Genomic DNA, 57,671 nt, shown 5'->3' with positions numbered 1-57,671 from the left:
GCCTATGTCGACAAGGACCATATTATTCATCCTTGCAAACTGCGCATCATGATATTTTATATCCCCCGTCAAAAAACAGTCCACACCTTTTCTATAAGCCTCTCTTATCAAATCCGATCCGCTTCCGGTACAAAGCCCGACTTTATCAATTATTCTATTTTCATCACCTGTATATCTCAATGCCTCAGCAGAAAGAATACTTTTCAAATTTTTGAGAAGTATTTTCAATGACATTGGATTATCAAGCCTTCCAACCCTTCCGTTTCCAGCCTTTTTCTGAAGGTTGGCAAGAGGTATTATATCGTAGGCCATTTCTTCGTATGGGTGCACCTCTTTTATGGCCTTCACCATAGATTCAAGCTTAGATAAAGGTAAAATAGTCTCTAGCCGCATTTCCTCAACTGTTTCCAGCTTACCTATTTCTCCAACGAATGGATTTGAACCAACGAGGGGTTTGAACGAACCCGTACCCTTTACTGCGAATGTGCAATGGCTGTAGAGACCAATGCCGCCTCCGCCCATTTCGCCCATTCTATTTCTGATTGCTTGAACATATCCAGATGGAGCAAAAACGACCAATTTGATATAGGTCTTTTCCAATGGTAAAAGAGCTTCTGTTTCTCTTAGTCCAATAAGTTTGGAAAGATAATCGTTTGTTCCTCCCTCATAGTTATCGCAATTGGTGTGAATGGTAAAAACTGAAATATCGTGTTTTATGCACTCGATTATCATGCTGTCTTCAACTGTCTGTGTGCTCAATTTTTTGATCGATTTGAAAATAATCGGGTGATGGGTTATTACAATGTCCACGCCAAGCCCAAGAGCTTCGCTCAATACTTCCGGCGTGAGTTCGAGCGCTACTAGAATACGCTCATATTCATTTTTTCCAACATCTATTATAAATCCTGTATTATCCCAATCCTCTGCGTATTCTTCAGGAAATTTTCTCTGCAGCAAATCTAAAAGATCTTTCCTTTTCATATTTTTTCCAAAACCTCCTTAAGTTTCTCTATTCGATCAATTATTTCATGGGCTTTCTTATACATCAGCTCTGATTCCGCAGCGTTTTGCGTTATATTATCCAAGATTATTTCGTATTTCCTTATTTTGTGGCTTACAAATGCCTTTAGCAAGGGGTCCTTTTCCTCAAGCAGTTTAGATCCTATTTCATCATATACCAGATTATCACAAGGTTCTACTCCCATTTCGACCAGCAGAATTTCATAAAACTTCTTCTTGTCCCTTGCGAGTCTTTCCGATATGATTCTGAAACCATTCCCTTTAAGCCATGTTCTCAATTCCGATTGCGCCACCATGGGCTGGAGAATTAGTTTGGTATTTTCTCTTGATATCAATGCCTCTCCCGAAATAAGAATATCCCTTATTAAGAGCCCCCCCATCCCGGCAATGATGATCTTGTCGATCTTTTCGCCAATTACAGGTGCCAATCCATTTCCGAGCCTTAGCACTATTATTTCCTCAAAGCCCTGCGTTTTTACTATCCCTTTTGCATTGTTCAAAGGACCTTTGTTTACATCAGTCGCAAAGACTTTTGAACTTATACCGTTTTCTGCCAAATATATCGGTATATATCCATGGTCCGTTCCTATATCGGCAACAGATTCACCTTTTTTTACATATTCAGCTATTGCCTGCAGCCTTGGGTCCAATTTCAATTGAAATCCTCCTCAAAAATAAAGATTCGCATATGCGAATCTTTATTCCAGATAATCTTTAAGTTTCTTGCTTCGGCTTGGGTGTTTAAGCTTTCTTAATGCCTTTGCCTCAATCTGACGGATTCGTTCTCTTGTCACATCAAATTTTTTGCCTACTTCCTCAAGTGTTCTCGCTCTTCCGTCTTCAAGACCAAATCGCAGTTTCAAAACCTTTTGCTCACGCGGTGTCAATGTGTCAAGAACTTCTATCAGCTGTTCCTTAAGCATCGAAAAAGCAGCAGCCTCAGCAGGTGCAGGCGCATCAATATCGGGTATGAAATCCCCAAGATGACTATCTTCTTCTTCCCCTATAGGTGTTTCGAGCGATACAGGTTCCTGTGCTATCTTAAGTATTTCTCTTACTTTTTCTACCGGCATATCCATTTCTTCGGCAATCTCCTCGGGCTTCGGCTCCCTGCCAAGTTCCTGAAGCAACTGCCTAGATACACGAATAAGCTTGTTAATTGTTTCAACCATATGAACAGGTATTCTTATTGTTCTCGCCTGATCTGCAATCGCTCTAGTGATTGCCTGCCTAATCCACCAGGTAGCGTAAGTGCTAAATTTATAGCCTTTTCGCCAATCGAATTTTTCTACTGCCTTAATGAGCCCCAAATTTCCTTCCTGGATTAAATCAAGGAAAAGCATACCTCTTCCAACATACCTCTTGGCTATGCTCACAACAAGCCTTAGATTAGCTTCACACAGCTTTCTTCTAGATTCTTCGTCTCCTGCTTCCATTCCCTGCGCCAACTCTATTTCCTCGGTCGCAGTCAAAAGGGGCACCTTCCCTATTTCTTTCAAATACATTCTAACCGGATCGTCTATGTTTACGCCCTTAGGTACTGCGATTTCCTTCTCTTTTACCTCTTTATGACTTATTTCTTCATCGTCGGCCAAACCGATTATCTCGTCTTTGTCACCTAGGATTTCAACTCCTGCAGAAGTTAAAGAGTCATAAATCTCTTCTATTTCATCTTTGTCCAAGTCTATTTCCTCAAATGCTTCGGCAATCTCAGAATATGTCAACGTACCTTTTTTCTTTCCCTTTTGCACAAGCAACGAAATATTTTCATCATTTTTTTTCTTTTCTTTTGGACTTTTAATTTGACTCCCCTCCCTTCTTTTGCCCCGGTGGCAACAAATCAGATTCTTTCAATGCATCCATCCGGCTTCTCAAATTTCTGTAACGATTCAGTTCGTTATATAGTTCTTTAATCCTTATCAAATCTCCTTCTTTTTCAAGCTTATTTTTATCAAATCCCTTCAGTTCATTCTCTATCCTGCTCATACGCATCGAAACCAGGCATCCGTAAAGAATCTCGCGAGTATTTTTCTCCGAAATTATCGAATCAGTATCTATTGCAAAGATTTTCGTTAGCTCCTCAATGCTTTCGATATCTAGATCATTAGTCATGTCTTCTCTGCTTATAATGTCATGTGTATCATAACTACGGCATAGCGCCCTATACAGATCTCTATGCGTATCCAACGCGAAATCCGAATCTTCTATTATTCTTTCAACGCCTCGAAGCACTTCTTTTCCTGTCATAAGCAGCCCTAGAAAAATACGTTCAGTTTCATATTTCTTGTCGCTGTCGACCTTGTACACTCGGTTCGATTCACTCGCCCTTTTTTTCTTCCCCCCCGAATTCCGCTTCATAGCTTTTTCAAGAAGCCCCCCTATTTCAGGCTCTTCGTTTTTTATTTTTTTTAGATAAACTTCTTTCTGCAAAAGGTCTGGAACCGTATCAAATAGCGCTTTAAGCTCTTCCATATATTCAATTCGTTCCTGAGGAGAAGTCATTTCAAACCTTTTTCTCAGCAAAAATATCCTATAATCTAGAGCAGGCAATGCATATTTAATTTCATCGAGATACGCATCTATTCCATTTTTTTTGACATACTCATCCGGATCCTTCGCACCTTCCAAATGAATCACTTTTATCTTGCAAAGAGTTTTTTCCAGTATCCCCACGGCTTTTTCCGTTGCATTTTCTCCAGCCGAATCAGAATCGTACGACAAAATTAATTCCTTGCCATAGCGCTTAAGCAAATTCGCATGGTCTTCCGTTAGAGCCGTTCCCAAAGATGCTACCGCATTCTGTATTCCTCTCGAGTGCAAAGCTATTACATCCATGTATCCTTCCACAATCACGATTTTTTTTTCATTTCCTGTAAATCGTTTAGCAAAATTCAATCCAAACAGCAAACCCCTTTTATTGAAAAGTTCGGTCTCGGGCGAATTCAAATACTTTGGTAGACTGTCATCGAGCACACGTCCTCCAAATCCCACAACGCGGCCCCGTATATCGAATATGGGAAACATGATTCTATTTCTGAAACGATCATAATAACCGGAGCTTTTTTCTCTTTTAATAATCAAGCCGCATCTTTCCAAATCCCGAAGCGAATAGCCCTTGTTTTGATTAAGATATTTTATCGCTCCATCCCAGCTTTCGGTTGCAAATCCCAATCCAAAATTTTTGACGGTTTTTGCTTTTATTTCCCTTTTTTTGAGATAACCTAGCGCTTCCGCGCTTTTTTTAAGGTTGCTATAGTAGTAAATTGCAGCTTCCCTCATTAATTCATACAATACGGTTTTGTCCATTACAACCTTAGTATTATCATGTTTCTTCAGATAATCCTCTAGCCGAATCCCGTTTTGCTCTGCTATATACTCGAGGGCATCTACAAAATCAAGTTTTTCCATGTTCATTACGAATTCTATTACATCTCCTGAAGCTCCGCAACCAAAGCAATGATATCTTTGCCTATCCTCCGACACTATAAAAGAAGGCGTTTTTTCATTATGGAAAGGGCATAGTCCTTTATGATTTTTGCCTGTCTTTTTCAGTTTTATATATTGAGAAACCACGGCTACAATGTCAGACCTGTTTCCCACTTCTTCAATTAAAGCGTCCGTGTAGGACCTATGCATCTTAATCCACCCCGCAAATTTGACGAATTACTTTATTTCTGCAAATTTTTCTATTTCCCTGCTTTTACTTAAATAGTCGGAATCTTAAATTTTTACACCCAATATTCCGGAATATATATGTCCTTGAACTTCTTGATAGCATATCTATCTGACATTCCGGCAATATAGTCTTTAACGCCCTCTAAATGACCACTTTCTCTTCTGATATTTTCCGGCAGTTCTTCTTGATGAACAGTAAAATAGTCGTAAAGCTGTTCGATTATTCTTTGTGCCTTTACCTCTTCACCTTTTGCTTTCGGATTCAAGTATATATGTTCAAACATGAAATCCCTCAATTTATTCGTATGATAAGCGACTTGTTCGCTCATTCTAATATATTCCCTATTCATACTGTTTTCTATCACATCTACCACCATTGTATTTATGCGTTCCCCATGGCTTTCTCCCAGACAATCCAAGCATCCCTTTGGGATTTGTGTTATTTCAAGCATTCCAGCCCTCGTTGCGTCATCAATATCATGGTTTATATATGCAATCCTGTCGCTCAGACGAACGATGTCACCCTCCAATGTTTTGCATTCCTGCTTTCCATTGTGATGGAGAATTCCATCCCTTACTTCATCTGTTAAATTTAACCCAAAACCTTCATATCTACCCTCTTCAAGCAAATCCACGACCCTTAGACTTTGCTCATTGTGAATAAACCCGCCCGGATAAATTTGGTTCAAAACCGTTTCTCCGCAATGACCGAACGGTGTATGCCCCAAATCATGCGCCATTGCAATAGCCTCCGTTAGGTCCTCATTCAATCTAAGAGCCCTTGCTATAGTTCTTGAAATCTGTGCCACTTCCAAGGTATGCGTCATACGCGTCCTGTAGTGGTCTCCTTCAGGCGAAAGAAAAACTTGTGTTTTATGTTTAAGCCTTCTAAATGATTTTGAATGTATAACCCTATCCCGGTCTCTCTGAAAATCGGTTCTGATATCGCAAGGGATTTCCTCTTTCCTTCTCCCAAGAGTTCGAGATGAAAGACAAGCTTTATCAGAAAGCCATTCTTTTTCCCTTTGTTCATATTCCAGTCTTGGTTTCATCTCTCGGCCTCCATTCCGCTTTTATTGGTATATATATATATATACAACAATAAAACGAAAAACCCTTTAAAAAGAACGTATCGGCTCTTTTTAAAGGGTTTTTCGTATCTCTATTCTGCTAGCTCTTTACCTATTCCTTATAACTGCCTGGGCAGCTGCCAATCGTGCAATCGGCACTCTATACGGTGAACATGATACATAATCAAGCCCTATCCTATAACAAAAGTCTATGGAATCAGGTTCTCCACCATGCTCTCCGCAAATACCAAGTTTAATACCCGGCCTAGTTTTTCTTCCTAGCTCGATTGCAATGGTCATCAATTTCCCTATTCCCTTTTGATCGAGCTTTGCGAACGGGTCGCATTCGAATATGTTCTTTTGAACATATTCATTGATAAACTTGCCGGCATCGTCTCTGGAAAATCCGAATCCCATTTGCGTCAGATCATTTGTTCCAAATGAGAAAAATTCGGCATATTTCGCTATTTCATCAGCCGTCACGGCAGCTCGCGGAACTTCGATCATTGTTCCTATCATATATTCCAAAGATGCTCCCGTTTCCGCAAGAACTTTATCTATTGTTCGGATTACCAATTCACGGTTGTACTTTATTTCATTTTCATGTCCAACCAATGGAATCATAATCTCCGGTTTTATGTTTAAACCGGTCTGGGCTTTTACATTAATTGCCGCCTTCGCAATAGCCTCAACTTGCATTTCATAGATTTCCGGATATGTTATTGAAAGCCTGCAACCTCTATGTCCCAGCATAGGATTAATTTCTTTTAGACTTGCCACTTTTTCCTTTAATCGTTCAAATTCAACGCCTATTTTTGCTGAAAGATCTCTTATTTCCTCTTCATCTTTTGGAAGGAACTCATGAAGAGGCGGGTCAAGCAGTCTTATTGTTACAGGACGCTCCATCATGGCTTTGAAAATGCCTTCAAAATCTTCCATTTGGAAAGGCAGAAGATGTGCTAAGGCTTTCTTTCGCTGCAAAACGTCGTCAGCAACAATCATTTGCCTGACATAATTGATTCTCTTTTCATCAAAGAACATATGCTCGGTCCTGCACAATCCAATACCCTCTGCACCAAATTCCACCGCGGCTTGCGCATCCTTCGGTGTATCTGCATTCGTCCTTATTCCAAGGCTTCTGACTTCATCAGCCAATTCCATTATCTTTGCAAAGCTGCCGCTCAGATGCGCCTTGCTTGTTTTTATGACTCCCTCGTAAACATCGCCCGTTTTTCCATTCAAAGAAATATAGTCGCCTTCCTTGAATACTTTTTCTCCAACAGTAAATATTCGGTTTTTCTCATCTACATTGATTTCTCCGCAACCTGCAATGCAACACTTGCCCATTCCCCTTGCAACAACTGCAGCATGGGATGTCATTCCGCCTCTTGAAGTCAGCACGCCCTCGGCGACAGCCATGCCTTCAATGTCTTCCGGAGATGTTTCCATCCTTACAAGTATTCCTTTGCTGCCATTTGCTATGGCTTTAACAACCGCCTCAGCAGTGAAATAGACCTTTCCGGAAGCCGCTCCAGGTGACGCCGGCAACCCTTTTGCTATCGATTTGCATTCCGCCAATTCCTTTTCGTCAAAGGTCGGATGCAACAATTGATCAATTTGTTCCGGTTTAATTCTAAGCAAGGCTTCTTCTTTTTCTATAAGGCCCTCGTTTACCATATCAACGGCAATGTTTACCGCAGCAAAAGCTGTTCTCTTTCCAGTACGTGTCTGAAGCAGGAATAATTTTCCTTTTTCTATTGTGAATTCTATGTCCTGTGTCTCTCTATAATGGTTTTCAAGTTTTTTCGCTATGTCAATGAACTCGCTGTACACACTAGGCATTACATCCTTAAGCTCGTCGATTGACTTGGGCGTTCTTATTCCTGCAACCACATCTTCCCCTTGAGCATTCATCAAAAATTCGCCAAAAACCTTATTTTCACCCGTTGAAGGATTCCTTGTAAATGCAACACCCGTGCCTGAATCTTCCCCCATATTTCCGAATACCATGGATTGTACATTTACTGCCGTACCATAATGATTTGGAATATTGTTTATTCTTCTGTAGGTAATCGCCCTTTTATTGTTCCATGAATCAAAAACAGCCTCAACAGCTTTTAACAATTGTTCTTTCGGCTCTTGAGAAAAATCTTCACCTGTCTCTTTTTTTACTATTGCTTTGTATTTATTTATTATTTTCTTAAGGTCTTCAACTGTCAGCTCAGTATCGTTTGAATATCCGCGTTCTTCTTTTGCATTGTCCAAAACTGCATCGAACTTATACTTATGTATGCTTAATACAACATCGGAAAACATCTGTATGAATCTTCTATAGCTGTCATAAGCAAATCGCTCGTTATCCGTAAGCTTGGCCAAGCCATCGACCGCAATATCGTTCAAACCAAGGTTCAATACCGTATCCATCATCCCCGGCATAGAAACAACCGCTCCGGAACGTACGGATACCAGCAAGGGATTGGAATTATCTCCAAAATTCTTTCCTGTCATGCATTCCAACTTGCCAATCTTATCGAAAATTTCCTGTTTTATTGAGTCTTTTAGTTTCTTGCCTTCTTCATAATAATTGTTGCATGCTTCCGTTGTGATAGTAAAACCTTCGGGCACTGGCAACCCTATGTTTTTCATTTCCGCCAGATTTGCGCCTTTTCCCCCCAAAAGGCTTTTCAGATCTTTGTTTCCTTCACTGAAAAGATATACAAATTCGCTCACTGTATTGCCCTCCCCTTTTAATAAATATTGGTTTCCTTCATTATTTGAATAATAGTATTTGCACTTTCTTCAATTGCTTTATTCGAAACATCGATGAAAGGGCATCCTATTTTTCTCATTAATTTCTCGGCATATTCCAATTCTTCCATTATTCTGTTCATGTCTGCATAAACCGCACTATTGCTAAGTCCCATGCTTTTAAGCCTTTCCAATCGTATTGCATTGAGTTTTTCGGGATCTGTAATCAATCCAATGATACGCTTTGAAGATATCTCAAACAATTCATCCGGAACAGGAACTTCAGGAACCAACGGTATGTTTGCAACCCTTATGTTCTTGTGAGCCAGATACATGCTTAGCGGAGTCTTTGATGTCCTGGATACGCCAATAAGAACAATATCAGCTTTCTTAATACCTCGAGGATCTTTCCCGTCGTCATACTTTACCGCAAATTCAATTGCTTCCACCTTTTTAAAATACTTGTCATCAAGCCTTCTTATCGTACCGGGCTGATTCAAAGGCTCAGTGCCTATGGCTCTTTTGAATGTACCAATCATCGGACTAAGTATATCGTTGTATACTACCCCCCGGGACTCGCACTCTTCAACCATAAGGTTCCTCAGTTCAGGTACGACTATTGTAAAAGCAACAACTGCATTCTGCTCATCTGCTTCGTCTATCAAATTATAAATTTTATCTTCAGTATCGGTGAAGGCGTATCTCTTGAGTACATAATCATTTCCTTTGAATTGACCCAATACTGCTCTGACGACCTGTTCAGCTGTTTCTCCAATGGAATCCGAAACTATGAAAATAACAATCTGATTATGCATCATAAAGCCCTCCAAATTCTTTTGTTCCCAATTCTACGAAAAATTTGGTTATATTTGTTTTAGATATTCTGCCCACTACTTTATAGACTTCTGCATTGTCAATTATGAGTCTCTCAACAACCGGCAAACTGTCTATTTCACAACTTATCAATTTTTGTGCTGCTTCATATATTGATTCGTTAGAAAATGCTATTATAAGATTGGGCATTCTGGTCATTACTACATTGACCGGAATTTTTCTTATATCGTTGCCGCCTATTGCCGTCTTCAAGAAATCCTTTCTTGAAACAACTCCGCTCAAATATCCCTTCGAAGTCACATATATAGTACCCACATCTTTCATGAACATGAAAACGATGGCATCGTATACCATTGTTTTTTCATCCACCACAACCGGGATTGACTTTAGGTCGTTCACTTTAACATTTCGTATGTGGTTGGCTATGACCTTGTCTTCCTGATCTCCAACATACAGATAACCGACTTTCGGCCGGGCATCAAGTATCCCAGTCATTACAAGTATTGAAAGATCGGGCCTAATAGTCGACCTGTTGACATTAAGAAGATTCGATATTTTTTCGCTGGTTACAGGCTGATGCTCTTTTACGATTTCAATAATGCGCTTTTGCCTATCGTTGTATTGGATTTCAATCACCTCTTTTCGTTTTATATGTTACACTATTTGTTATTATAACAGAAATAACGTTGTGTTATATATTATTTTTGAAAAAAAAGCAGGCCAAATGGCCTGCTTTTTAAAACATTGTTTTTTCGTTCAAAAATTGTATCAATTCCTCTATAGGCATTCTCTTCTGTTCCATCGTATCTCTATCCCTTACGGTTACGGATTCATCTTCCAATGTGTCGAAATCTATTGTTATGCAATATGGAGTCCCTATTTCATCATGGCGTCTATACCTCTTGCCAATACTGCCAGACTCGTCATAATCAACATTGTGGTGCTTTGATATCATAGTGTAAACATTTTTAGCCTCTTCGCTCAATTTCTTGGAAAGAGGGAATATCGCAGCCTTGAACGGTGAAAGGAAAGGATGCAGCTTCATAACGACGCGTTCTGTTCCGTCTTCCAATTGCTCCTCATTGTATGCATCCAACAAAAATGCCAATGCAACTCTGTCCGCGCCTAATGAAGGTTCTATGCAATACGGGATGTATTTTTCATTCGTTACCGGATCCTGATATCTCATGTCTACGCCCGAATGCTCTATGTGCTGTTTTAGGTCGTAATCAGTCCTATCTGCAAGGCCCCAAAGCTCTCCCCATCCGAATGGGAAATTGTATTCAAAATCGGTAGTAGCGTTGCTGTAATGGGACAATTCTTCTTTTTCATGATCCCTTAACCTAATATTCTCCATGTCCATTCCAAGCATATCCAACCAATTTTTACAAAAATTCTTCCAATATTCAAACCATTTCAGATCTTCTCCCGGCGCACAGAAAAATTCGAGTTCCATTTGTTCGAATTCCCTTGTCCTGAAAGTATAGTTGCCCGGTGTTATTTCATTTCTGAACGACTTTCCTATTTGGCCTATCCCAAATGGTATCTTTTTCCTAGAACTTCTCTGTATACTTCGAAAATTTACAAATATCCCTTGGGCTGTTTCGGGTCTAAGATATATCTCCGCCATCGAATCCTCTACTACGCCCTGGAATGTCTTGAACATCAAATTGAATTGACGTATTTCAGTAAAGTCGCTGCTGCCGCATTCGGGGCATTTAACTCCCTCGTCTCGTATATATTCCTCCATTTTATTCTTTGACCAACCATCTACTACTTCCGGTTCTTTTCCGTTTTCGGCAATATAGCCCTCAATCAACTTGTCAGCCCTGAACCTCGATTTGCAATTCTTGCAGTCCATGAGAGGGTCACTAAAGCCTCCTACATGACCAGAAGCCACCCATGTTTGAGGATTCATAAGTATTGCCGCATCCACTCCTACATTGTATGGCGACTCTTGAATGAATTTTTTCCACCATGCCTTTTTTACATTATTCTTGAATTCTACGCCCAGCGGACCATAATCCCAGGTATTGGCCAATCCGCCGTAAATCTCAGATCCCGGAAAAATGAATCCCCTGGACTTTGACAAAGCCACAAATTTGTCCATTTTGTTTTTTTCAATTTTAGCCATGTTTTCCTCCTTAAAAATATAAAAACTCCCGTCCCTTGCTCTAGAGCAAGGGACGAAAGTTATTCCGCGGTTCCACCCTTTTTGGCATATTCATGCCCACTTCATTACAAATGCTCAAAAGTACCATCCTGTGAATGTTAATACCGGTTCTCAGCACCACCGGCTCTCTTTAATTCTTTCCTCAAGGACCTCTTCTTCATCACACGCACTATTCATTTAGATGAATAGTACCACAATCAACAGATTTTGTAAACATCTTTTTAAGGAATCCTATAGTTCTTCATCCTCTTGCTTATTCGTGATTTTTTCTTTGACTTCCGCAGCTTTTTCAGCAGCTTTATCTTTAACCTCCGAGGCTTTTCCCACAGCTTTTTCTTTTGCTTCTTTTGCTTTTTCCTTTACTTCATTGGCTTTTTCCTTGGCTGATTCGCCAAATTCCTCAGCCATTTCCATTACTTTTTCAAGCTTTTCTTCAGTAACATCATTTACATCAATTATTTCTCCGCTCTCCTTCTGTATTTCTATTTTACAACCGGTTGCCAGAGAAACTATGATTGCCACTATAGTAGCCGGTGTAAAAACAACTGCTCCTATAGCTCCCGCTGTTACTGGAATATCAAGAATCAAACGGTCGTTCTTCTTAAGCATCACCCTTGTCACATTTCCTTTTTTAACCAATTCCTTTAGTTTGTCAACTATTTCGTTTCCTTTATCCTTTGCAGCCTTTCCTGATTTCTTTCCTCTTCCTTCTTCCACCAGTATTACAGCTTCCAGAACATTGCCATCAGCCGCTTCAAGAGCTTCTTTTGCCTCTTTATATGTTGCCCCCGTCCTTTGTATTACCTCGTCCACATTTTCAATCGTAAATACCATTTAAATAGCCTCCCTTTATTGGATTGTTTTTAGGAATTCCAGACTTTTAAACGACCGTATATCCATATGATACTTTATATACAATTCGAATATCTTATCTAGATGTCTGATCATTCCCTCGTTGATTTTTGTTTTGCATATTAAATCGATATCTTTTTCAATCAAATATCGAATTAAATGTATGAACTGTTTGTTTATGGGAACTCCGTTATTAATTTGCTCTTTATTTGAGCAATTTTCACAAACTACTCCGCCGTCTGCTATGCTGAAAACAGTTAAATGTTCTATCTCATTTATTCCACATTTTAAGCACTTTGAAACTTCGGGTTTTAATCCGGAGTAATTTAACAACTTTATTTCGTACGCAAGCTTGATTTTATCAATATCGCTTAATTCTCCATCCATTTTTTTTAGTATTTCCACCGTCAAATTGAATAGCCTATTGTTTATCATTCCTTCATGAATTGAATGCCTGCACAATTCGATAAAATATGAAGCATACGATAATTTTTTTAAATCCTCGCGGATTGAATAGTTTGAATTTATAATTTCAGCCGAAGAAATGTTGTATATGTCGGGTTTTCCCCTCAAAATAAACTCTCCATATATGAAGGGATGCGCAACTGACGATATCATAGTCCTCGGTTTCCTCACGCCACGAGCATATACGCTTATCTTCCCCAGTTTTCTAGAAAACAATGTCAATATTGCATCGGAATCGTTGTAAAAGACCTTTCTGAGCACTATTGCTTCTGTTTTTATATACATGACGACCTCATCTCTTAGAATAGGTTGAATTGGCTCATTAAGATTGTGGTCAATGTGAAGTAGATTGAAATTCCGGTTATGTCTATGGTTGTTGAAATGAATGGTGCAGATGCAACAGCCGGATCAACTCCGACCCTCTTGAATACCAAAGGCACCAACGTTCCGATTGTCGCGGCAGTAATCATGTTGGCCCACATTGAAACCCCTATAATCAAACTTAGCAGCATCTCCCCCTGCAAAATGAAGGTCAATACCGCAACCATAAGGCTACAAACCAAGCCGACTAAAAAACCGACAGAGAACTCATGGAGGACGATTTTTAAAACTTCCTTGCTATCAATCTGTCCGGTTGCAAGGCCCCTAACTGTAAGGGTTGAAGACTGCGTTCCCACGTTTCCTCCCATGCCTGCAAGCAATGGTATGAAATAGGCTATTGCCGTGTTGCTGTTGAGTGTCGCTTCAAATCCGCCGATTATTTTTGCAGACAATATGCCTCCAAAAACAGTGACAACAAGCCAAGGCAATCTCGAACTGACAGAGGCCCATATTCTCTTTGGAAAAGAATCTTTCATCTTGTATTCGCCTTCATTTGTTCCTGCAAACTTGTATATGTCCTCTGTTGCTTCCCTTTCGATGACATCGATGATGTCGTCAACTGTGATTATTCCTTTAATTATGTCATCATCATCAACGACCGGAATAGCAATCAGGTTGTACTTTGCAACCATCTTAGCTACTTCTTCCTGGTCGGTGGCCACGTTGACCTTAATCACTTGCTCCTTCATGATTTCTTCTATGATTTTATTAGGTTTAGTAACAATCAGTTCTCTCAGTGAAAGAACTCCCACTAACCGTTCCATATGGTCAACAACATAAACATAATAAACCGTTTCCGCTTCAGTTGCCTGCACTCTAACCTCTTCAATGGCTTGGTATACGGAAATATCTTTTTTTACTGCTATATAATCTTTTGTCATGATACCGCCAGCGGTATCATTGCCATAGAAGAGCAATTCCTGCAGTTTGGATGCCTCTTCACTATTTAGGAGCGAAAGCAGTTCTTTCTGCATCTCATCATCAAGTGAAGCAATCAGGTCGACAACATCATCCTGCCCCATTTCTTCCAGAATCATTCGTTTCTGATCTTTTGTAAATGCGCTTATAAGATTTATAAAAACCGGAGTTTCCACTTCTTCAAGAACATCGCTGATTTTGTCCCATGACAAAACACTTATCAGTTTTTTGCGATTTTCCTCTTCCAGTTCCATAATTATTTCAACTATATCCGCTGAATGAATTTCTTCCAAGTATGCGTTCAATTCAACAAACTTGTTTTGATCCAATTGCTCTGTGATTTTCAGAATTTCAGTTTCCATTATCTCGTCCAATTGCTTCACCTCCTTTATCTGTATCCGAATTGATTGAGCAGGCTGTCCCTATCTCTCCATTCTTCTTTTATTTTGACCCATATTTCCAAGAACACCTTGTTCCCCAAAAGGTTTTCAATATCCTTTCGTGCATCGATTCCAACTTTTTTAAGGACTTTACCGTTCTTTCCTATAATGATGCCCTTGTGGGATTTCTTCTCGCAATAAATTATCGCATAAATATCAGTTATTTCGGAATCTTCCCTTTTTTTCATTTTTTCGATTCCGACCGCAATCCCGTGCGGCACTTCGTCATACAATATGTTCAACAGTTTTTCCCTTATTATTTCAGAAACTATGAATCTCTCAGGCTGGTCTGTCACCATATCTTCGGGAAAATATTTTGGACCCTCTTCCATGTATGAACCTATGGTGCTTATCAGCTTTTTAAGGTTCATTTGATTTTGTGCCGATATCCCAATGATTTCATCAAAAATTCCCATTGCTTCGTACTTTTCATAGATTTCCTTGAATTCCTGTGGTGTTATCAGGTCAAGCTTGTTGACAACAAGCAAACAGGGCGTTCTAACCTCTTTTAGGGATTCTATAATATGATTATCCCCCGGGCCTATGCTTTTGGACTCATCGACCATGAACACAATCAAATCCACTTCGTTAAATGTCGTCTTTGCCTCATGAACCATGAATTCCCCCAGCTTGTTTTTGGGTTTGTGGATTCCTGGAGTATCTATGAAAACAATTTGTTTTTCATTGTCAGTGTATACTGCACTTATTCTGTTTCGTGTAGTCTGGGGCTTGTTCGATATAATTGCAACCTTTTCGCCCACCAAAGCATTCACTAGTGTAGATTTACCCACATTTGGGCGACCAATTATTGTCACAAACCCAGATTTGAATTTTTTTACTGCCATAATTATAAATCCTCCCCTGTAAACCCATAGGGCAATAGTTCTTCTATGGTAAATATTTTGAAGTCCTCAGTTGTTTTTGCAACTATCACTTTAATGTTCATGCCAAACTCTACAATGAACTGTCTGCAGATTCCGCATGGATAAGTGAACGAGCCTTCTTTTCCAACAACGGCAATCGCCTTAAAGCTTTTGTAGCCATTGCTTATTGCCTTCACCATCGCCGTGCGCTCTGCACAAATTGTTCCCCCGAAAGAAGCTATTTCAATATTGCATCCTGTAAACACTTGACCTTCCACTGTCAAAACAGCCGCCCCCACCTTGAAATCCGAGTAAGGAACATATGCATTTTCCCGAGCCTTTGCAGCTTTTTCAATCAAGCTTTTGCATTCTTCTTTATTCAATGCGCCCACTCCTCTCAACTATTGATTTCAATTTCCAAATTCATAGGAACTATAACAATCCATGTATTTCCGGGGTTAAGCATTAATTCTTCACCGTTCCTAGTATAGACAGTTTTTCCTTTTCTGCTTTCCTTTTTCCACCCAATATCCATTTTTTTGCCACATGTTATGTAATAGCCCGTTCCACTACCTACTGTTTCAATTGAAAGACGTCCCTCGCTATCAATAACCTTGGTATTCATTTTAAGTACAATGATATTCTTAGCTTTTATGGGTTCTGCGCTAAACTCTTCAAGTTGTGGACTGTCCTTGACCAATCTCTCATACATTTCATTTTCAGCATTGTATACGAATGAAGGCTTGTAGTACATACTAAATCCAAATTTTATGCTTTCAAGGTTTCCCGCATCCTTAAAATCTTGATTTTCTTTTCCAAATGATGCAAATCCAATGTCAAAATCCGTTCTGTATTCACTTCGTTTGGCAGCGGCCCTTAGAGCCTTCGTACTTGTGTACATATTATGAGGTATTTTTTTATGGTTCACCCTCCAAAATGTATCTGTTCCCCTATTCATGCCGTCTATATCGGCCATGTCAAAGTCATTTATATCGCCAAGTGCCGCAACGCTTCCTCCAACATGCACATATAAAGCATCAAATTCTAAAGCCTTATCTATGAAATACGGCCTTGCGCTCCTAACGGGTCCAATCGAATTCATATCCACTTCTTGAAGAATGGCCATGTATCTTGTTATGTTCCCTTCCGCCAGTATCTCAAAAACAACTTCTGCATCCGACAAACCGGATTGAGGACGTGCACCAATATGGTTATCCAACATGACCGCGATCGGGCGCTTTGCCATTACGGCTTCTTCAACCGGAAGTCCTGTCAAAACAGAACGATAAGGAGATTCCTCTTCCTGTTCCGGAACTGCTACTTCCTCAAGTACTTCTTCATTTGGAGCTTCCGCTTCGCTCTGCTCCCCTAAATCTTCAGGCGGATTGGCCGTTTCCCCTTTTGTGCATGCCGCAAAAGTAAACAACACAGCAAAAACCAAAAGTAAAATACTCATTTTTTTCCCCAAAGCATTCACCCCTTTATCTCTCAATTCCCATATGCATCATTATATTTTTTTCTTTCTCTCTCATGATTTTTTTATCGCTTTCTTGCATATGGTCATATCCGAGTAAATGCAAGATGCTGTGAACTGTTAAATACGACACTTCTCTTTCTATGCCATGTCCAAAATCCAGACCCTGAGCTTTCGCGCGTTCGAGAGAAATGACAATATCTCCAAGAAGCATCGGACCGATTCTCTCCCTTTGACTCATTATGTCTTCAATTCCATTATACATTGGAAACGACAACACATCGGTTTCCTTGTCTACATCCCTAAAGTCCCTATTCAGTATCCTTATTGCCTCATTATCCACCAAGAGCACATCCACTTCATCAATAAAATCCAACCCTTCGTAGTTCAATGTTTCTTCTATCGATTTTTTTATTAGTCTGCCAATGGCTTCACGAAAATCAACCTTTTCCTGCCGATTTTCAATTATCACATCCATACTTTCATCACCTGCTTTTTTTATACTCTATGCGTTTTTCATATTTGTCATAAGCCTTAATTATTTTTTGAACCAGTTTATGTCGCACCACATCCCTGCCGGTAAGCGTCACAAACCCTATGCCTGGTATTTCTTTAAGAATCTCTGCGGCCTGCTTAAGTCCCGATGCCTTTCCTTTCGGCAAGTCTATCTGTGTGACATCTCCTGTTACAATTGTCTTTGAACTGGATCCAATCCTTGTAAGAAACATTTTCATTTGCGCTTGCGTAGTATTTTGGGCTTCATCCAATATGATAAAAGCATCATCCAGTGTTCGTCCCCTCATGTATGCGAGTGGTGCAACTTCAATCAAGCCTCTTTCTTTGTATTTCAAATAAGTCTCGCTCCCCAATATATCATACAATGCATCGTAGAGCGGCCTTAGATACGGATCTATCTTCATCTGCAGGTCTCCCGGTAAAAACCCAAGGTTTTCTCCCGCTTCCACAGCCGGTCTAGTCAATATGATTCGGCTAACCTTTTTATTTTTGAAAGCATATACCGCCATAGCCACTGCCAAGTAAGTCTTTCCTGTTCCTGCAGGTCCTATACTAAATACAATATCATTTCGTGTTACCTCATCCATATATTTTTTTTGCCCTATTGTCTTTGGCTTGATGTATTTACCTCTGTTCGTAACGCATATTATATCTTCCGAAAGGTTCGATAAAGTAAAGTTTTCGTCATCCCTTATCAGATTCAAGGCATAGTTTATTCTCTGTTTATCTATGATTTCACCTTTTATGATTAATTCGATTGAGGCATTGATAAGCTTAAAGGCAACAGTCGACTTTTCCTCGTCATCGCTGTTTATTATGATTTCATCATTTCTTAGGGTAATTTTCGCTCCCGTCAACGATTCTATTTCCTTTATGTTGGCATCCAAGTCTCCGAAAAGCTGCGCTTGAAATTTCCCATCATTCAATTGTATTTTTCTAATGTAGCCTTTTTCCAAATTCATCCCCTGCCTTCTTTCAATCTTACATTTCATTATATAATAATATCGGCTCTTTTTATATAATGAGGAAAAAATAAATAGACTCCAATTGGAGTCTATTTTCGTTACGCTATGACAAAATGGCTTTGACAATATCCGATGCCATCTTTCCATCCGCTTTGCCTTTTATTATGGGTTTTACCGCTCCCATAACCTTGCCCATGTCTTTCATGGAGTCAGCTTTCAATTCGGATATAGCACTACTAATAATTTCCTTAAGCTCTTCTTCTGTAAACTGCTCGGGAAGATACTTCATTAGAATTTCTATCTCCGCTTCGGCTTCTTGAACCAAATCTTCTCTGTCCCCTCTTCGAAAGTCAAGGACTGCAGATTTTTTTTGCTTAATCTGTTTGGAGATAATATCGATTATGCCATCATCTGATAGTTCTTTTCGTTCGTCAACTTCGAAACGCTTAATATCGGCTCTCAACATAATGATTGTCGTTTTTCGGAGTCGATCCTTCTCCTTCATGGCAGTTTTCATATCATCCATGAGTTGTTTTTTTAGTGACACAAACGTACACCTTCTTTATTATTTCTTTTTCTTTCTTCTTGCTGCTTCAGCCTTTTTCTTGCGTTTTACGCTTGGCTTTTCATAATGCTCTCTTTTTCGGACTTCCTGAAGAACGCCAGATTTGGCACATTCTTTCTTGAATCTTCTAAGCGCATTGTCAAGGGTTTCATTTTCCCCCAATAAAATTTCAGACATTAAATATCCCCCCCTCCGATGATAAATGAGGACTACTTATAACACTCTATAACACTTAAAAATTATACATCATATAAAGATATTTTGCAATTTTTTTTAACCCGGAGGCCAATTCATTTTACAACTTAGCCCGGAGGCCAATTCATGGGTCTTCCCCCTACAAGATGCATATGTAAATGTCCTACTTCCTGTCCACCGTCTATTCCGGTATTTATTATAAGCCTATAGCCTTTATCTTTTATTCCAAGGCTTTCGGCAATATTCTTGGCTGCTAGGGTCATCTCTTGAATAAGGTCCGCTTCCAGCTCTGTCAAATCATTTACAGACTCCAAATGTTTTTTGGGAATAATAAGCACATGGACAGGTGCAACCGGATTTACATCATTGAAAGCCACCACATTCTCACTTTCGTACACGAATTCCGTCGGAATTTCCCCATTTGCAAGCTTGCAAAAGATACAATCTTCCATCTCTACGCCCCCTTTGGATTATTATAACAGATTCAATGCCCATTTATACAATTTCTCCCCAAATCGTATCCTTTTCCATGCTAATCAATCGGACCTGCCTAATTCTACCGGAAAGCGTCTCTTTAGATTTCGTTCTTACCTTTGTGAAATTCATTGAATGCCCCTCCCACATCTCGCTTTCGGAAACAGTTTCGAATAGAATATCTTCAACTCTTCCAACTTGGGATTCCATGAAATTTTTTGCGCATTCGCTTGCGCATGCAATTGCAGAAATGCTCCGCTTCTTGGCAATAAACGGATTGACATGATTCTGCATTTTAGCCGCCGCCGTTCCTTTTCTTTTAGAATATCTGAAAACATGCACATCCTTAAAAGCCATTTTTCTGATGAATGATAATGTCTCTTCAATGTCTTCATCTGTCTCGCCCGGAAATCCTACAATAAGATCAGTCGTTACCGATGGATTGTCAAACTTTGTTTTAATGTCATTTATTATTTCCGAGTATCTCCCTGTCGTATATTTTCTGTTCATCGCTTTGAGCACGATGTCTGACCCGCTCTGGAGAGAGAGATGAAAATGCGGACAAAATTCACATATGCCAGACAAACGATCCAATCTTTCGGTCGTAAAATAGGTAGGTTCAGCAGACCCTAGGCGTACACGCTCTATTCCCTTTATGCCGGCAACCGATTCCACAACATCCACCAATTCAATATCCCTTTCCAAATCCCTTCCGTAAAAAGCAGATTGTATTCCTATTAAAACAACTTCTTTGTATCCTCTTCGAGCAAGTAATTCTGCTTCTTTCAATATGGATTCTAGCGCTCTGCTCCTAGTTCTTCCTCTCGTATAGGGAATTATGCAATACGAACAGAAATTATCGCAACCATCCTGTATTTTTATGAAGGCCCTTGTCTTCTCGTTGTTATCTTCCAGACAAAGGTCGTCATACGGCTCTCCTTCATCAATAGGATTGATGAAACTACCCGTTTCTTCTTTTTTAAGCAAGTCTATAAGCCTGCCCTTATCGCAGGCCCCCATTACAATGTCTACCCCGTCGATTTTTTTTATATCATTTTCGAAAATCTGAGGATAGCAACCCAGAACGACTATTTGGGGCTTGGGAACCATTCTCGCATATTTCCTTATTGCCTGCCTTGATTTGCGCTCGGCTAGATGCGTGACGCCGCATGTATTGAATATCGCCAAATCCGGTATTTGTCCATGCCCAGCCTCTTCATAGCCTTCCCTAATGAGCGCTTCTCTAAGGGCTTCCGATTCATATTGATTGACTTTGCATCCCAAAGTCTCGATCAAAAATCTTATCTTCATGAACTTTCATCAAGCTCCTCTCATATCACCAAAAAGATATTGTATAATGCTAAGTGCTGCAAAACCAACGGAAAAATATTCTATGCAAATCAATCTCTCCTTTTTAAAACCATCGCCGTCCACCCGTTTTCAGTCTTCTTTTCAAGCAAATCAAAGTCATCCGACTTCTCGACAATCTCCAGAATTCCATCCGTCTTTTCTTCCAATATTCCCGATGCTATAAAAAGCCCGCCTTTTTTCACGAAGGGTACAGCCGTTTCAATAAGCTTAATAATTACATCAAAAATTATATTTGCCAAAAGTAAATCAGCAGGCTCGCTTAAATCCCGCAACAAATCTCCCTGGATAATTTTACAGACTTTATCTTCGTTATTATTTTTAACATTTTCTTTTGCCGCTTTTACTGCCTCGCCATCCATGTCTATGCCCAATGCCATCGAGGCTCCAAGCTTGGCAGCCGTCAACGCCAAAATACCGCTCCCACACCCAATATCGTATACCGTCATTCCCTTCCTTATGTGTTTTTCGAGAAATTCCAAACACATGCGAGTCGTCTCGTGGGTTCCGGTTCCGAAAGCCAAGCCAGGATCCAATTCTATTACAACACTGCCTGCAGAACAAATTGGTGATTCTTCATCGATGGACTCCCATGACGGTTTTATGATTATTCCTTTTCCTATTTTTATAGGCTTAAAATATTTTTTCCATTCGATATTCCAATCCTGGTTTTTCAGGACTTCTACGCTTAATTCGAATTCCCCTTGTCCGCAGCGCACTATAATTTCATCAAGGCACTTTCTCAAATCTCCAATCAATGATTGAATATCATTGTTCTGATCAATATATCCCTTTAAAACAGTTTTGCCCTTTTCAACCGATATGAGTGAGTCGGCAGCGTAATCCCAATGGCTTTTGTCTCTATTTAAATCATCTAGTATAGATTCGTCCTCAATAAGTAGTTTTTCGATCCCTTTTTCCGCCAGAATGCCTATTGCCGCCTCCGCAATTTCACTGTCAATTTTCAACACAATCTCATACCAATCCATAGGAACAACCCCTTTCAAAAAACCAAGATGCCGATAATTCGGCATCTTGAGTCTTGTCGCAAATTATCAATTAAAAGCATCTTTGACCTTGGTGAAAATCCCTTTCTTTTTTTCTGATATATCCTCTCCCAAGGTTTTTGAAAATTCTATAAGAAGTTCCTTCTGATGTTCGTCCAGATCCTTAGGCGTTTCAATAACTACCTTAACATAGTGATCTCCTCTTCCGTAACCGTTCAGCACCGGAACACCTTTGCCCTTAAGCCTGAATACAGTGCCCGACTGAGTTCCATCCTCAACTTCATATTTAACCTTGCCGTCAAGAGTCTGCACAATTATTTCATCTCCAAGAGCCGCCTGGGCAATATTTATGTTTGCCTCGCTAAGAATATCAAAACCATCTCTTTTGAAGATTTCATGCTCCCTTACCCTTATCACTACATATACATCGCCCTTGGGTCCGCCTTTTATTCCAGGCTCACCTTCGCCTCTAAGTGTCATAACCGATCCATTGTCCACTCCGGCAGGTATTTTTATCTTAATGTTCCTTTTTTCCCTCTTCAAACCGCTTCCACCACAGTCATGACAGGCTTCTTCAAAGGTCTTTCCTTCTCCACCGCAAGCAGGGCAAGTTTTTGCGTTTACAAACTGGCCGAATGGAGTTCTTTGCGTATATCTTACCTCTCCTGTCCCACCGCAATTGCTGCAGGTATTGGTTTTAGTTCCCGGTTTCGCTCCTGATCCGTTACATGTACTGCAGGTCTCGTTGCGTATGACTTCGATTTCCTTTTCGATTCCGAATGCTGCATCCTTGAATTCAAGTATAACTTCAGTCTGTATATCCTGTCCCTTTGCAACTCGGCTTTTTCTTCTTGATCCGCCACCCCCGAACATATCGAAAATATCTCCAAAAACATCCTCGAATCCGCCGCCTGCACCGGAATAACCTCCGAATCCCTGTCCGTTTCCATTTACACCCTCATGCCCAAACTGGTCATAGCGACTTCTTTTTTGTGAATTGCTAAGTACTTCGTATGCTTCATTGATTTCTTTGAATTTTTCTTCCGCTTCGGAATCACCCTGATTTCTGTCAGGGTGATACTTCATTGCCATTTTTCTATATGCCTTTTTGACGTCTTTCTCGTCAGCGCTTTTGTCTATATCTAAAATTTCATAGTAATCTCGTTTACTCAAAACTGCCACCATCCCATCTTATCTATAATACCGTACTCATTCATTATAAAGCATTCTAGGCTTTGGTTCAACGCCATGAATCCTTATACGCATAAAGACACCCTACAGGGTGCCTCTACACGTGCATTAAGCTTGACAACTAGTCTTCATCTACAACTTCATAGTCCGCATCGACTACATCGTCGTCGTCATCAGACTTTGAATCGTCGGATTCGCCTGTTTGCGCTTCAGATTGCTGCTTAGCCGCTGCCGCTTCATACATCTTTTGTGAAAGCGCGTGGAAAGCATTTGTCATTTCCTCGGTGGCTGTCTTGATAGCCTCCATGTCATCGCTCTCAAGAGCTTTTTTGAGTTCCTCAAGCTTCTCTTCAACGGTTTTCTTTTCCTCTGGAGACACCTTGTCTCCAACTTCCTTAAGCGCCGTTTCCGATTCATACATCAAGGAATCAGCCTTGTTTCTTGTTTCAATTTCATCTTTTTTCTTTTTATCTTCCTCTGCAAATGCTTCAGCTTCCTTAACCTTGTTCTTGATTTCATCTTCCGAGAGGTTTGTAGAAGCTGTAATTGTAATCTTCTGCTCTTTGCCTGTCCCCAAATCCTTGGCTGATACATGTACGATACCGTTTCTATCAATATCAAAAGCAACCTCTATTTGCGGAATGCCGCGACGTGCCGGCGGAAGACCTGTCAGTTGAAACCTTCCAAGTGTAATGTTTCCCGAAGCCATCTCGCGCTCTCCTTGAAGGACATGAATGTCAACAGCCGTCTGGCTATCAGCAGCAGTTGAGAATATCTGGCTCTTCTTTGTCGGTATTGTAGTATTCCTATCGATCAGCTTAGTCGCAACGCCACCAAGGGTCTCGATGCCAAGTGAAAGAGGTGTTACGTCAAGCAAAACCAGGTCTTCAACCTCTCCTGTTATAACGCCCGCCTGTATTGCGGCACCTACTGCAACGCACTCATCCGGATTTATGCCTTTGTCCGGAATGCTATTAGTGATTTTCTTGACAGCTTCTTGAACCGCAGGAATCCTTGTAGATCCTCCGACAAGAATAACCTTGTCAATTTCGCCAGAAGATATTCCCGAATCCTTTATTGCATCCTGCATTGGTCCTATAGTCCTTTTAACCAAATGAGATGTCAATTGGTCGAATTTGGCTCTTGTAACATCCATGTTCATGTGCAAAGGTCCATCGGCTGTTGCAGTGATGAATGGAAGGTTGATATTTGTAGTCTGTACCGTCGACAATTCCTTTTTGGCCTTCTCTGCAGCTTCCTTTAATCTTTGAAGGGCCATTTTATCTTTTTTCAGGTCGACTCCAAATTCCTTCTTGAAACTGTCAGCCATGAAATCCATCAACACACTGTCGAAATCGTCTCCTCCAAGATGGTTGTCTCCCTTTGTGGCAAGCACTTCGAAAACGCCTTCGCCTATTTCAAGTATTGAAACATCGAAGGTACCGCCGCCGAGATCGTATACCAAAATCTTTTGGTCGTGGTCGGGTTTATCTAGTCCATATGCAAGCGAAGCCGCAGTAGGCTCGTTGATTATCCTTTCAACCTTTAGTCCCGCTATTCTTCCTGCATCCTTCGTTGCCTGCCTTTGGCTGTCTGTGAAGTATGCCGGCACCGTAATGACCGCATCCGTCACTTTTTCACCAAGATACGACTCCGCATCCGCTTTAAGCTTCATCAGTATAAAAGCTGAAATATCCTGCGGTGTATAGTCTTTTCCGTCAATAGTAACATTATGGTCAGTTCCCATTTCCCTCTTTATCGAAGCAACTGTCCTGTCGGGATTTGTGATAGCCTGTCTCTTTGCCGTTTCTCCCACTAGGCGTTCCCCGTTTTTCGCAAAAGCTACGATAGACGGCGTTGTCCTATTACCTTCTGCATTAGGTATTATGATAGGTTCTCCACCCTCCAATACCGCAACACAAGAGTTTGTTGTTCCTAAATCAATTCCTATTACTTTTCCCATTTTTCTTCCTCCTTAAATTACTAATAATTATATATAAATTGACTATTTAGACACTTTTACCATACTGGGTCTTATTACTTTCTTATTCAAGCTGTATCCAGTCTGAAAAACTTCAATAACTGTTTCCGTATCAAAGTCCTCTGTTTCCTCAACCATTACAGCATGATGGAAATTGGGATCGAACGGTTTTCCAACGGCATCGATTTTTTCGATTCCATTTAGATTTAGTACATCGTTCAATTGCTTAAAGACCATCTCGATTCCCCTAAGCATTTTTTCCGAAGAAGCGTTTTCCGATTCTACAGACAAAATCGCCCTTTCGAAATTATCCATCACAGGTAAAATATCGCAAATGATTTTTTCGTTTGCATAACTGTAGATGTCTTTCTTTTCTTTTTCAGCTCTTTTTTTAAAATTTCTGAAATCCGATGAGACTCTCAAGAACCGCTCATTCAGTTCATTGAATTCTTTTTCCAAATTTCCATATGCATCTTCGAGCTCTTCTTCGGGCTCATTTCCATCCCCTTGTAGCTGCGGAGATTCATCATTTTGGATTTCAATCTCCTCGGCTTCCTTTTCTATTTCATCCAAAGCCTCTTTTATTTCCTTATCCTTCATCCCCATTCACCTCTTCATTTATTTGATTCTGTCCGGAAAAAACTTCGGTCAATGTATCCGTCATATACTCTACAAGAGAAATAATTTTCGGATAATTTATTCGAGTAGGTCCTATGACTCCAATTTTTCCTATTACCCTTCCGTTCAGCTTGTATGTCGCAGTCACCAGACTACATTCTTTGATTTCATCCCATTGGTTTTCCTTGCCTATGCGAACGGATATATCCTTTTCAAGGTCTTCCCTTAGCACTATTAACAGCTTATCTTTCTTGTCTAGTGCATCCAAAATACATTTAGCTTTTTCGACATCACTGAATTCCGGAGTATGAAGTACATTCGATATGCCGCTCATGTGAATCCTATTTGCTGTATCACGGTTCATATGAGTCCCTATGGAGTCAATCAAATTGTCGACAAAACCCAAATAGTTTTCAAAACTATTTTCAACTCTAAGGATTTCTCCTTTGTTCAATCTATTAACATCTTTGCCCTTCAAACGGTATTTGAGCATATTTGAAATCTTATCCAATTCATCTTGGCTCAAATTGTTTATTCCAACTATCAAATCCTTTACTATTCCTGATTCCGATACTAAAACAAGAAGAGCACGTTTGTCGCCTAGCCTTACAAGCTTAAGATTTTTCAAACGGCTGGCTTTAAAATCGGGCGTCATAATGAAAGCTGTCAAATCGGACATCTGAGAAAGAATTTTAGAGGCCTGTCTGATTATTTCCTCCGATTCAAGCATTCTGCTTATGAGTTGATCCCTTATCGATTTTTTGTTTATGTTGGCCATCTTGTACAATCGCATAAGACTGTCGACATAAAGCCTATAGCCTTTGTCTGAAGGAATTCTTCCCGAAGATGTATGCAATTGTTCTATGAATCCCAATTCCTCCAAATCCGACATTTCATTTCGGATTGTGGCTGAACTCACACCCAAATCAAATTTTCTTGAAAGCGTTCTAGAACCAACCGGCTGAGCCGTTTCAATAAAATCATCAACAATAGCCTGAAATATTCTCAATTGCCGTTCTGTTAATTGCATGAGGCCACCCCCCGTTATTAGCACTCTATCTCGTTGAGTGCTAATACCATGATTATAAACTAACACTTAAAAAACCATTTGTCAATATTTTTGATCGATAACCTTCAAAAATTCTAAAAATACTCCGTTAGAAATATCCACACCTCTACGTGTCAACAAGAGCCGCTCATTTTCAACCGTCACAATACCATTATCCTTAAGGCTATTTATCGTTTCTCTGAACATTTCCCAAAAATCCATTTCATATTTTTTCCCCAAAATCCCCATGTCTATTCCCTTGGTCATCCTCAATCCTAAAAATATTTCCTCGAACAATGCATCTCTTTCAGTCAGTATCTCACTCAGAGCGACGCCGCTCCCTCCATTTTTAGTTTTTTCAATATAATCATCCATTTCGTTTGTGTTACTAAAGCGTCTTGAACCGATAAACGAATGGGCAGCAACCCCGAGGCCCAGATATTCTCCACGCTCCCAATATATCTTGTTATGCAATGACTCAAAGCCTGCTTTTGAATAATTTGAAATCTCGTATTGATGGTACCCTCTATCCCGCAGCATGTCGGTACACAAATGGTGCATGTCCCTTTCTTCACCGTCTTCAGGGAAAAGTTCGGGGCTTTTTTCCAGAAGACCCTGCATAGGCGTATTTCTATTGACAATCAAGCTGTAGGCGGATATGTGTTCGGGAGACAATTCGTCTGCTGCGATTACAATATCTCTTTCCCACGCATTCATTTTCTGTCCCGGCAATCCGTACATGAGGTCTATGCTTATATTATTAAAACCGCCCCTTCTTGCATGCTCGAATGCCAGGCGACTTTGCCTGCTGTCATGAATTCTTCCTACTTTTTTTAACAAAGCATCGTCAAAGCTTTGCATCCCTATGCTAAGGCGATTGTACCCGGCGCTTCGGAGTCTTTCCGTGTCCCTTTCCAATATAGAATCAGGATTGGCTTCCATTGTTATTTCAGCATTCTTGCCAATCAATGCCATTCCCGAGATTTTTCCAAGAAGTTTTTCGTGGAAATCTTCGCTCATAAGGCTCGGAGTGCCACCCCCAACGAATATACTTTTGATTTCGTAATCCCTGAACAGGTCAGAATAATGGTCAATTTCGCTGAAAAGGGCAGTCTTATACGCCTTTGCGGCATCCCCATTGTATCTGAAAGAAATGAAATCGCAATATGCACATTTCTTAACGCAAAACGGTATATGTATATATATCGACAACTTTTTCATTAAAAGCCCTCCCTTCCTCGCGCTTTTAGCCTCAGTGAATCGAAACATTAAAAAGACCGGTGTGAATACCTTCTTTTCAATGCCTTGAAAAACTGCCGCGCCACGCATAAATGCGAGTGCGACAGCATTCTGTTCGCATATGGAAATAAGATATTCACATCAGTCATGTTTTATTTCTTTTCATCGAGTTTCAAAACAGCCATGAAAGCATCCTGGGGAACTTCAACATTCCCAAGCATCCTCATTTTTTTCTTGCCTTCCTTTTGTTTCTCAAGCAGTTTTTTCTTTCTGGAAATATCTCCTCCATAACATTTTGCCAATACATCCTTCCTCATGGCTTTAATGGTTTCACGCGCAATCACTTTGCTTCCGATTGCCGCTTGAATCGGAATAACAAACATATGCCTTGGGATTACATCCTTTAGCTTTTCGCATATTGACCTTCCTCTTTGTTCAGCCTTGCTTTCATGGGCTATCATTGAAAATGCATCAACTACTTCCCTGTTTATCAGGATATCCATGCGCACCAGCTTAGATTTTCTATACTCCTTTATGTTGTAATCCAAAGAACCGTAGCCACGTGTCTTGGATTTAAGCACATCAAAGAAATCGTAAATAACCTCATTTAGCGGAAGTTCGTAGTGAAGAATTACTCTATTCTCGTCAATGTATTCCATATTTATCAGAGTGCCTCTTCTGTCCTGGCATAGTTCCATTATGTTTCCCACATATTGGTTTGGAAGAATTATGCTTGCTTCAACAATTGGTTCCTCCATGTAGTCTATTTCACTTTCCTTTGGCATGTTTGTGGGATTCTGTATTTCGAGTATGCTTCCGTCTGTTTTGATAATCTTGTAGATTACGCTCGGAAGCGTTGCTATCATGTTAAGATCGAATTCACGCTCAAGCCTCTGCTGAATTATTTCCAGATGAAGCAGCCCCAAAAAACCGCATCTGTATCCAAAGCCCAGGGCTACAGACACTTCGGGCTCATAAACAAGCGAGGCATCGTTAAGCTGCAATTTTTCTAGAGCATCTCCTATGTTCTCGTATTTTTCACCTTCGGCGGGATAAATGCCGCAATATACCATGGGTGTGACTTTTTTATAGCCGGGCAATGCCGATTGGCAAGGGTCTCTGTCCAATGTGATGGTGTCCCCTACTCGGCAATTTTCTACATTTTTGATGCTTGCGGTCAAAAATCCAACATCGCCCGCACTTAACGCTTTTTTAGAAATCATATGCGGAGAAAAAACACCCACATCGGCCACCTCAAATGTTTCTCCAGAAGATACCATTCTTATTATATCCTTGGGGGCAACCGTCCCCTCGAAAACTCTTATATTCGCAACCGCGCCCTTGTAGCTGTCATAGTATGAGTCGAAAATCAATGCCTGCAGCGGAGCATCGTCGTCCCCCTTGGGCGATGGTATCAATTCTACTATAGCATCAAGGACTGCCTCGATATTTACACCGTTTTTTGCCGATATAAGGGGTGCTTTTGACGCATCGATCCCAATTATTTCTTCTATTTCCTCAATCACTTCTTCAACCCTGGCACTGGGCAAATCAATTTTATTTATAACCGGCACTATTTCCAAATCCTGATCGACCGCAAGGTATACATTCGCCAAAGTCTGAGCTTCCACTCCCTGGCTTGCATCTACAACCAGAATCGCACCTTCGCACGCAGCCAGACTTCTTGAAACCTCATAATTGAAATCGACATGCCCGGGCGTATCTATAAGGTTCAAGTAATACTCTTTTCCGTCCGAGTGTTTATAAACCAATTGTATGCTTTGCAGCTTTATTGTGATTCCACGTTCTCTTTCAAGATCCATGTTGTCAAGAATTTGATTCTTCATTTCCCTGTGAGAAATAAGCCCGGTATTTTCAATCAACCTATCCGCCAGTGTTGATTTCCCATGATCTATATGCGCTATAATGGAAAAATTCCTTGTTCTCTCTTTATGCCCGTCTGTCATGCTTGTTCCTCCTCAGATAACTCTTGAAATTGCTCCATTTATTATAACACAGGTCAACTTGAGCGTATAGTTTTAGAATTGCCAAAGTCTTACTTGCATTCTGCATTTTATCATGGTAAAATATCCTTTGTCAGTTAGATTACAAGGGGGTGAATGAAAATGGCAAATATCAAATCAGCAAAAAAACGCATTAATGTCATTAAACGACAATCTACAGAAAACAAAAGCATCAGATCAAGCGTGAAAACAGCTATCAGAAGATTTAACGAAGCTGTTGTAGCGGGTGATGCAACTTTGGCTTCTGAGAAATTCATTTCTGCCGAAAAGACTATTTATCAAGCGGCAAGCAAGAATGTTTTTCATAAAAACAATGCTTCGAGAAAAGTTTCTAATCTCGAAAGAAAGCTCAACACGCTTAAAAATGTACAATAATTCGTGAATAACAATTTCCCCATTGTAATTCGCTAAGCCAATAAAAGCCTCTTCCATTCGGAAGAGGCTTTTCTGATTATTTATGCAACTATCTTTGTTTCCCATCAATTATGACGCCGCTTATTTGGCAAATCAAAACTTCTATTGCCAAGCGCTTCTGGCTTGACAGCGATTTGCATTTCAATTCCGTTTCCATACATAATTCCATTATCCTTCCGATTGCGGCCATTTCCAATCCTCTTGCGTATCTTAAGTTTTTTTTAAAAACAAAATCACTCTTTATTCCAAGGGTTTTCATAGTTTCTTCCTTAGAACAGCCACCGCTTTGCAAACTCTTAACCTTCATTATCTGTCTAAAATGGCGGCTAATCATGAATAAAATTTTAATTTCCGGCTCTCCCATTTCACATAATATCTCAAGGCTTTCGAGGGCCAATGCCGTATGAGCTTCAGAAATACTGTCAGTCAGCTTAAAAATATTAGTCTCGCCTCTGGTATCCAAAAAACCTTCAAAATCCTTTCTTTCTATGGTTCCCCTCCCATTTAGGCTTCCAAGCAGTTTCTTGAGCTCGCTTTCGGAATCGTACATATTTTTCGGTCTTTCTTTGTTAAAATATCCCAATTGTTGAGTCAGATATTTTTTGTCAACCTTTGTAATTGAAACCCCGCGCGTTATAATAAAATCCTCAACCCACGCCTCATATGATTCCGGGGTGAGTCTCTTAGCTTCGACAATTAATTTCTTCTTTTTAAAAAATTTATAGACGATGCTCCTTTTGTCGACGCGTCCATTCAACAAAACCAATACTGTCGTTTCAGGCACTTTACCAATAAAAGAATCCAGTTCTTCCTTGCTCTTAAGCATTTCAGCAGCAATTTTGATAAAATCAGAAACAACAACCATCCTCGCATCGCACATGAACGGCAGCGTAACTATCTTTTCCTCTATATCCTTCAAGTCGGAAATCTGCTCAATCTTATGAAGATTCATTTCCTCGACGCATCCTTTAAGATGCTTTTTTTTCATATACTCAACAAATCTATCTGCAATATATTTTTCCTCACCATCAACAAAGAAAACCCTCTGCCCTATATTTGCAGGCAATTCCATTAGCTTATTCAAGTCCATATGATTCACTCCTGTTTGAAAAATTGCTTTCCACAATAAACTCTCTCAAACCATTCGTTTTGATTATTACTGCACCGTCTTTGTCGGTGCGGTATACATCCATATCAAAGCTTTCATACCTTTCAATCACAGAAGGTGCCGGATGTCCGAAAATATTTTTTCCGACCTGCACCACGACAACTTCGGGTTTGTATGCTTCCAAAAAACTATCTATGTTCGAGGTTTTGCTTCCATGGTGACTTGCCTTTATCAGGTCAATATCGACTGGATTTTCCAAAGACAGGCTCTTCTCCGCCTTCTCTTCTATATCCCCAACAAGAAGCATCTCAAAATCTCTATAATCCAACAAAACAACTATTGAATCGTTGTTTTCTGCGGAATGGGAACTCAATCCTTCGTAATTTTTGCCCACATTCAAAATCTGCATTGACAGACCGTCAATTTCAAGTGACTGTCCGGATTTGGTATATATTACGGTTTTTTCAGCATACCGCATTTTAGTTTCCAATGCTTGCTTTACGTCTCCATTCTCATAAAGCGTTTCCTTCATCAGCAGTGTATCTATTCGACCCTTTTCGGCGAGCTCAAATAGTCCTCCGTAATGGTCTTCATGAAAGTGGGTAAGAATCGCCAAATCTATCCTCTTAATTCCATTCCTCATTAATATTTCGGAAATATCAATATCCTCCGTTCCACTGTCAATCAGAATATTCCTTCCGTTGGCAGTTCTTACAAAGACGCAATCGCCCTGCCCAACATCAAAAAATATTATTTCTATTTGATTATCTACATTCGCAATAGCCGGAATTGTTGCAACTGCTATTGCAACCAATATAGCCGCCACAGTCTTTTTCATTTTATCTACCCGCAAAAAATAATCTTTTCTAGATTGTAACACAAACAATGTGCATACACAGTAATAGAGTCCGATAAACTTGTAACCGACAAAAGGCAATTCAATATATGACCAAGAAAATCCTGATGCAGCCTTTGACAACCAGTCCAAAGCATTCGTACCCCATTCAACCGGAAAGGCAAGAACCTGCGGAAGTAAAGGAATCGATAGAATATTTGCAATCGCGAAAATATAGAGAATCGGCAACCATGTTCCAAACAATAATACAGCTGGAACATTGGCGATTATCGAAATTATAGACAAATAATTAAAATGATAAATAAGCACAGGGGCTATCCCAACTTGAACAGATAACGATATCATCAAAGCCTTTACAGCAATATTTTTTGGATGTATCCATTCACTTAAAGCCGGATAAATGAAATATATTGATGCTACGGCTCCAAACGATAGTTGGAATCCCGCTGAAAAAAGCTGATACGGATTCCATAAAAGTATTATTGCCGCAGATAACAACAGTACATTCAACAAATCGTATTTTCGTCTAGCTATTCCCGCCAATGAATATATAGAAATAAATACAAAGGCTCTTATTGCAGAAACAGGAAATCCTATTATTGAAACAAAAAGAAATACCGTTGATAGAATCACAATGGATTTTATCCAATGGCTCTTCCTGTAAAAAAGATTTGACAGCGCAGTCAAGAACCCGAATAAAACTGCAATGTGCAATCCTGAAACGGCAAAAAGATGTGAAAGCCCCGACATGCCTATTTGCATGGTCTTTTCTTCGCCTAAAAGGCTTGTATCTCCAAAAACAAGAGATGCAAAATATGCTTGGCTATTTTTTTCTAAGATTCTTTCACTTTTTATAAGAATTTTATCCTTTATAATTACCGGATCAAAATATTTTTTAGCTTCAATTTCTACAATAGCAGCCTTGCCGTCAAAAAAGCTTACCTTGTCATAGCCTTTTATTAATCCGTATTTGCTATAGTTAAAAGCATTGGGATTTTTGGGTTTGCTTTCATTAATCAGCACTCCACTATACTTTATATATGTATGTCGATATTTTGAGATATCCTTATCCGAAAGAATCAATATCTTTGCATTGGCTGTGCTATAGCCTTCTTTTCCTTTGATCTTTTTAACTTTCAGTACAAGTTTGCCTGCGTTTCCGTATTCAGGTCCGTATGCATATCCATAAACCTCTACGTTTCCTTCTTCAAAAGTTTGTGTTTGCATATAATCTGATGAGTAGAATGTCAGTCCCATTCCAATCACCACACCAAAAAAAACAATCACAAGGCGTTTAAGGGTTTCTTCCGACCATTCAAAAATAAACAAAATAGCTACAATCCACAGGCAGATTCCACCAATGAACATAAAAGGGCTGTCAAACAAAACCATCATACCAATAAAATATGAAACCAAAAATAAAGCCAAGGGTCTTCTCAAGACGCCACCTCGCATTTAATATTCCATGATTACTGTCTTTCTCCTTCAGTAAAACCTTTTATCATTTCTTTTTCCTTGACACTCAATCCATAAAGGCTGTACACAAAATCGTCAACTATACTGTCATCTCTATCCCGGCAATCATGCATTATAGCAAGCCTTCCAATCGATTTTTCTGTCAACTTTGGTAAGGGAATGCGTTTCAGCGGCGTATGATACAATTCGAGCTGACCGCCCTTCCTTTTTCCATTGTTCTTTAGCCAGAAATAGACCACACTAGAATTCAGTATGCAGCAAATTGCCTTCATGTGATTTGCTCCCATTTTGCTGTGAATGAAATATATATCCGCACTTCCGTAGCAGGGTTTTTCCGTGTAAACAAAACGATTGTCAACGGCTCTGTGAGGAACCATTATTTTGGGACCATTGAAGATTTCTTCATCTCTATACCATTGAAGCTCATACCAATGCCTCGCCCCATTTATGACTTCACGCCTTTTTGAAAGAATCGCCCTGTAAGGATTCAAATGTTTCAACACGGCTTCGCCAGATGCTTTTCCTTCTTTTTCCATTTTATCATTTGTGACATACAATACAAGCTTTTCCGATTCCTTAAGTGAATAGCACCCTATATCCGAATTCTTATAAAAGGGTTTGAGGAATGGTGAACTCTTTAGATGCCCTGGCACTGCGCCTAGTGAATCAAATACATAAATGGGCTCGCGCAAACCCATGTTTTCCGCGCCTTCTATTATGTTGCGCTTGCTTGTCTTGTCGCATCCCGACACAAGGCCCTGCCTCACTTGACAAACATCTCCAATTGAGCATGCGGCATTGCCTCTGATGCTTCGCGACACTTCTCCGTATAAAGAATTTTCATATAATATAATGTTTCCGTCAATATCATATATGGATTCCTGCCTTATTTCATGCGAAGCAAAACTTTTCATTGCATCCTTCAGAGGAGCTACATTTCCCGATGCTTTTTTCAAAACGGTTTTATCTGAATAAGCCGGTTTCTTTTGAAGAGTAAAAAGCATATTATGCTGCCCCTTTGCGGAACTGAAAATGTTTACGCCGTCAAGCATATATATTTCCCTAAAGGATATGTTTTCGCTAAGGAAAGCCCTAAGTTTTTTTGCCCCATCCGCAGTGGTGAAATAATTCGTTGTAACATAGGACAAGACGCCGCCCGGTCTTAGCATTTCAACGGCCTTGTAAATGAAATAGTAAAAATAATCCATTTTGGCTTCATAGAAACGCTTCCCGAAATCCGACGATTTAGCCATTTTAAAAATGTCTCTATTTCCTTTTTCTCCCAGGTAGGGCGGATTGCCCAAAAGCAAATCATATGAATCGCCGAAATCGAAATCCGATATGGCATCCCTCTTGTAAATCGTCGGATTTATATCTTCTAGGCGAAACGTCCCGAGAAATCGGTTTAAAAGTACTATAATAAACATTTCGAGACCTTCACTATGCAGATCATTTGCGCAAAAACCCTCATTGACCTGTTTAAGCAGAATTTCATCTATCTCCTTGTCTGAATCAATACATGTTCTGAGGGCTTTATCCATCACAGAAAGCATCTTAAGAAAAAAAAGACCCGCCCCTGCTGAAATATCCATCGTACGGATTACCATATCGGGATTATCTTTTAGTATAATTCCCAAAGCCATATAGAAACCTAAGCAGTCGGGCCTCGCTATACCTTTTTTTATGAATTTTTCCTCCAGAACATAAAAAAGGCCTCTTTCAACAAGATAGGCCGCAACAGGCTCAGGCGTGTATACACTCGCCGTAGATGCACGCAAAGAGCCTTCCATATATTCAGGCAGAGAAAAGCCCTGCAAATACTCGTCTCCATATTCCTCTCCGGCAAATGTTTCAATAACCGGATCCATTGTTTGATCCATCTTTTCGGAGTATTCCTCTCCGATGTGCCTACAAATGAAGCCGCGATAAGCTTCTCTGCCGAGTCCATACTTTTCAAGCAAGCGGTTTCTGATAGACCCTATGTATGAAGCTTCTGCGCTCAAGCCTACATCTTCATATGTTTTTATGGTATCTCTGTCTCCTTTTCCCATAAATATCTCTCCGTTCAAATAAAAAATCTTAGTACCGCAATACTAAGATTTTTTTACAATATACATTCCGGGACCGGCCATGCTTACTCCATCCATGTTTTCCACAGTTCGATTCACAAGCAAATCGATGTCTTCAATTCTTGTGTCAATCCCTTTTTTCTTCAAGTATTTCATAATTGTAAGCAATCTGATAGGATATGTGCATGGGTTTTTGAAATAAGGATGTTTCCTTATCAATTGCTGTATTTTTTCAGACTCTTTCTCATAATAGCTTATGGTATCGTAACTTAAAAGGTTCTCCAACTCTTCAATATACGCTTCCAATTTGATTTTGTCGTTGTTTTTAATCAATTCTTTAATATTCTTCAACAACTTGTCAAATCGAATAGGTTTCGCACCATCGCTACTATCTAGTAACGGAACTTCCATTTAATCATTCCCCTTCCATAATCAATACAATACTACACTCAAATACTCTTTCTGTCAATCTCAAGCGGCCTTTTGAAAAACAATATGATGGTCCTTCCATTGACTGTTGGCACCGCCTCAACCAGTTCCCATCCCTCTCCCCCAAGACGGTTCACCAAATCCTGATCTTTCTTTGACATTACTAGATTTGTGGCTCCTGCCGTTTTTATGTGTTCAATCCTATATTCCCACATGGCAATCTCCCTATTCAATCAAGTCTTCCAATTTTTTATTGTGTGATTCAGAAAAAACTATGTCGCCGGCAAATATTTCCTCTACCTTCGCCTGGGATTTTTTAAGTTCATCCAACGAATTCCCATTAATCACAATACGGTCCCCATGAACCTCTACTTCGCATAGCAAATTGTTTCCCTCAATAAGAAGATAATATTCAACTCCCGAATCTACATCGTCTGGGATAAATGCATCTGTCTTTCTGATTTTCCCCATTAATCGTTCCCTATCAGGAACAATATAAACAGCCGAATATACTTGGAGTATTTCTTCTTCCTGCACCAGTTCAATTTTATTGATGATTTCAATCATCTTGTAAAACATCCATTGATTATTTTTGGCATAATTTTCATATGTCACATATCCTCTTATGTTGCAATATGATTCGTAGGCTTCTCTAAATTTGCCTTTCACCGTTTCAGCAAGCTTGCTGTCTACGAAAACCGACAAAATCCTGCTTACATAAAAGCTCACATCAAGCAGAAATACCCTTCCAATGAATATGTCTCCTTTTTTTAACATACCTCCCGATTCTATGTTTAATTTTTCTCCGCTTATTATATCTCTGCATGCAATGGATTCACCGACAGATGTCTCAATTGCTTCGCAAACCTTCATTTCCGAACGCATCCATGCCTTTAGCACGACCATATTCTCTTCTGGAATTTCTTGCCGGCTTTTGATGTAAATCTCTAAAATTCTCATCTGTCCGGATTCTGCATTAAATATGCTCCACTTGTCAAATCCCGTCAAGCTCCCTATGTTTTTCTCATACAGTTCCCGTGCATGTGTCATCTCATTATTTTCTTTTTCAATCCCGTAAATGTATACTTCATCAATCAATTTTTCTTCGATTTCTGCTAATTTATCGTAGTTCAATGTGGCACCTCTTTCCATGTTTGTGTTATCATTATCTTGAGGAGTGATGCATATGGCAGCCATAAAAATATATCATAAAAATCCTTATACAAAGGAATTTAAAGCCAATATAACGAAAATCGACCAAAAACCCGGCAAAGAGGTTCATATCAAGCTCAATCAAACGGCTTTCTACCCGGAAGGTGGCGGACAGCCCTGTGATTTGGGTTTCATAGGAGACTTTCGCGTCAAAAATGTCTTTGAAAAAGACGGCGAAATTTATCATGTGCTCGAAGATATTCCAAAACAGTTCGAGAATATTTCATGCCGGATTGACTGGAACAGACGTTTCGATTTCATGCAGCAGCATCTCGGGCAGCATATTCTTTCAGCTTCTTTCGAAAAACTTTTCGAGGCTGCAACAATAGGCTTCCATCTTACAGAAAACAATCTTACAATAGATATCGACAAGCAGCTATGCCACAAAGACCTTGCCCGTGTCGAATATTTTTCCAATCAGATAGTATTCGGAAGTCTAAATGTTAAAACTCATTATCCGTCAAACGCCTCTGAACTTGCCTCTTTTCCTTTGAGAAAGGATGTGGCCGGCTATGCGAATCCCCGCATAGTTGAAATAGATCAGTTCGACTACTCGCCCTGTGGAGGAACACATCCCAAACGTACGGGAGAGGTAGGAATAATTAAAATGACCAATTGCTCCACTCACCATGATGGACTCCGTATTGAATTTGTCTGCGGAAACCGTGCTTTAAAAGATTATGCCGAAAAAGCCCATGTTTTGTCAACCCTGAAATCGGATCTATCCTGCAGTGAAAATAGTTTGCCGGCTCGTTGCAAGGGAATGAAGGAAGATTTCAAGGAAATCGTCTCCAAGTATAAAAATACAACAGACAAGTTGCTTGCTTATCAGGTAGATGAAATGTTCGCCAAAAGCCGAGTACACAACAACCATCGCCTTGTTTCATATATTTTCGAAACAGACAATATAAAGGAAGCAAGCATTCTGACATCCAAGGTTCTAAAAAGAGATACATCGGCGATACTGATTCTTGTCTGTCCCGCAACCAATTTCACAACCGTTCTTTTGGCCTCATCACCCTCCGAAAATCCTCTAGATCTAAATCTCGTTCTTAAGGATTTGCTCGAAAAATATAATGGCAGGGGCGGCGGTAAGGCTCATCATGCACAGGGCATCATAAACGGTGAAGTGATATTTGAAGAACTTATTCATTCCTTGTACAGCAAAATCGCTCTTGAGCTTGAAAAACTCGAGGTAAAACAAATCTGATAACGCATAGCATTAAGCAATCGGCACAAAAACCGGTTGCTTTTTATTTTCTTGTATAAATAAGCCTGTTATTGTCCATCGCCGGCACTACATAACCTTCATTGCATAAATGACTTAGATGTGCCGAAATTGTAGTCCTGTTGAGAAAATGCTGTCCGATGTTCATGGAAACCCCCAGCTTTTCCATTGACAAAAGCATCAGCTCCTCCAATGATGCAGGTTCGGTCATGGCATCAATAAGTATTTCATTAACTCTGCTGATGGCTTTCCTGTTTTTTTCTATCAAGGCTTTCAGCCCATCTGCTTCGCAAATTTCCCCATGGCTTAACACATAGTACTCAGCATCCGATTCTTCCAAAACCTCAAGTGTTTTAAGATGCTCAGTTATATCAGATGAATACATCAGCTTGTATTTATCTATTATTTCAGGCGAGAAAAGAGCATCTCCCGTGAAAAAAACTCCATCTTCCGTTCTAAAACCTACCATGCCAGGACTGTGCCCCTTTAAATCTACGATTTCAATTCTGTTCCCTTCAAAATCGACAGAATCCGAATCGAAGATTTCACACGAGCATTCCTTGGCCATTAGGAACTTGTTTTTAAGCACCTTTAAAGGATCTGCTCCATATAAATAGAAGGGCTCTAAAATATTATTGTTTATCATCGCCGCCTCTAATTTTGACGACCATATCCTGCATCCGGTCTTTCCCTGCAAATAATGATTGCCTCCCCAATGGTCGGCATGCGAATGCGTATTCCAAATGCCTTTCAAGTGCAGCCCGTCAGACTCCATTGCCTTGTAAAGTTTTTTGCCCTTATCCGTATCATTTCCCGAATCGATCAGTATGACGCTTTTACCTTCTACCAGGGCGCCAACATTAGTTGGGCTTTTGAAATAATGCGAAAAACCTTTTATATGTTGAATGTTCATTTTTACACCTCGTTAATTGCTGTTGTCGGAAGTCCTCCGCTTAAGACTGAAATTATGTTTTCCGCAGCGATATCGGCCATCTTGCCTCTCGTCTCCCTTGTCGCGCTTCCAAGATGAGGGCTAAGAACTGCATTTGTAAGTAAAGAGAGTCCATCCGACAGTTTCGGTTCGTTCTCATACACATCCAAACCGGCGCCGGCAATTATTCCTTTTTCAAGCGCCTCGACTAGTGCTTCTTCATCTACCACCGGCCCTCTTGAAGTATTTATCAATATGCATGTTTTTTTCATTAATTTAAGCGCCTTCCTATCAATAAGATGGAGTGTTTCTTTTCCAAGAGGAACATGAATGCTTATTATGTCCGACTCCGCAAGAAGGCTCTCGAACCCAACATATTCCGCGCCCAAATCTTCAATGGCTTTTTTCCTGCCCCTGCTATAATATATAATCTTCATACCAAACCCCGCCGCCCTCTTTGCAACGGCCGTGCCAATTCTTCCGGCTCCAACAAGCCCGAGTGTTTTTCCCGAAACGCTTTGACCCAGCATGAATTCCGGTCCCCATCCCTTATAGAATCCATTTCTTGTCAATTGGTCCGCCTCAGGAATGCGCCTGGCCACTGCAAGCATCAGCGCAAAGGCCATGTCAGCCGTATCATCCGTAAGAACATCCGGTGTATTGCTAAGATAGATGCCCCTCTTTGTTGCCTCGCGCAAATCCATGTTGTTGTATCCTACAGCGTAGTTTGCAATTATTTCAACACCCTCCGCCGCATCCATTAGCTCTCCATCCACCCTGTCTGAAAGCATCGTTATTATACCTTGCTTCCCTTTAACCTCTTCAAGCAGTTCCTCGTATGTTAGGTTCCTGTCCAGCGGATTGTATGTAAAATCAAATTGCTCCTTAAGCCTTGTCATTGCCATTCCCGGCAATTTTCGGCTCGAAAACACTTTTTTCTTTTTATTCAAACTAACCACCTCCATAAAAAAATTATAGCACAAAGCATCCGTTTGGGATTCCAATTTTTAATAATATACTTTGTGAACCGTGCCATGTCATGGTAAAATAATCTAGAAAGGGTGATTATATGAATATAGCTATAGCAATTGCAATAGGATACGTCCTCGGCGCTATCCCATTTTCGTTTATTGTCGGAAAATATTACGGGAAAATCGATATTAGAAATGTTGGAAGCGGAAACCTTGGAGCAACGAATGTACTTCGTTCTCTAGGCAAGAAGGCTGCGGCACTAGCCTTTGCCGGAGACTTTCTGAAAGGCGTCGCCGCAGTACTTATTGGTAGCTCGCTTTGGGGATACGATTACGGAATACTCGCGGGTGCAGGTGCCATATTGGGCCATTGCTACCCTGCAACACTAAGATTCAAAGGCGGCAAAGGCGTAGCTACCGCCGCAGGGGTGTTGCTCGCATTAAACCCTATGCTGATTCTCTATCTCTTGCCGCTTTATGTTATTATGATCAAGGTCTTCAAGATTGTTTCGCTTTCATCAATCTTAATAGCGGCATCGACCCCCATAATAAGCTACTTCATGGGCATGCCGGATAATTTTCTCGGATTCGCGCTTCTAGCCTCGCTTTTCGTTATTTATAGGCACAAATCCAATATAAAAAAACTGCTCGCGGGAGAAGAAAAAAGAATAATCTGACAAACAACAATAAAAAGAACGGATTCCTTTTCGAAAGGAATCTGTTCTTTTTATTGTTGGCGGGACCGTGTGGGAATCGAACCCACCCAAGACGCTACTAACGCCTCACAGCTGGTTTTGAAGACCAGAGGGCACACCAGCACCCATCCGCTCCCATATTGATGCCTCGGTTTTTGATTATATCATAATTAATTTGATGATGGAATACCTTTTCAATATATGTATGTCAATATTAAAAAGGTATTCTCTTGTTTCCGTCTCTCTTTGTTATTTTAGCGTTGTCATAATGCTCCAATAGGGCTATAGAATATTTTCTCGACAAATTGAATTCATCCTTGAACTCTTTAAGGCTAATGAAACCCTGCTTCGAAAGTATTGCCTGCACTTTTTTCAGTATCTTTTCATATGAATCCTTGGAATAATACAATTCTTCACTAACTTTTACAAGTCGTCCTTCTTGAAGCAAGTATTCGAAAACGGGCATTTCCTTCTTCCCAATGTCCAGTCTTTCCTTTATCTGTGTAAAATTGTCAGGGGTCAATTCAGCATCGCTATAATAGTTTCCCAATTCGCCTGCAAGCTTAATGTCCTTGTTTGTCAGCTCTATTTTGAAGTTCTTCAGACTTACTGTATGCCCTTCGACTATTAGGGATCCCCCGTCCGACATTCTTTTCAGCAATTCCTCGAAAAACTCACCGCCACGCTCTCTCAAAAGTTTATTTTTCAATTCCTCTCTTGGAACGCCCCTCTTGTACGGATTTCCTATATGATATTCATTTGCAATTTTAAGAGCCTTTTCCTCTAGCCCCTCGAAACTTTGCATATGAATGTATGCCTCGTTCACAGAATATATGCTCTGCTCATCAAGGAGTTCCTTTAAGGCCGCCTCTATCTCTTCCATCTGGAACCCAGTGGCTCTATGCATTTCCTTCTTACCTAAGGCATACTCCGGTGCCTTTTTCACAAGCTGCTCGATGATTTCGTTTTTATTGCCTCCACTCTTTAATTCCAATGATTCAAGTGTTTCATTATTAAACCTTTTATGTTTTTCGGGATTGGAATCTATGATTTTTCCACCACCCACCGTTTCAAGTGGAGAATAATACCTGACGACAAAAAGATCCCCGTATTTAAATGCATGTGTCTTCTCTAGCCTAAGCTGTGCATAGCATGTTTCCCCCGGCTCGAGTATTTCTCTGTCCAGCAATACCAATCGGCACATTATTTCAGCCGATCCGTGGTAAAGCCTGAGCCTAGTCCAGTTCTCAAGCCTTCTTTTTTCGTCATTTGCAAGCGAAAGCTCTACGTCAACCATCATCGTATTTTTCATCGAGTCGGTTTGCGCAATAACCTCTCCCCTGCTCAATTCACTTTTCTTGATACCGGCAATATTAAGGGCCGCCCTCTGCCCCGCAAAGACCGTTTCCATATCTTCGCCATGAACCTGTATATTCCTTATTTTCGCTTTTCTCATACTCGGATAAATATCCAGCGTATCGCCTTTATTTATGGTTCCTTCCATAAGTGTTCCGGTCACGATAGTTCCATAGCCTGTGAGGCTGAAAACCCTATCTATTGGAATCCTGGCAGGTTTGCCGTAATCCCGTTCGCCTACTTTTTCACTCATTTCATCAAGCTTTTCAATAAGCCCTTCTATTCCTCTTCCGCTTACCGAATCCACTTCTAAAATCTCCGAATTTTCAAGGAAAGTCCCCTTTACGCGACTTTTAATATCCTCCTTCACCAATTCAATCCATTCGGCATCGGCCATGTCGCATTTTGTAAGTACTATAAGGCCTTGCGGTATATTCAAGAAGCTGAGAATATCCATGTGTTCCTTCGTTTGAGGCATTATACCCTCGTCGGCAGCGACAACAAGAATGACTATGTCCATGCCTAGTACTCCGGCCAGCATGTTCTTTATGAATTTTTCATGTCCGGGAACATCTATTATTCCAGCCCTTTTGCCTCCTGGCAAATCAAAATAAGTGAATCCCAACTCTATTGTAATTCCCCTTTTCTTTTCTTCCTTCAGACGGTCGGTATCCCTGCCTGTCATAGCCTTTATTAGGGTTGTCTTTCCATGGTCTATGTGGCCGGCTGTCCCTATTATCACATGCTTCATTGTATGTTCATCTCCTCCGACAGTTTTCCAAACGCTTCCGCTATTGCCGCAAGCTGTCCGTCAAAAATGGTTCTTACATCCAAAATAACCTTTTCCTCGTTTATTCTCGCAATTACCGGCGGATTGTTTTTCCTTAAACCTATTTCAATTTTTGATGCAGAAATATTTCCTCCGCCAATTGATACAACATAGGTCGGAAGCTTTTCCAGCGGCATTGAACCCCCGCCAACCTGCGATTCTCCTTTTTCAACACTGATTTCAAAGCCCCGAGTGTTGGCTTTTATCTTTTCGGCAAGTCTTTCCGCCCTATCTTTTAGGCAATCCACAGAAGCCGTCAAGAACCTAAGTGTAGGAACCTTTTCGAGTGCCTCATCGGGATCCAGATAATGCCTAAATGTCGCCTCAAGTCCAGCTATTGTCAGCTTGTCTACCCTGAACGCCCTCGTAAAAGGATTTTTCTTCATTTCATCAAGATACTTCTTCTTGCCAACTATTACTCCAGCCTGCGGTCCACCAAGCATCTTGTCTCCGCTGAAGGTAACAACATCGGCATATTTTACCGCTTCCTGAACAGTGGGTTCTCCCGACATTCCATGTTCGGAAAAATCAATGAGGGTTCCGCTTCCTATATCCTCCAAAAGAGGAATGCCCATTTTTCTGCCCAATTCCGCCAACTCTACTCCGGGTACTTCCTGCGTAAACCCGAGTATCCTGTAGTTGCTTGTATGAACCTTTAAAAGCACTCCCGTATTCTCGTTTATATTTTCCTTATAATCCCTCAGATGGGTCTTGTTTGTGGTGCCTACTTCATTCAGAATAGCTCCGCTCTGCCTCATTACATCCGGAATTCTAAATGATCCCCCTATTTCCACAAGCTGGCCGCGGGAAACGATGGCTTCTTTTCCTTCTGACAATGTATTCAAGGCAAGCAAAACAGCTGCCGCGTTGTTGTTTACTACAAAAGCAGCTTCGGCTCCGGTAATTTTACAGATTATCTCTTCTATATGGCTATATCTGAGGCCCCTCTTACCGCTTTCCAAATCGTATTCAAGCGTTGAATAATTTCCGGCCACCTGAATTATCCTTTCCACGGCGGATTCGCTTAAAAGCGCCCTTCCAAGGTTCGTATGAAGCACGACCCCCGTAGCATTTATGACGGAACGCAAATTATAAGCAGTTTTCATTTTTAATATGTCTAATGCATCTCTTAGAATCTCTTCTTTTATAATTATTGGATTTAACTCCCTATTTTCTCCCGTGAGGATTTTCTTTCTTGCCCCATCAATCGCTTCCCGTATGGATTCAAGAACCAACATTCTCGGATTTGCCAAAATCTTTTCTCTTATTTCCTTTTCCTCCAAAAGCTCGTCAACCTTCGGGAGATATCTTAATGATGAATTTTTATTCACTTTCTTCACCTCTTTATATTCTTTTTATTCTTTCTAATTTAGTAAATTATAACACAATACCACAAAGTTTTGCTTTTGCCATTTTCCATTTACACTTTAAATTATCCATAATTTCGCAATATTAAAAATTAATCCTTGATAAACCTTTTTAAAAAAACTATAATTTAGTTGATGCAGGAAGTAATTTGAAAATTCATACTTATCGTCATTTTACTAACAAGCCTGTATACACCAAAAGAAAGGGGGTCCCGACATATTTATTTCCGCATCTTAAGTATTCTTTTTCGTATTTAGGATTTTTTTATTTCAAAAATAAAAGGGGGACTTATTTAATGGAAGCTTTTAATGCTATAATTGGTCAAATAGGCTCGTTCGCTTGGGGACCGATCATGATTGTGTTCTTGGTTGGTACAGGTCTTGTTCTCACTATTGGAACAAGGATTGTTCAGTTCAGAAGAATCGGATATGCATTCAAACTTTTATTCTCGAAAGAATCAATGGGTGAAGGAGACATCACTCCTTTCCAAGCACTTATGACATCGCTAGCTGCAACAATCGGTACAGGCAACATAGCCGGTGTTGCAACAGCAATAGCAGTTGGTGGACCTGGAGCCATCTTCTGGATGTGGTGCACAGCTGCCGTCGGTGGAGCTACAAAATACGGCGAAGCCGTTCTTGCACTCAAATACAGAGTAACAAACGACAAAGGCGAAAAATCCGGCGGACCGATGTACTATTGCTGGAAAGGCATGGAAGACAAATTCGGTGGAAACTGGAAATGGCTCGGAATGTCATTTGCAATATTCGGATTCATCGCCGCATTCGGTATAGGCAACATGGTTCAATCTAACTCGGTTGCCGCTGCAATGGAAGAGACGGTTGGACTTAGCCCGACCATAACTGGAATTGTAATCGCAATCCTGACTGCCCTTGTTATACTCGGCGGAATCAAGAGCATCGGTAGAGTCACCGAAAAGATTGTTCCTATAATGGCTGTCATTTATGTTATCGGGTCACTTTTTATTCTATTTACAAATGCCGACAAAATAGGCATGGCTTTCGGAATGATTTTCTCAAACGCTTTCAACGCAAACGCAGTAAGCGGCGGACTCGTTGGAACCGTAATACGTATGGGTGTTGCGCGTGGCGTATTCTCAAATGAAGCCGGACTCGGTTCAGCTCCTATAGCCCACGCAGCCTCCAAGAACGACAATCCTGTAACTCAAGGAATCATAGCATCCCTCGGTGCCTTCCTTGATACCATCGTAGTATGCTCAATGACAGCTCTAGTAATACTGGTTTCCGGTGTAATAACTTTCGATGCAAGCGGCATGATGGTTGTATTAGACGACCTAACAGGCGCTGCTTTAACCTCGAGAGCCTTCGCAATCGCAATGCCAGGTGCGAACTTCGGAGCATTCCTCGTATCATTCGGGCTCATGTTCTTCGCTTTTTCAACTATCATTGGATGGTACTATTATGGATCGAAATGTGCAGAATTCCTTTTCGGACTTAAAATCGAACAAGCTTACAAATGGGCTTGGGTCATTTTGACCTTTGTCGGTGCAACTATTCCTCTTAGCTTCGTTTGGAACCTTTCCGACGCATTTAATGGCCTAATGGCTATTCCGAACTTGGTAGCACTTCTCGCACTCAGCGGATCAATCTTCAAATGGACCAAAGAGTATGAAGAAAAGGAAAAGCTTAGCGCATAATTCAAAACTAAAAGCCTGCCGGAATAATCCGGCAGGCTTTTTTATTGTTCTTTATTCTCTATCTGTAATACTTTTACTACACAACCTCTATGAAAGTCGCTCCCTTTTCCTTTACCCTACCTACTACCGCAAAATCAAGGTCGAGAGTATGCTTGTATATTTCCAAAAGTTTCTCGGCTTCAGCCTCAGGAAGGCTTATAAGCAGTCCACCGGATGTTTGGGGATCATAAAGTATGTTTTGCCTATCTATCGACACAGAGTCCGCAAAAACGGCTTCTTTTCCCACAAAACCCATGTTCTTGTAGGCACCTGCCGGTATTATACCCATGCTGGCCATATCGAAGGTTCCTTCTATAACAGGCACCTTTTCAGATTCAATGATGAAAGTTGTTTCGCTTCCCTTCGCCATTTCAAAAACATGTCCAATCAATCCGAATCCTGTCACATCCGTGCAAGCATTGACTTTAACTTCTTCCATTCCTTCTGCAGCCTCACGATTTAACGTGTTCATAACCTTGATGGCCCTGTCCACAACATCGTCATCAAGCAGTCCCGCCTTGATGGCGGTAGATAGTATTCCGCTTCCCAGGGGCTTTGTCAGAATCAAGACATCGCCTGGCTTGGATCCCGAATTGGTGAGCACTTTTCCCGGATGAACGAATCCCGTCACCGAAAGCCCGTACTTGGGCTCGTCGTCTTCAACCGAATGGCCTCCTATCAGAATGGCTCCGGCCTCCTTAACCTTGTCCGCGCCGCCCTTAAGTATTTCTCCTAAAATTTTTATTTCCAAATATTTGGGGAAACATACTATATTCATTGCAATGACAGGCTTTCCTCCCATTGCATAAACATCGCTAAGCGAATTGGTGGCAGCGATTTGTCCGAAAAGGTATGGATCATCAACAATCGGGGTAAAAAAATCAAGAGTCTGAATGATGGCTATTTCATCATTAATTTTATATACTGCTGCATCGTCAGATTTATCAAATCCAACTATAAGATTTTCATCTTCAAACTTTGGCAATTCTCGCAGAACCTGCGATAAGGTCTCAGGACCTATTTTCGCCGCTCAGCCTGAGCTTTTAGACAATTCCGTAAGACGTTTTATACTTCTCTCATCCATTTCCATTCCTCCTCAATAAATACAGATGCATTCTTCTATATTCGCATAGGTTTTTTCGCCTATGCCACTGATTTCCATTATTTCTTCCTTGGTTTTAAATCCTCCATTCTTTTGTCGGTATGCTATTATTCGGTCGGCATATGCAGGTCCTACGCCAGACAATTCTTCTAGGAGAGTCTTTCCCGCGGTATTTATATTGATAAGACCGTCTGTCGATTCTTCCACTGCAAGGCTTTCTCCAATTTCCGGAATTATTATTTTTTCCTGGTCATAAATCTTTTGAGCCAAATTAATCCGTTTAATATCGGCCGTGTCCAAAAGACCTCCGGCCATCTCCACCACATCTACGACACGACTTTCGGCAGGCAATTTATAAAAGCCCTCTGCGTAAACAGCTCCGCATATGTCTACATACAGAAATTCCGGGCTTTCCTGCTTCTCTTCCGATATGGGCGAAATTTTTTCGGCCTCCGACACTTCAGAAAGCTGCTCTAAAACTTTAAGATCCCTGTCCTTCTTCACTTTGAAACCCCATACGCCAACAAACGCCATGGCCAAAATCAATACAAAAATTATCACCTTGAACCGGTTCTCTCTGCCTTCAAACATTATAAGTACCTCCGAAATTCGTGACACATTTATAATACCACATATATCCAATTATGTGTATATGCTCTTTTATAGAACCCGCGTCTATTTTCTGTTATAATATTTGTTGTATCGAAAAGAGGTGATTCATTGACAATACTAAATCGTTCAATCAATAGATGTCTTATGTCCTTCCCGCTTATATTGGCAATGCTTTTTTCTTTTACTATTCCATCTCAGGCTCTTACGGCTTCAGACCTTGTAGGAGAATCGGCCATAGTTATAGACTATGATTCGGGAGACATTCTATATTCCAAAAATCCTGACAGAAAAATGTACCCTGCCAGCACAACAAAAATAATGACAGCTCTTCTTTCTCTTGAGAACCTGGAGCTTGACACCAATGTAGTAATTGATAGCGAAACACCTTTCACAGATGGAAATCGGATTTATCTATTTGAAGACGAAGTTATATCAATAAGAGATTTGCTTCATGCGCTTCTTATTGAATCTGCCAACGATTCCGCCGTAGCTCTGGCAAAGGCGGTTTCAGGCGATGTGGATACCTTTGTGGCTCTTATGAACTCGAGAGCAAAGGAACTCGGCGCAACAAACACCCACTTCGCCAACCCGAATGGCCTTCCCGACACCGAGCATGTCACAACTGTACACGACATGGCTCTGATTGCCCGTAAGGCCTTTGAAAACGATGTTTTTCGAGAGATTGTAAAGAAAGTCAACTACACCATAGCCCCAACTGAAAAACAGCCCGAATCCCGATATCTAAAGAATGGAAACCGATTCCTTTGGGGAACGGGAAGCAGTAATCAGATTTACTATGAGGGCAAGTGGATAGACATAAAATATCCGCTTGTCGACGGCATAAAAACAGGATACACCATAGCGGCTCAGCAGTGTCTTGTAACAACGGCGTCTAAGGGAGGCCGCAGGATAATAACAGCCGTCTTCAAATCGCAGCAAAAGAATATATATACAGACTCGCGTAAGCTTATAGACTACGGGCTTGATTCCTTTAAAAATATAACACTTTCAAACAAGGGAGAGCGTGTTATCACTGTGGATATTTATGGTGGAAAGGAAAACACCCTCGAAGTAATAAGCGGTGAAACCTTTATTCACTCCCTGGCAAACGATGTGGACCCAGCTTCAATCAAAAATAATATCCGGTTAAACGAAAATCTGAATGCTCCCGTCATGAAGGGCGACCTTGTTGGTGAAATAAGCTTTACAATAAATGAAAATCTTATCGGAACTGTCCCTTTACTTGCAGATAAAACCGTACTCGAAAAAACTTGGAAAGATTCCCTAAAGGAATATTGGGAGAATATAAACTGGATTACAGCCTTTCTTTTGATTATTCTCTTCTATTTGGCATGGAGAACATATGTTACCACTAAAAAACTAAAACACATAAAAAATAAAAAACGCAAAATCAGTAAATCCCGATGACAAATACCATCGGGATTTACTATTGTTTTCTTTTTTAGAACCTGTATTTTGCTATATAGCGGCGATTACTTCTATTTCAACATTGACTCCCAATGGAAGTCTTGCAACTTCAACACAAGCCCTTGCTGGTTTATGCTCATTAAAATAAGTACCGTAAACTGCGTTTATTTTTCCGAAATCATCCATATTTTTAATGAAAATTGTTGCTTTAACAACATTTTCAAGACAAGTTCCGGCATCAACGAGAATAGCCTTTACATTTTCCAAGCATTGCTTCGCTTCGTCCTCTATCCCTGACTTAACCAATTCTCCCTTGGCGGGATCAAAAGGCACCTGGCCCGATACATAAATCATGTCACCTGCAATTACCGCATGTGAATATGGCCCTACAGCAGCCGGCGCATTTTCAGTATTAAACATTTTAATTTTCATCTGTCTACCTCCATGTAGTTTTATCAACACTATTTTACTACAATATTAACAAGTTTCCCAGGAACATATATGAATTTCTTTATTTCCTTGCCTTCTATTGACTTCTTAACCTTGTCCATATCCATTACTAGCTCTTTCACAGCCTCTTTATCAGCCTTTCTTTCTACCGAGAATCGTTCCTTCACTCTTCCGTTTATTTGAACCACAATTTCCACTACATCTCGAACAGTTTTAGCCGGATCGTATGTGGGCCATGACAAATTGTGTACACTTTCTTCATGTCCCAATATCTGCCACAATTCCTCCATCATATGGGGTGCAAACGGTGCAAGCAGTGTCAGAATTGTCTCAATTGACTGTTTCATTGTAGCCTGGTCATAATCTTTATCCATATATTTATATGTCTCGTTTACAAGCTCCATAATTGCGCTGATTGCAGTATTGAAATTGAATCGGCCTTCCACATCCTCTGAAACCTTCTTGATTGTGGAGTTAATGTAATATTGCATTTCTTTTTCCATCGGGCCGTCGATTTCTTTGCCTTCGGATTTAACTGCATCCAACACGTAATGCACAAGTCTCCATACCCTGTTTAGGAATCTGAACGAGCCTTCAACTCCCGCATCGCTCCACTCAAGGTCTTTTTCAGGCGGGGATGCAAACAATATGAAAAGACGCGCAGTGTCCGCACCATATTTAAAAATTATTTCCTCAGGACTAACAACATTGCCCTTGGACTTGGACATTTTAGTCCCATCCTTCAAAACCATGCCCTGTGTCAGCAGATTCTTAAACGGCTCGCTCTCAGGCGAAAGTCCCTGGTCAAATAGAAATTTATTGAAGAAACGCGCGTAAAGCAAATGCAAAATTGCATGCTCGACACCACCAATATATTGGTCTACGTTCATCCAATATTTAGCCTTTTCCTTGCTAAAAATTTCATTGTCGTTTCTTGCATCCGCATATCTTAGGAAGTACCATGACGAGCAAACGAATGTGTCCATAGTATCTACTTCTCTGCGTGCCTCTCCTCCGCAAATTGGACAAGTCGTGCGTACGAAGGTTTCACTCGAGCCTAGAGGCGAATCGCCTTTTCCACTAAAAGCAACATCGGTTGGCAGTTTTACAGGAAGATCCTCTTCAGGAACTGGAACCTCTCCACATTTGTCGCAGAAAATTATCGGAATAGGTGCTCCCCAATAACGTTGCCTCGAAATTAGCCAATCCCTAAGCCTGAAATTAACAGTTCTCTTGCCGATTCCTGCTTCTTCCATATATTCGCTTACCTCGTCAATGGCTTGGCCGCTGTCCATTCCATTGAACGCATCAGAATTTATCATGATTCCTTTGCCAACATAAGGTTCTTCCATGTCTTCAGTCAGCAGTTCATCTTCCGGTGTAATCACAGGAATTATCTTAAGTCCATACTTCTTTGCAAATTCAAAGTCCCTTTCGTCATGGGCAGGCACCGCCATTATGGCTCCTGTGCCGTATCCCATAAGAACATAATTGGCAACATAAATCGGTATTCGCACACCATTTAATGGATTAATGCAGTATTTGCCCGTGAAAAAACCTTCTTTTTCTACATTAGCTGATGTTCTTTCTATGTCGCTCGAGGATCTGATCTTTGCCATGAATTCATGGTAACCATCCTCGTACTCCGTTCCTTTAACCATTTCATAAACCAATGGATGCTCAGGAGCAAAAACCATGAATGTGACTCCATAGGTCGTATCGGGCCTTGTGGTAAATACTTCCATATTTTCTTCCATGCCCTCAATTTCAAAAATCATTTCCGAACCATAGCTCTTCCCAATCCAATTCCTCTGCATAGTCTTGACCTTTTCCGGCCAACCTTCCAACATATCCAAATCATCAAGAAGCCTTTCGGCATAGTCTGTAATCTTGAAATACCATTGCTCAAGATTCTTCTTTACGACAGTTGTTTCACATCGTTCACACTTTCCGTTCACTACCTGCTCATTTGCAAGTACGGTTTCACATGAAGGACACCAATTAACTGCTGATTTCTTCTTGTATGCAAGTCCGTTCTTGTACAGCTGCACAAAAATCCATTGAGTCCATTTGTAGTACTCCTCGCTACATGTGGTAACTTCTCTATCCCAGTCGTAGCTTAGACCCAATTGCTTGAGCTGACGCTTCATTTCAGCGATATTCTGCTTCGTCCATTTGTCGGGATGGATGTTATTTTTGATTGCCGCGTTTTCCGCCGGCAAGCCGAAAGCATCCCAGCCTATCGGATGAAGAATGTTGAATCCGTTCATTTTCTTGTAGCGAGCAACTACATCTCCTATGGAATAATTTCTAACGTGTCCCATATGCAATTTACCTGAAGGATAAGGAAACATTTCAAGCACATAGTATTTTTCCTTTTCCGGATCCTCATACACCTTGAAGATATTTTTTTCTTCCCATTCCTTTTGCCATTTCTTTTCGATTTTATTAAAATTGTATCGTTCCATAAAGTTACTCCTCCCTCTTTAAAATCTGCAATAAAAAAAGCACCACTAGAAACAATCGTCCCCCATAGGGACGAGATTTTCTCGCGGTACCACCCTACTTGGCAATTAAGCCCTCTTGAAGCCTGATAAAGGAAGCCACTCCTATTTTTATCGGGGCGAGTTCGGATTGTTTCTGTGCCGGCTTCCAGCTTCCACAGGCTCTCTTTGACAGAAGGATCTTCTTACTGCTCCCCATATTCTATATTCAATTACTATCTATTTTAATTATTTTCCAGCAAACTGTCAACATCCAATCGGACGGAACCGCTCCAAAGTTTTTCCAAATTATAGAACATCCGTTCCTCAGCCTTGAATATATGCACAACCACATCTCCGTAATCAAGAAGTATCCATCTTCCATTTCTATATCCCTCTTTATGGGATGCAAGAATATCACTCTTTTTCAGTTGATATTCTATCTCATCAGCTATCGCCATTGTGTTTCTGTCCGAGCTGCCTGTAGCAATAACGAACACTTCCATTTCGCTTGAGAGTTTCGAAATGTCAAAAACCTCTATGTCCGTTCCGTTTTTTGCGTCAATCGCTTTTACGATTTCGCTTATTTTCAAATTATCTATCTTAAACACCACCTTTTTTTATCCCTTTAACATTCCCGGATATCAAATCATTTCTTGCATATATTGTGTTTATATTTATGACTTCCCCTTTTCCTATCAGATACAGAAGCGTTTTATCTATTGCCGCGAGAATCGCTTGGTCCAAATCCGAAAAGGCCTTCTCTCTTATTTCATCGACGCCTTCAAAATCTCTGGAAATTTCCATTATATCGGCAAGATATATTATCTTTTCAAGCTTCGACATGCCGGTCCTTCCAAATGTATGATTCATTATGGCGTTTAAGACATCCCTGTCTTTCACTCCGTACTTCTTTTCTGCGATGCTTGCTCCCACTATTCCGTGATACAGATTTATTGAGCCGCATATTGACAAATGCTCGTCACGAAGATTTTGTTTATCTACATATATTCGCATTTCATCATCGCTAAAGTTCTTGGCATAGTCATGGAAAAGGGCCGCCGTTTCAGCCTTATCCTTTGAAACCCCATGTGCCTCGGCTAGCTCAATCGCCACTTCAAGGACTCCCATAACATGTTTAAACCTCGATTTCTTCAGATTCCCCGCAAGCCAGAAAACAAGGTCTTCTTGGTTATTCACAATTATCCTCCGAATACAGTTCGTTCTTCAATATATAATGCTCTACGGCTTCCGGAAGAAGGTACTTTATCGGTCTGTTGCCTGCTATTCTATTTCTTATGTCTGTAGATGAAATATCGACCGCCGAAACTACCATTGTCTGTATTTCAGCACTATAATTTTCTTTGTAATACTCAATCATTGCCAACATATTGCTGTTCGTTACACCGGGCCGCGTAGCGGCAATGAATTTGCACATCGTTAGCAATTCAGCCGATTCCTCCCATGTTTCAATCGTGCTTATCGCATCCGCTCCTATAATGAAATAGAACTCTACTTTCTTGTCCGAATATTTTTTATTGAGTTCCCTCATGGTCTCTATGGTATAGGAAACATCCTTCTTGTCTATTTCTATACGCGAAACATCCAAATACGGATTTGTCATGGTTGCAAGAAGAATCATAAGGTAACGATGCTCACCTTTTGTGATTTTCATCTCCCTCTTGTGTGGCGGTATTCCCACTGGAATGAAAATGACCTTGTCAAGATTATAATTTCGCCTTATCTGCTCGGCTATTACAAGGTGTCCATAATGGATGGGATCGAAAGTCCCTCCCATAATACCTATCTTGTATCTTTTATCATCCTCAAGAACCAATTGATTTTTAAACATTTTATCCTCCGCAAAAGATCCATTTTCCCTAAAAAAATCTACGGCAATTCTATAGTCTTATTATCCTTTGATTCTCTATATATAACAAATTTTCTTCCAATAGACTGTACAAACTCCGCTTTAAGACTGTCGGCCGCTTCGTTAGCAGCTTCCTTGGCTGTCAAGGAACAATTTTCAAGGACATGCACCTTTACGAGCTCTTTGGACTCAAGGATTTCACCCAATTGAACCAACACGGCTTCAGTGATTCCATCTTTTCCTATTTGCATCTTTACACCAAGGCCGTTAGCCAATGCCTTAAGATAGCCTCTTTGTTTTCCCGTCATTAAAAACACCTCCTTTATTCAATGTAATCAAATTCGTATCCCTCTATTTTTATTATTGAGCCATCGCCTGCGCCCACTTTTTTGAGTTCTTCGAAAACGCCCTTCTTCTTGAGTATTCCCTGAAACCTCTGCACAGAATCCCAATCCTCAAAATTAGTTGAATTCATCAATTTTTCGACTGAGTAGCCGGTGATAATGAATGTTTCATTCTTTCTCTCAATATTCCAGTCGCGTTCCTTTTTCTTATAGCGATACACTTTATGCTTATCCTTGTCTTCTATGGCGATTTCCGTTTCAGCGGGTTGCAAATTGTCCAGCATTCCCGTGATATGCTTCATTAGGTCATCCAAGCCTTCGCTTGCAGCAGCGGATATTGCGAATACTTCGTATCCCCTGCTTTCTATTTCACTTCTAAAAGTATCTATGACGGTCGTGTCCAAAGCCAAATCGGTCTTGTTGCCCACTACAATCTGTTTTTTTGCAGACAAATCCATTGAATAGGCCCTGAGTTCCTCGTTTATCATTTCGAAGTCTTTTATCGGATCTCGTCCCTCTGAGCCTGAAATGTCAACAACATGCACAAGCAAGCGAGTCCGTTCTATGTGCCGCAGAAAATCATGCCCTAGACCTGTTCCTTCATGCGCCCCTTCGATCAATCCCGGTATGTCCGCCATTACAAAGCTCTTGCCCTTAACCGCTTCTACCACGCCCAAATTTGGATGGATTGTAGTAAAATGATAATTCGCAATTTTGGGTTTAGCCTTAGAAACCTTTGAAAGAATCGTTGATTTGCCAACATTCGGCAGGCCTATCAGTCCGACCTCTGCAAGCAACTTAAGCTCAAGCACCAGCAACTTCTCATCACCCGGATCACCGGCTTCCGCAAAGCTTGGCGCCTGGCGTATTGAACTTTTGTATCTTGTATTTCCATTCCCGCCTTTTCCACCCTTGGCTATCACGACCGACTGCCCTTTTTCAACAAGATCCGCAAGTATCTCACCTGTTTCCTCGTCCTTTACTACTGTTCCCGGCGGCACATGGAGTGTGAGATGGCAACCCTTCTTGCCAAACCTTTGCTTCTTGGCGCCGTTTTCTCCGCTTTCCGCCTCATACTTTGTCTTGTATCGAAAATCCATGAGAGTTTTCATTCCATCATCCACCTGAAGAATTACATTTCCTCCATGGCCCCCATCTCCGCCGTCTGGTCCACCGTCCGGAATATATTTCTCGCGTCTGAATGAAATGGCTCCATCTCCGCCTTTGCCTGCTCTTACCGATATTTTTGCCTCATCTATAAACATATTTTCACCCTCTAATAATAAAAATCCCATACCTCATATAAGGCATGGGCTTTTTTTCTATTGAACATCAACATTTGCCGGATAAACACTGGCCTGTTTTCTATCCTTGCCTTTTCGTTCGAACCTTAGTACTCCATCAGCTTTTGCAAACAGCGTGTCATCGCCGCCTCTTCCAACATTCAAACCCGGATGGATTTTCGTGCCTCTTTGTCTGACAAGAATACTTCCAGCGCTAACAAATTGACCATCAGCCCTTTTGACACCAAGTCTCTTTGATTCACTGTCTCTACCGTTCCTTGACGAACCGACACCCTTCTTGCTTGAGAAAAGTTGGAGATTCATTTTAATCATCATAATCATCGCACCTCCTTACACAAATACTAACATAATCGGGATAGCTTTCAGCAACGCCTCTGTATCCCACATAAATCGTTTTCAGTATTGCCGCTACCCTTTGTTTTTCATTAAATGGCAACGTTTTCGGAACCTCGCATCTAAGATAGCCTTCAGCAATTTCATAATCGAAATCAACACCGGTCAATTCGCCCAATGCGTTGACCGCCGTCTGTGCAAGTACCGAAACACTTGCGCAAACTATGTCCCTTCCGTAATCCTCGCTTTCAGCGTGTCCGGAAACCTCAAACCCCATGATTTCAGTACCATTTTTTAAAACTATTATTTCTATCATGACGTTCTTCCAGCTTTCCTATGCGTTAATCGCGTCAATCTTGACTTTTGTATACGGCTGTCTATGTCCTTGCTTCCTTCTGTAATCCTTTTTTGCTTTATACTTGTAAACGATGACCTTAGGTCCTTTGCCCTGCTCAAGAACCGTTGCATCCACCGAAACACCTTCAATATAAGGTTTCCCGAAGGAAACTTCGCCTTCGTTGGAAAAAGCAAGAATCTTCTCGAAATTTATCTTTCCACCTTCAGCTTCATTGAGTTTTTCAATGAAAAGTGTATCGCCTTCTTCTACTCTGTATTGTTTTCCACCAGTTTCAATAATTGCATACATACCTTGTACACCTCCTCTAAAAAATCTCGCCAAATTCAGGCGTCCATAGGCTCTTAATACCTGATTCGCGCGGTTCTCCGTGCTTACGCATGATAACATACATAAAACACATAGTCAACAAGTCGATTATATCACAAAAGCATCATATGACCCACAAATGATAATGTCCTCTTATACCACAAATGATTATGTCCCAATTATAGTATAATAAACCCTCATAAAATAGAAATGAGGTGGACACAATTAGAAAGGTGATACTTACAATGGATGAAAATGAAAAATTTCAAATTATTAAAAGACTTGTTGATACAAATGGTAATAAACAAACATCATGTT

The 57,671-nt window shown here is 40.6% G+C and carries 55 protein-coding genes and 1 tRNA gene (1 of these 56 running past the window's edge); 5 read left to right on the top strand and 51 right to left on the bottom strand.

Annotation, left to right across the window (positions count from 1 at the left end; all coding sequences use genetic code 11):
* From JJE29_02485 to lepA, 28 genes are all read right to left on the bottom strand, one after another.
* Positions 1-981 carry the 5' portion of a Nif3-like dinuclear metal center hexameric protein gene (locus tag JJE29_02485; protein ID MBK5251498.1) on the bottom strand. It extends 132 nt beyond the left edge of the window, so 981 of the gene's 1,113 nt are visible here — the first part of the coding sequence; its start codon is at positions 979-981; its stop codon lies off the left edge, out of view.
* Entirely contained in the window at positions 978-1,676 is a 699-nt protein-coding gene (locus JJE29_02480; GenBank protein MBK5251497.1) for an SAM-dependent methyltransferase, read from the bottom strand. Before JJE29_02480 ends, JJE29_02485 begins: the two co-directional genes overlap by 4 nt.
* Before the next feature lie 42 nt (positions 1,677-1,718).
* Entirely contained in the window at positions 1,719-2,822 is a 1,104-nt protein-coding gene (gene rpoD / locus JJE29_02475; GenBank protein ID MBK5251496.1) for an RNA polymerase sigma factor RpoD, read from the bottom strand.
* Positions 2,818-4,656, bottom strand: a complete 1,839-nt coding sequence (locus JJE29_02470; protein MBK5251495.1) for a DNA primase — start codon at positions 4,654-4,656, stop codon at positions 2,818-2,820. Before JJE29_02470 ends, rpoD begins: the two co-directional genes overlap by 5 nt.
* Before the next feature lie 92 nt (positions 4,657-4,748).
* A complete protein-coding gene (locus tag JJE29_02465) occupies positions 4,749-5,747 on the bottom strand; it encodes a deoxyguanosinetriphosphate triphosphohydrolase (protein ID MBK5251494.1) in 999 nt (332 codons plus the stop codon).
* A gap of 126 nt (positions 5,748-5,873) precedes the next feature.
* Positions 5,874-8,495, bottom strand: a complete 2,622-nt coding sequence (locus JJE29_02460; protein ID MBK5251493.1) for a pyruvate, phosphate dikinase — start codon at positions 8,493-8,495, stop codon at positions 5,874-5,876.
* A gap of 17 nt (positions 8,496-8,512) precedes the next feature.
* On the bottom strand, positions 8,513-9,331 hold the full coding sequence (locus tag JJE29_02455; GenBank protein ID MBK5251492.1) for a kinase/pyrophosphorylase: 819 nt from the start codon (positions 9,329-9,331) through the stop codon (positions 8,513-8,515).
* Positions 9,321-9,983 carry a helix-turn-helix transcriptional regulator gene (locus JJE29_02450; GenBank protein ID MBK5251491.1) on the bottom strand — a complete coding sequence of 221 codons (663 nt, stop codon included), beginning with the start codon at positions 9,981-9,983 and terminating at the stop codon, positions 9,321-9,323. The genes JJE29_02455 and JJE29_02450 overlap by 11 nt, the downstream gene beginning before the upstream one ends.
* Positions 9,984-10,083: 100 nt before the next feature.
* Positions 10,084-11,481, bottom strand: coding sequence for a glycine--tRNA ligase (locus JJE29_02445; GenBank protein MBK5251490.1), 1,398 nt, complete (start codon positions 11,479-11,481; stop codon positions 10,084-10,086).
* Positions 11,482-11,751: 270 nt separating this feature from the next.
* Positions 11,752-12,354, bottom strand: a complete 603-nt coding sequence (locus JJE29_02440) for a DUF4342 domain-containing protein (GenBank protein MBK5251489.1) — start codon at positions 12,352-12,354, stop codon at positions 11,752-11,754.
* Positions 12,355-12,369: 15 nt separating this feature from the next.
* Positions 12,370-13,122, bottom strand: a complete 753-nt coding sequence (recO, locus tag JJE29_02435; GenBank protein MBK5251488.1) for a DNA repair protein RecO — start codon at positions 13,120-13,122, stop codon at positions 12,370-12,372.
* A 14-nt stretch (positions 13,123-13,136) separates the two neighbouring features.
* Positions 13,137-14,498, bottom strand: a complete 1,362-nt coding sequence (gene mgtE, locus JJE29_02430; protein ID MBK5251487.1) for a magnesium transporter — start codon at positions 14,496-14,498, stop codon at positions 13,137-13,139.
* Positions 14,499-14,524: 26 nt separating this feature from the next.
* Positions 14,525-15,421, bottom strand: coding sequence for a GTPase Era (gene era, locus JJE29_02425; GenBank protein ID MBK5251486.1), 897 nt, complete (start codon positions 15,419-15,421; stop codon positions 14,525-14,527).
* Positions 15,422-15,423: 2 nt separating this feature from the next.
* Positions 15,424-15,840 carry a cytidine deaminase gene (gene cdd, locus JJE29_02420; protein MBK5251485.1) on the bottom strand — a complete coding sequence of 139 codons (417 nt, stop codon included), beginning with the start codon at positions 15,838-15,840 and terminating at the stop codon, positions 15,424-15,426.
* Positions 15,837-16,895, bottom strand: coding sequence for a DUF3048 domain-containing protein (locus tag JJE29_02415; GenBank protein ID MBK5251484.1), 1,059 nt, complete (start codon positions 16,893-16,895; stop codon positions 15,837-15,839). The genes cdd and JJE29_02415 overlap by 4 nt, the downstream gene beginning before the upstream one ends.
* 25 nt (positions 16,896-16,920) lie before the next feature.
* On the bottom strand, positions 16,921-17,391 hold the full coding sequence (ybeY, locus tag JJE29_02410) for an rRNA maturation RNase YbeY (GenBank protein MBK5251483.1): 471 nt from the start codon (positions 17,389-17,391) through the stop codon (positions 16,921-16,923).
* Between the two features lie 7 nt (positions 17,392-17,398).
* On the bottom strand, positions 17,399-18,391 hold the full coding sequence (locus JJE29_02405) for a PhoH family protein (protein ID MBK5251482.1): 993 nt from the start codon (positions 18,389-18,391) through the stop codon (positions 17,399-17,401).
* A gap of 106 nt (positions 18,392-18,497) precedes the next feature.
* Positions 18,498-18,941, bottom strand: a complete 444-nt coding sequence (locus JJE29_02400; GenBank protein ID MBK5251481.1) for a GatB/YqeY domain-containing protein — start codon at positions 18,939-18,941, stop codon at positions 18,498-18,500.
* A gap of 18 nt (positions 18,942-18,959) precedes the next feature.
* Positions 18,960-19,136: a 30S ribosomal protein S21 gene (locus tag JJE29_02395; protein ID MBK5251480.1), complete on the bottom strand. Its 177-nt coding sequence runs from the start codon at positions 19,134-19,136 to the stop codon at positions 18,960-18,962.
* 125 nt (positions 19,137-19,261) lie between these two features.
* Positions 19,262-19,606 carry a histidine triad nucleotide-binding protein gene (locus tag JJE29_02390; GenBank protein ID MBK5251479.1) on the bottom strand — a complete coding sequence of 115 codons (345 nt, stop codon included), beginning with the start codon at positions 19,604-19,606 and terminating at the stop codon, positions 19,262-19,264.
* Between the two features lie 43 nt (positions 19,607-19,649).
* Positions 19,650-20,939 (bottom strand): tRNA (N(6)-L-threonylcarbamoyladenosine(37)-C(2))-methylthiotransferase MtaB, encoded by a 1,290-nt coding sequence (mtaB, locus tag JJE29_02385; protein MBK5251478.1) that lies wholly within the window; start codon positions 20,937-20,939, stop codon positions 19,650-19,652.
* A gap of 89 nt (positions 20,940-21,028) precedes the next feature.
* The gene (prmA, locus tag JJE29_02380) at positions 21,029-21,985 is read right to left on the bottom strand and encodes a 50S ribosomal protein L11 methyltransferase (GenBank protein ID MBK5251477.1); all 957 of its coding nucleotides are present in this window, start codon (positions 21,983-21,985) and stop codon (positions 21,029-21,031) included.
* Between the two features lie 66 nt (positions 21,986-22,051).
* Positions 22,052-23,176 carry a molecular chaperone DnaJ gene (gene dnaJ / locus JJE29_02375; GenBank protein ID MBK5251476.1) on the bottom strand — a complete coding sequence of 375 codons (1,125 nt, stop codon included), beginning with the start codon at positions 23,174-23,176 and terminating at the stop codon, positions 22,052-22,054.
* 139 nt (positions 23,177-23,315) lie between these two features.
* Positions 23,316-25,157 carry a molecular chaperone DnaK gene (gene dnaK, locus JJE29_02370; GenBank protein ID MBK5251475.1) on the bottom strand — a complete coding sequence of 614 codons (1,842 nt, stop codon included), beginning with the start codon at positions 25,155-25,157 and terminating at the stop codon, positions 23,316-23,318.
* A gap of 42 nt (positions 25,158-25,199) precedes the next feature.
* Positions 25,200-25,775, bottom strand: coding sequence for a nucleotide exchange factor GrpE (gene grpE, locus JJE29_02365; protein ID MBK5251474.1), 576 nt, complete (start codon positions 25,773-25,775; stop codon positions 25,200-25,202).
* Entirely contained in the window at positions 25,765-26,823 is a 1,059-nt protein-coding gene (gene hrcA, locus JJE29_02360) for a heat-inducible transcription repressor HrcA (GenBank protein MBK5251473.1), read from the bottom strand. The genes grpE and hrcA overlap by 11 nt, the downstream gene beginning before the upstream one ends.
* Before the next feature lie 81 nt (positions 26,824-26,904).
* Complete coding sequence (hemW, locus tag JJE29_02355; protein ID MBK5251472.1) at positions 26,905-28,062, bottom strand: radical SAM family heme chaperone HemW; 1,158 nt, start codon at positions 28,060-28,062, stop codon at positions 26,905-26,907.
* Positions 28,063-28,232: 170 nt separating this feature from the next.
* Positions 28,233-30,047 carry an elongation factor 4 gene (gene lepA, locus JJE29_02350; GenBank protein ID MBK5251471.1) on the bottom strand — a complete coding sequence of 605 codons (1,815 nt, stop codon included), beginning with the start codon at positions 30,045-30,047 and terminating at the stop codon, positions 28,233-28,235.
* A gap of 159 nt (positions 30,048-30,206) precedes the next feature.
* On the opposite strand from lepA, the gene rpsT reads away from it, so the two are divergent.
* A complete protein-coding gene (rpsT, locus tag JJE29_02345) occupies positions 30,207-30,479 on the top strand; it encodes a 30S ribosomal protein S20 (GenBank protein MBK5251470.1) in 273 nt (90 codons plus the stop codon).
* A gap of 88 nt (positions 30,480-30,567) precedes the next feature.
* Here the strand turns inward: rpsT and holA are convergent, their stop codons facing one another.
* Genes holA through JJE29_02315 form a run of 6 tightly spaced genes read right to left on the bottom strand, consistent with a single transcriptional unit; the run spans position 30,568 to position 37,590 of the window.
* Positions 30,568-31,608, bottom strand: a complete 1,041-nt coding sequence (gene holA, locus JJE29_02340; protein MBK5251469.1) for a DNA polymerase III subunit delta — start codon at positions 31,606-31,608, stop codon at positions 30,568-30,570.
* Positions 31,595-33,922 (bottom strand): DNA internalization-related competence protein ComEC/Rec2, encoded by a 2,328-nt coding sequence (locus JJE29_02335; GenBank protein MBK5251468.1) that lies wholly within the window; start codon positions 33,920-33,922, stop codon positions 31,595-31,597. The genes holA and JJE29_02335 overlap by 14 nt, the downstream gene beginning before the upstream one ends.
* Before the next feature lie 29 nt (positions 33,923-33,951).
* The gene (locus JJE29_02330; protein MBK5251467.1) at positions 33,952-36,009 is read right to left on the bottom strand and encodes an Eco57I restriction-modification methylase domain-containing protein; all 2,058 of its coding nucleotides are present in this window, start codon (positions 36,007-36,009) and stop codon (positions 33,952-33,954) included.
* Between the two features lie 42 nt (positions 36,010-36,051).
* A complete protein-coding gene (locus JJE29_02325; GenBank protein MBK5251466.1) occupies positions 36,052-36,438 on the bottom strand; it encodes a hypothetical protein in 387 nt (128 codons plus the stop codon).
* A gap of 38 nt (positions 36,439-36,476) precedes the next feature.
* Positions 36,477-36,689 carry a DUF4177 domain-containing protein gene (locus JJE29_02320; protein MBK5251465.1) on the bottom strand — a complete coding sequence of 71 codons (213 nt, stop codon included), beginning with the start codon at positions 36,687-36,689 and terminating at the stop codon, positions 36,477-36,479.
* Positions 36,682-37,590: a hypothetical protein gene (locus JJE29_02315; GenBank protein MBK5251464.1), complete on the bottom strand. Its 909-nt coding sequence runs from the start codon at positions 37,588-37,590 to the stop codon at positions 36,682-36,684. Before JJE29_02315 ends, JJE29_02320 begins: the two co-directional genes overlap by 8 nt.
* Positions 37,591-37,642: 52 nt before the next feature.
* Here JJE29_02315 and JJE29_02310 point away from each other — a divergent pair, with 52 nt between their 5' ends.
* Positions 37,643-38,878, top strand: a complete 1,236-nt coding sequence (locus JJE29_02310; GenBank protein MBK5251463.1) for a hypothetical protein — start codon at positions 37,643-37,645, stop codon at positions 38,876-38,878.
* 43 nt (positions 38,879-38,921) lie between these two features.
* Here the strand turns inward: JJE29_02310 and JJE29_02305 are convergent, their stop codons facing one another.
* Together JJE29_02305 and JJE29_02300 are read right to left on the bottom strand one after the other, a co-directional pair.
* On the bottom strand, positions 38,922-39,809 hold the full coding sequence (locus JJE29_02305) for an MBL fold metallo-hydrolase (protein ID MBK5251462.1): 888 nt from the start codon (positions 39,807-39,809) through the stop codon (positions 38,922-38,924).
* A gap of 2 nt (positions 39,810-39,811) precedes the next feature.
* Positions 39,812-40,792, bottom strand: coding sequence for a D-glycerate dehydrogenase (locus tag JJE29_02300; protein ID MBK5251461.1), 981 nt, complete (start codon positions 40,790-40,792; stop codon positions 39,812-39,814).
* Positions 40,793-40,896: 104 nt separating this feature from the next.
* On the opposite strand from JJE29_02300, the gene plsY reads away from it, so the two are divergent.
* Entirely contained in the window at positions 40,897-41,475 is a 579-nt protein-coding gene (gene plsY / locus JJE29_02295) for a glycerol-3-phosphate 1-O-acyltransferase PlsY (GenBank protein ID MBK5251460.1), read from the top strand.
* 57 nt (positions 41,476-41,532) lie between these two features.
* Here plsY and JJE29_02290 read toward each other — a convergent pair.
* The 3 genes from JJE29_02290 to JJE29_02280 form a co-directional block, all read right to left on the bottom strand.
* Positions 41,533-41,630: transfer RNA gene (locus tag JJE29_02290), tRNA-Sec, on the bottom strand.
* A 77-nt stretch (positions 41,631-41,707) separates the two neighbouring features.
* Positions 41,708-43,600 (bottom strand): selenocysteine-specific translation elongation factor, encoded by a 1,893-nt coding sequence (gene selB / locus JJE29_02285; protein MBK5251459.1) that lies wholly within the window; start codon positions 43,598-43,600, stop codon positions 41,708-41,710.
* A complete protein-coding gene (locus JJE29_02280) occupies positions 43,597-45,009 on the bottom strand; it encodes an L-seryl-tRNA(Sec) selenium transferase (protein MBK5251458.1) in 1,413 nt (470 codons plus the stop codon). The genes selB and JJE29_02280 overlap by 4 nt, the downstream gene beginning before the upstream one ends.
* Positions 45,010-45,341: 332 nt before the next feature.
* Here JJE29_02280 and JJE29_02275 point away from each other — a divergent pair, with 332 nt between their 5' ends.
* On the top strand, positions 45,342-46,724 hold the full coding sequence (locus JJE29_02275) for a sodium:alanine symporter family protein (GenBank protein ID MBK5251457.1): 1,383 nt from the start codon (positions 45,342-45,344) through the stop codon (positions 46,722-46,724).
* Positions 46,725-46,800: 76 nt separating this feature from the next.
* Here the strand turns inward: JJE29_02275 and selD are convergent, their stop codons facing one another.
* Both selD and JJE29_02265 read right to left on the bottom strand, forming a co-directional pair.
* Positions 46,801-47,847 carry a selenide, water dikinase SelD gene (gene selD, locus JJE29_02270; GenBank protein MBK5251456.1) on the bottom strand — a complete coding sequence of 349 codons (1,047 nt, stop codon included), beginning with the start codon at positions 47,845-47,847 and terminating at the stop codon, positions 46,801-46,803.
* A 12-nt stretch (positions 47,848-47,859) separates the two neighbouring features.
* Complete coding sequence (locus tag JJE29_02265; protein MBK5251455.1) at positions 47,860-48,456, bottom strand: helix-hairpin-helix domain-containing protein; 597 nt, start codon at positions 48,454-48,456, stop codon at positions 47,860-47,862.
* 129 nt (positions 48,457-48,585) lie between these two features.
* Between JJE29_02265 and JJE29_02260 the strand changes: the two genes are divergently transcribed.
* Positions 48,586-49,905 carry a D-alanyl-D-alanine carboxypeptidase gene (locus JJE29_02260; protein MBK5251454.1) on the top strand — a complete coding sequence of 440 codons (1,320 nt, stop codon included), beginning with the start codon at positions 48,586-48,588 and terminating at the stop codon, positions 49,903-49,905.
* 51 nt (positions 49,906-49,956) lie between these two features.
* Here JJE29_02260 and JJE29_02255 read toward each other — a convergent pair whose 3' ends face one another.
* From JJE29_02255 to rplU, 10 genes are all read right to left on the bottom strand, one after another.
* The gene (locus JJE29_02255) at positions 49,957-50,337 is read right to left on the bottom strand and encodes a RidA family protein (protein MBK5251453.1); all 381 of its coding nucleotides are present in this window, start codon (positions 50,335-50,337) and stop codon (positions 49,957-49,959) included.
* 29 nt (positions 50,338-50,366) lie between these two features.
* Positions 50,367-52,823, bottom strand: coding sequence for a leucine--tRNA ligase (locus JJE29_02250; GenBank protein MBK5251452.1), 2,457 nt, complete (start codon positions 52,821-52,823; stop codon positions 50,367-50,369).
* A 260-nt stretch (positions 52,824-53,083) separates the two neighbouring features.
* Positions 53,084-53,440, bottom strand: a complete 357-nt coding sequence (gene rsfS, locus JJE29_02245; GenBank protein MBK5251451.1) for a ribosome silencing factor — start codon at positions 53,438-53,440, stop codon at positions 53,084-53,086.
* 1 nt (position 53,441) lies between these two features.
* Complete coding sequence (gene yqeK, locus JJE29_02240; GenBank protein MBK5251450.1) at positions 53,442-54,038, bottom strand: bis(5'-nucleosyl)-tetraphosphatase (symmetrical) YqeK; 597 nt, start codon at positions 54,036-54,038, stop codon at positions 53,442-53,444.
* Entirely contained in the window at positions 54,031-54,690 is a 660-nt protein-coding gene (locus tag JJE29_02235; protein ID MBK5251449.1) for a nicotinate-nucleotide adenylyltransferase, read from the bottom strand. The genes yqeK and JJE29_02235 overlap by 8 nt, the downstream gene beginning before the upstream one ends.
* Before the next feature lie 38 nt (positions 54,691-54,728).
* On the bottom strand, positions 54,729-55,016 hold the full coding sequence (locus JJE29_02230) for a YhbY family RNA-binding protein (protein MBK5251448.1): 288 nt from the start codon (positions 55,014-55,016) through the stop codon (positions 54,729-54,731).
* Between the two features lie 14 nt (positions 55,017-55,030).
* Positions 55,031-56,317 (bottom strand): GTPase ObgE, encoded by a 1,287-nt coding sequence (gene obgE / locus JJE29_02225; protein MBK5251447.1) that lies wholly within the window; start codon positions 56,315-56,317, stop codon positions 55,031-55,033.
* A gap of 57 nt (positions 56,318-56,374) precedes the next feature.
* Entirely contained in the window at positions 56,375-56,668 is a 294-nt protein-coding gene (gene rpmA, locus JJE29_02220; GenBank protein ID MBK5251446.1) for a 50S ribosomal protein L27, read from the bottom strand.
* Positions 56,661-57,005, bottom strand: a complete 345-nt coding sequence (locus JJE29_02215; GenBank protein MBK5251445.1) for a ribosomal-processing cysteine protease Prp — start codon at positions 57,003-57,005, stop codon at positions 56,661-56,663. The genes rpmA and JJE29_02215 overlap by 8 nt, the downstream gene beginning before the upstream one ends.
* 18 nt (positions 57,006-57,023) lie before the next feature.
* On the bottom strand, positions 57,024-57,335 hold the full coding sequence (gene rplU, locus JJE29_02210; GenBank protein ID MBK5251444.1) for a 50S ribosomal protein L21: 312 nt from the start codon (positions 57,333-57,335) through the stop codon (positions 57,024-57,026).
* Positions 57,336-57,671 lie beyond the last annotated feature (336 nt).

Source organism: Peptostreptococcaceae bacterium, assembly GCA_016649995.1.
GTDB lineage: Bacteria > Bacillota > Clostridia > Peptostreptococcales > BM714 > BM714.
The sequence above is the reverse complement of the archived record's forward strand: the minus strand, read 5'-3'. Positions and strand labels throughout refer to the sequence as shown.

What these genes read in the sequence shown, in the direction of transcription:
- JJE29_02470 (MBK5251495.1), bottom strand. Translation starts at nt 4,656, where the DNA reads ATGCATAGGTCCTACACGGACGCTTTAATTGAAGAAGTGGGAAACAGG.
- JJE29_02465 (MBK5251494.1), bottom strand. Translation starts at nt 5,747, where the DNA reads ATGAAACCAAGACTGGAATATGAACAAAGGGAAAAAGAATGGCTTTCT.
- JJE29_02455 (MBK5251492.1), bottom strand. Translation starts at nt 9,331, where the DNA reads ATGATGCATAATCAGATTGTTATTTTCATAGTTTCGGATTCCATTGGA.
- JJE29_02445 (MBK5251490.1), bottom strand. Translation starts at nt 11,481, where the DNA reads ATGGCTAAAATTGAAAAAAACAAAATGGACAAATTTGTGGCTTTGTCA.
- JJE29_02440 (MBK5251489.1), bottom strand. Translation starts at nt 12,354, where the DNA reads ATGGTATTTACGATTGAAAATGTGGACGAGGTAATACAAAGGACGGGG.
- recO (MBK5251488.1), bottom strand. Translation starts at nt 13,122, where the DNA reads ATGTATATAAAAACAGAAGCAATAGTGCTCAGAAAGGTCTTTTACAAC.
- mgtE (MBK5251487.1), bottom strand. Translation starts at nt 14,498, where the DNA reads ATGGAAACTGAAATTCTGAAAATCACAGAGCAATTGGATCAAAACAAG.
- era (MBK5251486.1), bottom strand. Translation starts at nt 15,421, where the DNA reads ATGGCAGTAAAAAAATTCAAATCTGGGTTTGTGACAATAATTGGTCGC.
- JJE29_02415 (MBK5251484.1), bottom strand. Translation starts at nt 16,895, where the DNA reads ATGAGTATTTTACTTTTGGTTTTTGCTGTGTTGTTTACTTTTGCGGCA.
- ybeY (MBK5251483.1), bottom strand. Translation starts at nt 17,391, where the DNA reads ATGGATGTGATAATTGAAAATCGGCAGGAAAAGGTTGATTTTCGTGAA.
- JJE29_02405 (MBK5251482.1), bottom strand. Translation starts at nt 18,391, where the DNA reads ATGAATTTGGAAAAAGGCTACATTAGAAAAATACAATTGAATGATGGG.
- JJE29_02395 (MBK5251480.1), bottom strand. Translation starts at nt 19,136, where the DNA reads ATGTCTGAAATTTTATTGGGGGAAAATGAAACCCTTGACAATGCGCTT.
- JJE29_02390 (MBK5251479.1), bottom strand. Translation starts at nt 19,606, where the DNA reads ATGGAAGATTGTATCTTTTGCAAGCTTGCAAATGGGGAAATTCCGACG.
- mtaB (MBK5251478.1), bottom strand. Translation starts at nt 20,939, where the DNA reads ATGAAGATAAGATTTTTGATCGAGACTTTGGGATGCAAAGTCAATCAA.
- prmA (MBK5251477.1), bottom strand. Translation starts at nt 21,985, where the DNA reads ATGGATTGGTATGAGATTGTGTTGAAAATTGACAGTGAAATTGCGGAG.
- dnaK (MBK5251475.1), bottom strand. Translation starts at nt 25,157, where the DNA reads ATGGGAAAAGTAATAGGAATTGATTTAGGAACAACAAACTCTTGTGTT.
- grpE (MBK5251474.1), bottom strand. Translation starts at nt 25,775, where the DNA reads ATGAAGGATAAGGAAATAAAAGAGGCTTTGGATGAAATAGAAAAGGAA.
- hrcA (MBK5251473.1), bottom strand. Translation starts at nt 26,823, where the DNA reads ATGCAATTAACAGAACGGCAATTGAGAATATTTCAGGCTATTGTTGAT.
- hemW (MBK5251472.1), bottom strand. Translation starts at nt 28,062, where the DNA reads ATGAAAAAGTTGTCGATATATATACATATACCGTTTTGCGTTAAGAAA.
- lepA (MBK5251471.1), bottom strand. Translation starts at nt 30,047, where the DNA reads ATGACAGACGGGCATAAAGAGAGAACAAGGAATTTTTCCATTATAGCG.
- rpsT (MBK5251470.1), top strand. Translation starts at nt 30,207, where the DNA reads ATGGCAAATATCAAATCAGCAAAAAAACGCATTAATGTCATTAAACGA.
- holA (MBK5251469.1), bottom strand. Translation starts at nt 31,608, where the DNA reads ATGGACTTGAATAAGCTAATGGAATTGCCTGCAAATATAGGGCAGAGG.
- JJE29_02330 (MBK5251467.1), bottom strand. Translation starts at nt 36,009, where the DNA reads ATGGGAAAAGGAGACAGAGATACCATAAAAACATATGAAGATGTAGGC.
- JJE29_02325 (MBK5251466.1), bottom strand. Translation starts at nt 36,438, where the DNA reads ATGGAAGTTCCGTTACTAGATAGTAGCGATGGTGCGAAACCTATTCGA.
- JJE29_02310 (MBK5251463.1), top strand. Translation starts at nt 37,643, where the DNA reads ATGGCAGCCATAAAAATATATCATAAAAATCCTTATACAAAGGAATTT.
- JJE29_02305 (MBK5251462.1), bottom strand. Translation starts at nt 39,809, where the DNA reads ATGAACATTCAACATATAAAAGGTTTTTCGCATTATTTCAAAAGCCCA.
- JJE29_02300 (MBK5251461.1), bottom strand. Translation starts at nt 40,792, where the DNA reads ATGGAGGTGGTTAGTTTGAATAAAAAGAAAAAAGTGTTTTCGAGCCGA.
- plsY (MBK5251460.1), top strand. Translation starts at nt 40,897, where the DNA reads ATGAATATAGCTATAGCAATTGCAATAGGATACGTCCTCGGCGCTATC.
- selB (MBK5251459.1), bottom strand. Translation starts at nt 43,600, where the DNA reads ATGAAGCATGTGATAATAGGGACAGCCGGCCACATAGACCATGGAAAG.
- JJE29_02275 (MBK5251457.1), top strand. Translation starts at nt 45,342, where the DNA reads ATGGAAGCTTTTAATGCTATAATTGGTCAAATAGGCTCGTTCGCTTGG.
- JJE29_02265 (MBK5251455.1), bottom strand. Translation starts at nt 48,456, where the DNA reads ATGTTTGAAGGCAGAGAGAACCGGTTCAAGGTGATAATTTTTGTATTG.
- JJE29_02255 (MBK5251453.1), bottom strand. Translation starts at nt 50,337, where the DNA reads ATGAAAATTAAAATGTTTAATACTGAAAATGCGCCGGCTGCTGTAGGG.
- JJE29_02250 (MBK5251452.1), bottom strand. Translation starts at nt 52,823, where the DNA reads ATGGAACGATACAATTTTAATAAAATCGAAAAGAAATGGCAAAAGGAA.
- JJE29_02235 (MBK5251449.1), bottom strand. Translation starts at nt 54,690, where the DNA reads ATGTTTAAAAATCAATTGGTTCTTGAGGATGATAAAAGATACAAGATA.
- JJE29_02230 (MBK5251448.1), bottom strand. Translation starts at nt 55,016, where the DNA reads ATGACGGGAAAACAAAGAGGCTATCTTAAGGCATTGGCTAACGGCCTT.
- obgE (MBK5251447.1), bottom strand. Translation starts at nt 56,317, where the DNA reads ATGTTTATAGATGAGGCAAAAATATCGGTAAGAGCAGGCAAAGGCGGA.
- rpmA (MBK5251446.1), bottom strand. Translation starts at nt 56,668, where the DNA reads ATGATTAAAATGAATCTCCAACTTTTCTCAAGCAAGAAGGGTGTCGGT.
- JJE29_02215 (MBK5251445.1), bottom strand. Translation starts at nt 57,005, where the DNA reads ATGATAGAAATAATAGTTTTAAAAAATGGTACTGAAATCATGGGGTTT.
- rplU (MBK5251444.1), bottom strand. Translation starts at nt 57,335, where the DNA reads ATGTATGCAATTATTGAAACTGGTGGAAAACAATACAGAGTAGAAGAA.